A 57,671-nucleotide genomic window follows, 5' to 3' on the forward strand; every position below is an offset into this window, starting at 1 on the left:
TTGATGGCACGCAAGTTACGTTCGATGCGAACACCGTTACTTATACCGATAATAATGACGGCAGTTATACTTTTACCAATGCTAACGGAGATAGTCTAACGATCGATGTTATTGGCGATGTAGTGACGAATATTCAGAATCAAGGTGATATTTATGATGAGATCATCAATATGCTGGATTCGAATAGTGATATTTTTGTGGACAACGGCGACGGAACTTTTACGCACACGGCTGTTGATGGAACTCAAGTCACTTTTGATGCAAACACAGTCACGTATACTGATAACAATGACGGTAGTTACACTTTCACGAATGCTAACGGAGATAGTTTAATGATCGATGTCGTCGGCGATGTAGTGACGAATATTCAGAATCAAGGTGATATTTACGATGAGATCATTAATATGCTGGATTCGAATAGTGATATTTTTGTGGACAACGGCGACGGAACTTTTACGCACACGACTGTTGATGGAACCCAAGTTACTTTCGATGCGAACACGGTAACGTATACAGATAATAATGACGGTAGTTATACTTTTACGAATGCTAACGGAGATAGTTTAACGATCGATGTTGTTGGTGATGTAGTGACGAACATTCAGAATCAAGGCGATATCTACGATGAGATCATCAATATGTTGGATTCGAATAGCGATATTTTTGTAGATAACGGAGATGGGACGTTTACCCACACGACTGTTGATGGAACTCAAGTTACTTTCAATGCCAACACGGTCACTTATACCGATAATAATGATGGCAGTTATACTTTTACGAATGCTAATGGAGATAGTTTAACAATCGATGTTGTTGGTGATGTGGTGACCAATATTCAGAACCAAGGAGATATTTACGATGAGATCATCAATATGCTGGATACGAACAGCGATATTTTTGTAGATAACGGCGATGGAACTTTTACACATACGGCTGTTGATGGAACCCAAGTCACTTTTGATGCGAATACGGTCACTTATACTGATAACGGGAATGGCAGCTATACTTTTACGAATGCTAACGGAGATAGTTTAACGATCGATGTTGTCGGCGATGTAGCGACGAATATTCAGAATCAAGGCGATATTTACGATGAGATCATCAATATGTTGGATTCGAACAGTGATATTTTTGTGGATAACGGCGATGGAACTTTTACGCATACAGCCGTTGATGGAACCCAAGTTACCTTCGATGCGAACACGGTAACCTACACCGATAATAACGACGGTAGTTACACTTTTACTAATGCCAACGGACAAACATTAACGATCGATGTTGTTGGTGATGTGGTGACGAATATTCAGAATCAAGGCGATATTTATGACGAGATCATCAATATGCTGGATTCGAACAGTGATATTTTTGTGGACAACGGCGATGGAACGTTTACGCACACAGCTGTTGATGGCACGCAAGTCACTTTCGATGCTAACAACGTAACGTATACCGATAACGGAAACGGCAGTTATACTTTTACCAATGCTAACGGAGATAGTTTGACGATCGATGTTGTTGGCGATGTGGTGACGAACATTCAGAATCAAGGCGATATCTACGATGAGATCATCAATATGTTAGATACGAACAGCGATGTCTTTGTCGACAATGGCGATGGAACGTTTACACACACGGCTGTTGATGGAACTCAAGTCACATTCGATGCGAACACAGTCACTTATACCGATAATAACGACGGCAGTTACACCTTCACGAATGCCAACGGACAAACCTTAACGGTTGATGTTGTTGGTGATGTAGTGACGAATATTCAGAATCAGGGAGATATTTACGATGAGATCATCAATATGTTAGATACGAACAGTGATATTTTTGTCGATAATGGCGATGGAACGTTTACACACACGACTGTTGATGGAACTCAGGTCACTTTTGATGCCAACACCGTAACTTATACTGATAACAATGACGGCAGTTATACTTTTACGAATGCCAATGGACAAACATTAACGATCGATGTTGTTGGTGATGTAGTGACGAACATTCAGAATCAAGGTGATATTTATGATGAGATCATCAATATGTTAGATACGAACAGCGATGTTTTTGTTGACAATGGCGACGGAACCTTTACGCACACAGCTGTTGATGGCACGCAAATTACTTTCGATGCGAACACGGTAACCTACACAGATAACGGCAACGGCAGTTATACTTTTACTAATGCCAATGGACAAACATTAACGGTCGATGTTGTCGGTGATGTGGTGACGAATATTCAAAATCAAGGCGATATCTATGATGAGATCATCAATATGTTGGATACGAACAGTGATATTTTTGTGGATAACGGCGATGGAACGTTTACGCACACGGCTGTTGATGGCACGCAAGTCACGTTCGATGCCAACACGGTAACCTACGCAGATAACGGAAATGGCAGTTATACTTTTACCAATGCCAACGGACAAACATTAACGGTTGAATATTTTGCAGAAAACGGACTTTCGCAAACCAACAATACTTTTCAATTAGGCGGTAATTTAATTCAGCCTACTGCAATTACAACTACAGCTACTAACACGTTGGCAATAGAAGGTTTACAAGACGGGCATTCACCAACGCACGATGTCGTAGTAATGGATGCGCAGGGTATTCTTAAAAAAGTAAAAGCTGCTATGCCAAAATTCTTTTATATGCCTTCTATTTTGGTTCCTACTTCATCAGATCAGGTGCCTGCGGGAGAAACTTATGGCGTGATCGATTTGTATGATAAATACCAAGATCAATTTGGTGGTACAGGAGCAGTTCCGTTGGTTACCAATACCAGTAACGCAGGTAATACTTTACCGGTTTTACCGGCAACAGAGCTCAATTATTATGTTACTTGGTATGATACCTCGGTTTTTTATAATGTTTCAATCTCTAATAATGGTGTCTTGAACTATAGTGTTTACAATACTTCCGCAGTGACAGAGTCTTCATTTATGAACATTGTTTTTGAAGTAAAATAAGTAATAGATTTCTATGAGATTATTCAGCAAATATATAATGCTTGCTTTGTTACTTTTTGTGAGTTTTTCAAGTAATGCACAATGTTACCCTGGTAATATAGTTACATCAACTTTTGCTACCGGTGGAACAGGTAATTATTTAAATAGAATAATTTGGCTTACTTGGGGAGCGCAATCTTCAGCAGATACTTATGGGTTAACCAATCAGATTTTAAATGATGGTGAAACTTCTTATGCTTCAATTCAACTAAGTCAAAATAAATATTTCTGTTTGCAAGCGACGATCAATAATGTGTCTCCGGCTTCTTCCATTAGAAGTTATATCCCGGGAAATTATAACGGCGATTCTATGGATAATCTTTATAACATTGGTGGCGCCGGAAATAACAATCAAATGGTTGCCGGTATCATCAATGCCAACAGCGGAACGACCGTGCATTTTACGGTAAATTGTGAAGCTTCTTTAGATGGAAATCCGGTAAGAATTAAAGGTTTGGTCATTGCAGATGCAGAATCTTTGTCGTCTTCAGAAGAATTAAAAGTGAGCGCCGACGGAGATTGGAAGGTGATTGAAGTGAAAAAAAATATTGGAGCAGGAAGTTATGAAATAGAGAAAAATAACATTGCAGGAACCGTTCAGGAAGTTCATCTATTTAACGGAAACGATAATAATACGGCTGCCATTACCGTGCTTTCGTTTAATGAAAGTGCTTACGATACCGAGGCGAATAATTACGAGATCAGTTTTAATGTTGAAGTAAAAGGTGCCGGATTAACAGCAATTGCGTTAGGTTTATTAATGCCGGACCTCGATCGTGGTGATGCACCAGAAAGTTATGGCGAAGCTTTACATATTATCGATAATACAGAGTTTTCTTCAGATCAAATTTCGTTAAGTACCACCGTTAATTTAAATACATCAACCTATACTCCGGCCACAGAAATACCGGCAACCAACATTAGTTACTTAGGTTCCACACCACCCGATCGCGATTTTAATACACAATATTCTGTAAATGCTTTAGGAGACGATAATGATGGCGGCCCAACGGCCGAAGAAGATGTTTTGCCTGCTAATTTAAAACGTTTTTATTACCGAAATTTTAATTATGTCGCCGGTGAGACTTTTCAGATCGATGTGCCTTACACGACAGTAGATCCTTCCTATTTACAAGCCTGGATCGATTTTAATGTGAACGGAACTTTCGAAGCAGGAGAAGGAGTAATGCAAGCACTAACTCCGGGAACGGGAACGGCCACCTTAAGCTGGACGGTGCCTAACGATGTAAAAATTCTTCCTACTTATTTGCGTTTGCGCTTGTCTGATAATTATTACGGAATGCTCACGCCAGAGAATACTTTGCTTAAAGGTGAAGTGGAAGACCATCGAATGTATGTGGTAAAACCGGCAATGGTGAATCCGTTTATTCCATCTGTAACTCAAGAATAATTTAGATTGAAAAAAATACTTTACATAGCATTTTTTATATCCTTTTTCTGTGGAAGTGTTTCTGCACAAACCGTAAATACGGGAATGTTATATGTGAGTGAAAACACTAAGTTTTCAAGCGTTTCTAATTTCAATAACAAACCGAATTCAACCTTTTATAACGACGGAAGAACCAGTTTGTACGGCCATATTTTAAATGAAGGAACATTCGATTTTTATAATCAAACCGGAGTTTTACGTTTGGTGGGTAATCAATTACAAGACATTTCGGGACAAGAAATTTTCACGACAAATTTTTATTTAGAAAATTCGACCTCGCAAGTCGCATTTCAGTTAAAGACAACCCTTCATATTTATCGAGATGCCGATTTTAATTTAGGGATCTTAGAAAACAGACTTAGCGGCGGAACGATCAATTTCTTAGACGAAGCTTGGGCTTATCAAGCTAATAATTTAAGTTTTGTAGACGGTCCAGTGGTAAAATTTGGCGATCATAATTTTATTTACCCTATCGGTCATCAAAACTATTATCGACCGGCAGGGATTTCGATGCTTACTTCAGAAAATATTATTGAAGCCATTTACTTTTTAGAAAATGCGGGTACCTTGTATGATCTTCAGCAAAAAGAAGGTTTGATCGAGCGAATAGATGATCGGGAATATTGGCAGATCGATATGGAAAATCGAGAAGAAACGATGTTAAGCCTAACTTGGAACTCGAACACCACGCCAAATTATATCTTGAATCAAACTTCAACAGCAGATGCTGTTCACATAGTTTATTGGAATCCTATCATTCAACGTTGGGAAGATAAAGGCGGACTCACAAATACCGATGAAAATTCAGTAACCACCGCTATTAAGCGCTCCGGTATTTACACTTTAGCGCTAATGAAGTATGATGAAGTTAATCCTTGCGAAATCGTGGTTTTTAATGCGGTAACTCCAAATGGTGACGGTTTTAACGATGTGTTAGAAATAAGTAATGAAGAAGCTTCTTGCGCACGAAATTTAGAAGTGAAAATCTTTAATCGTTGGGGCGTAAAAGTTTTTGAAACCGATAATTATGGCGCTCCGGGACAAGTTTTTGACGGTTACTCAAGCGGAAGGTTAACCGTGCAAGAACAATCACAATTACCTTCGGGAACTTATTTCTACGTGTTAGAATACGATTATGAGCAAGGCGATGGCTTGAGAAAACATCAAAAAGCAGGATATATTCACTTAAGCACCGACTAAGTATTTAGAGAATGAAGCAATTTTACCTTTACCTTTTATTATTCTTTTCGCTTAGCGTAGCTTTTGGGCAGCAAGATTCACAATACACGCAATATATGTATAATACGATGAGCGTGAATCCCGGCTATACCGGTACTCGTGAAGTCTTGAGTGTCATTGGGCTCTACCGAGCGCAATGGGTAGGTTTAGAAGGCGCGCCACGCACATTTAATTTCGCAGCACACACGCCGGTAGGTGGCAGAAGTCTTGCGAATGTGGGTTTAGATGTGACGAGTGATAATATTGGTGCTTCTACTCAAAAATCGATCGCGGCAAATTTCTCTTATATTTTACCCTTAGACGGTAGGGAAGATACACGATTGTCTTTTGGGGTTCGAGCAGGAGTCGATAATTTAGATATCGACATTAATCGGTTAACCGTAGCCGACTTAAATGATCCTAATTTAACGAATCTCAGTCATTTTTCTCCTGTAGTGGGTTTAGGTAGTTATTTATATACCGATAATTGGTATTTAGGTGTCTCTACGCCCAATTTATTACAAACCAAACGTTATAACGATGTTACGGTAGCCACTTATACCAATAAAGCACATATTTATGTAATTGGCGGTTACGTGTACGAAATGAATAGAGATCTAAAATTTAAACCTGCTTTTATGCTGAAATCGGTAAGCGGTGCGCCGTTGGCGGTAGATCTTTCAGCAAATTTTTATTTCAACGATAAATTTACGCTAGGCGCTTCTTATAGATTAGGCTCAGCCGTTAGTGCTATCGCCGGTTTTCAAGCTTCAGATGAAATTACAATTGGTTATGCGTATGATTATGAAACCACGGAGCTTAGTAGATACAATAGCGGTTCGCATGAAATTTTTGTTCGTTTTGAATTATGGGCAAATTACAGAAACAGATTTCGTTGTTTTTAAATATTAAGTTGAATTTTTTTGTTGCTGAAGTAATCCTCCCTCTTACTACATCGGTAAAATTGAAATAGATAGGAGCAAACATATTCTATATTTCTCGTGAAAGCTCATTAATTGTTAGATTAAGCTTAAAACTTTGCGGTATGCTTAGTTTTTGCCTACTTTAGCTTGTAAATCAGTTATTTTGATTTATAATCTTATCTATACTAATGTAAAACCCCCAATTTTATGATTAGAGCATTAAAGAATGAAAAATGGAAAATCCTCGAGTTTGAAGACGATATTTCTGAAGATGAACATTTTAAAATTTCTACTTACGGACGCATTTTAAACTGTAAAACCGATCAAGAATTTTTAGTAAAAAAATCTTTTATCCACGGTTATCAAGTTTTACGAGTCCGTAAAAAGAACGGAAAACAATCTTCAAAATACGTTCACAAATTATTAGCGCAAAACTTTTTAGAGCAAGGCGATGGAGAGTTTGTTATTCATTTAAATTACGATAAAAAAGACAATCATATCGATAACTTAAAATGGGCAACTCGTAGAGAGAAAGAAGTACACCAGTTCACTAATCCTGAGTATGTAAACAAAGAACACAAAAGATGTTATTCTAAACTTACCGAAGGACGTGTAAAATTAATCAAAAGAAAAATTCACGATCCTAATCGTAAAACCCGAATGAAGATGATCGCTAAGCAATTTGGTATTTCAGAAATGCAATTATACCGAATCAAAACCGGTGAGAATTGGGGATCGGTTACAGAATATTAAATCGAAATGATATGAAAAGCTTCTTAAAAAGAAGCTTATTTTTTTTAACTAAAACATAAAAAATAAAATTTTTAATAATTTATTGAGATTAGATGAAACTATTTAGATTTTTTACAGTCTATATATTGAAAGCTTAACTACTTAATCTCAATTTTATGAAAATTAACCTTAGAGCAATTTCTATTGCACTAATGGCCTTTTTCTGTTTTGCGTTTACTCAAGCGCAAGATTTTCAAGTTAAAGGTAAAGTTACAGACGGTCAAAATACTCCGCTAGAGTCTGCAACTGTTTATATAGAAACCGTACAAGATAGTACACTGGTAAATTATACAATTACAGATGTAGAAGGTAATTTTACAGTAGACGGTTCAACAGAAGAAGAACAGGTTAATATATTTATAAGTTATACGGGATTTAATACTTATAAAAAGCAACTTTCTTTAAAAGAAAATCCTTCGATAGATTTATCTACTGTAAAGCTTAACTTTTCGACTAACAATTTAGATGAAGTTTTAGTGACCGGTAATCGTGCGCCTGTAACCATTAAAACAGATACCTTAGAGTTTAATGCTGCATCTTTTAAAACACGGCCCGATGCTAATTTAGAAGAAACTTTAAAGCAACTTCCTGGTGTAAATGTAGATAGCGATGGTACGATCACGGTAAATGGTAAAGAAGTTTCAAGGGTTTTAGTAAACGGTAAAGAGTTTTTTGGCGATGATCCAAAAATTGCCACTAAGAATTTGCCTAAAGAAATTATCGATAAAATTCAGGTGGTCGATACCAAGACAAAATCGGAAGAATTTACCGGTAAAGAAGGCGATTCTGAAAATAAGACGATTAATATTACCATTCAAGAAGATAAAAATAAAGGCTATTTCTCAAGATTAACTGCCGGTGGTGGTACCGATGAACGTTATGAACTAAGCGGAATTGCCAATTATTTTAAAGATGAGTTGCGTGTAAGCATTTTAGGAAGTTCGAATAACATTAACTCTTCCGGATTTACGTTCGATGAGGTTTTTGATGCAATGGGAAGAAGCGCTTATTCTATTACTAGAAACAGTAATGGTAATTTCTCTATAAACGGAAATGGTTTTGGTAGCAACAGCGGTATTACAAAATCAGACAATGCCGGATTTAATTTTGCAAACGAATGGAATGAGAAAACCGAATTAAACGCAAACTATTTTTTTAATCGAGCAGATAATCGTACAGCAACTACCGTAGAAAGAGAGAATATCTTACCGGATAGAACTTATTATAATAATTCAGAATCTACTTCAGAAAGACAAAATGATAACCACAGGGCAAGAGTTAGTTTTGAGTTTGAACCCGATACTTTAACCAGAATATCCTTTAGACCAAACCTAAACGTTAACGATGGTTATTCTTCCAGTAATTCGTTTACAGAATCTTTTGAAGAAGACGGTACGCCAATTAATAACGCAACGACAGAACAATCTGGAGAAGTGTTCAATACAGATTTTAGCAATCGTTTAGATGTAACAAGAAAATTTGGAAATAAAGGAGCTTATGTGAGATTGGGTTTTAATAACTCTAATACTAAAAGTGAAGAAGATCAACTTTATTATTCTTCTAGAGAAATTTATGAAGACGGAACTTTAACAGAAACTCAAATTCAAGATCAATACATCGATGAAGACAGCAAAGAAGATGAATATGAACTACAGTTCGATTCTCGTGTTCCTCTTTCAGAAAAATTATCGTTAGACCTAGAATATTCTTATACCAAAGCTAACAGAAATAACACTCGATTAGTTTACGATAGAACAGAAAATTCAGATGAATTTGATCTGTTAAATGACGACTTAAGTAACGATTTTGAATCAGAAACCTTCGATCATCGTCCCGAAGCAGGTTTAGTTTATGAAGATGATAAATTAAGAGCAAGTATTTCTGGAGGTTTACAGAGTATTCGCTTAAAAAATGAAGATTTATTCACTAATAATTCTTTTGATAATACTTATAATAACCTTTTTGTTGATTCGTACTTCAGGTATAGAATTACTAAAACAAAATCTATCTATTTTAATTATAGAAATTCAAGAAGTGCGCCTTCTATTAATCAATTACAACCGGTTACAAATACAACTAACCCTTTAAATATTGTAACGGGTAATCCTAACTTAGATCCTTCCCAAGAGCATAGTTTTTATTCAAACTTCAATAATTTCGACTTTAAGTCGCGTTCTGGTTTTTATATGTATTTAGGCGGAAGTTTTTACAACGATCAGGTAGTTTCTTTCACTACAACAGATGAAGATTTAGTAAGAACCACAACTTATACCAATGTTGATGGAGCTTATAATTTATTCGGAGGTTTTAGTATTAACAAGCGAATAGAATTAGAAAAAGGAGCAACTTTAAATCCAAGAGCAGGTTTAAGAGTCAGTGTAAATAGAAATGTAGGGTTTACTAATGGAGTTCAATTTAATTCGAAAACATATAGTTTATCTCCACAGTTATCATTAAGGTATGAAATTGATGATTTAATCTCTATCGATCCTAATTACCAACTTACGTACAATATTGCTAATTACAGCTTAGATTCGAGTAGAGATCAAAATTTTATCAATCATAATTTAGGAGCAGAAATTACTACTTACTGGCCAAAGAATTTCATTTTTGGTAACGATATTAGTTACCAGCACATTGGCAATATGTCACCCGGATTTAAAAACGATTTTGTCTTGTGGAATATGAGTTTAGGTTATAAACTTTTAGGTGACGATGGGATCGTAAAAGTAAAAGTGTTTGATGTGTTAGATCAAAATATTTCAACTTCAAGATATACGGGTGAAGATTTTATACAAGATACTCAGCAACTGGTGTTAGAGCAATATGTAATGTTCAGTTTTACCTATAAGTTCAGCAAGTTTGGCGGTAAAGACCCTAACGACAGAAGAAGAGGAAGATTTTAATTTGTGTTTTGTTTATATAGTTTGTAAAAGCCCCTTTTTGAAATTTCAAAAAAGGGGCTTTTTTTAAGCGATTCTTAAATTTATTATTTAATCTAAAGTTATTGTTTCAGAAATGTCGTCTCCTAATTCAAATGTAATAGGGAGTACTTTTGAGGTATCTGTTCCGTTTATAGAATAGTTTACCACAAATCTGTATGTATGAGTGTAATCTGTAAGTTCATTAAATTCTGTGTCGGTCGTAAGGTTACTAAACGTTGCAATTCCTTCACTATTTGAGGCAGCTTGAAAATCTGCAAAGAATGTATCATTGCCTATAACCTCCCAAGTACTCTCACTGTATGCATATACAGTCATACCTGATACTAAATCACTATTAGCATCTAATAAGGTGATTTCAGCAGAAGTTACATTGTCGTTTGAGCCAGAGCTGTCATCGTCTGAAGAACAGGCGGCCATTATTCCTATACTAAGGAATAGAAGTAAAAATTTTTTCATTTTAATATTTGAAGTTTTGAGAGAATCGCTCGATTTCAAATATATAATTATTTTACTTATTTAAAAGAGTTGTTTGTGAATTAAAAATTTAAAGTACATAATTAACAGTAATTCCAATTTTAACTCCTACAACCTAACACCCAAAACCTATCATCTAAACATTACCAGCTTCCTCCGGCACCACCGCCGCCAAAGCCGCCTCCGCCGAAGCCACCACCAAAGCCTCCACCTCCAAAACCGCCACCGCTGCTTCCTCCAAATCCTCCGGAAGAACCACCGCCAAACATTCCGCGACCAAGACTACTTAAAATAATGGCATCAAAAAGCGTGTCGGCACCATTTCTACGACCGCCACGACCACCGCCGCCGCCATTATTCTTTTTAATAATAGAAATGATGATCACAATAAAAATGATGAACACCACAATAATAGGAAACGGATTAAAACCTATATCTCTACCACTTTGGTTAGCGTTAAAAGTGCCGTTCATCACTTGCATAATAGCTGTCGTCCCTTTGTCTAAACCTCGGTAGTAACTTCCGCTTCTAAATTCTGGTAAGATCACTTGGTCGACAATCGTTTTTGTCGTCGCATCGGTCATAAACTCTTCGGTTCCGTAACCGGTAGCAATAAAAATCTGTCGGTCTTTTTTAGCGAGCAAGATTAAAAAACCATTGTCTTTCCCGTCTTGACCAATTCCCCAAGCTTGTGCCCATTCTGCAGCATACGTACCAATATGTTCACCGTTTAAAGTGGGTATCGTAGCAATTACAATTTGGGTTGAAGTCGTATCGGCATAGCGCACTAATTTTTGCGTTAACGCATTTTTTTCAGCAGGACTTAAAACATTTGCGCCATCGTAAACGCTGGTTTCTTTTGAAGGTTTATCGGGAATATTCAGTTGAGCAAAACCTAAGGTTCCGACCAATAGAAATAAAATTCCGAATAAAAATTTTTTACTGAATACTTGAGTTAGTTGTGGCATTATCCTCTAGATATTTCGTCTGAAAGTTCGTTAATGTCGTCTTGTTGATAAGGAAAGTGATGTTTTAATTGCTCCCCGGCTTTTAAAATTCCGTCAACTAAACCTTGTTTAAAATTGCCTTTTCTAAAATGGTCTTGCATTACATTTTTGGTGCTTTCCCAAAAATCGTCAGGCACTTTTCTGTCGATACCTTTATCGCCCATAATGTAAAATTTGTGATCTTCGATCGCCAGATAGATAAGAACGCCATTTTCGAGTTTAGTGTTGTCCATCTTCAACTCGTGAAAAACAGCTTTGGCTCTTTCAAAAAGTTCGGTTGGGCATTTGTGTTCGATATGCACACGAATTTCTCCTGAAGTATTTTTTTCTGAAGTTCGAATTGCCGCTACAATTTCTTCTTCATCTTTTACTGAAATAAATTCTTTAGCCATTTTCTAAAAGTTTTAATGCTGAATTTTCTTTGTTGAATAAAACATTTATCATAAAAAAATGCTGAAGTAATTCAGCATTTAATTCATTTTTAAAATTCTACCGTTGGGGCATTTTCTGCTCCTGCTTGCGCTTCAAAAGGTGTCATTTTTTCAAAACCGAACATTCCTGCAAAAATATTATTTGGGAATTTTCTAATATAAGTATTGTAAGCTCTAACTTTCTCGTTAAAACGGTTACGCTCTACATTAATTCTATTTTCGGTGCCTTCTAATTGCGATTGTAAATTACTGAAATTCTGTGTAGCTGTAAGTTGTGGGTAACGTTCTACGCTTACCATTAATTTTGATAACGCAGAAGAAAGTCCGCTTTGGGCTTCTTGAAATTTCTGTAAAGAAGCACTATCTAAATTATCGGCATTAATATTTACTGCAGTCGCTTTTGCACGCGCTTCAATTACTCCGGTTAAAGTTTCTTGCTCAAAATCTGCTGCTCCTTTTACCGTATTCACCAAATTTGGGATCAAGTCTGTTCGGCGTTGGTAAGCACTTTCTACATTGGCCCAAGAAGCTTTTACGTCTTCTTCTAATTCAACAGCTGTATTATTTACACCTGCGGTGAGGCTATAACCAATAATACCTAAGACTACAATTATAATAACGGGGATTAACCACTTTTTCATTTTCTTTTTGTTTAAAGTTGATTTTTAATGTTGATCAATTCAGATTTAATATGTTCTAACTTTCTAATAATTTCAAAATTATTTAAAGTTTCGACCTTTTCTTCTTTTAAATGTGTTTTTGCACCTTCCAAAGTAAAACCACGTTCTTTCACCAAATGATAAATGAGCTCAAGATTTTTAATGTCTTCTTTGGTGAATTTTCGGTTTCCTTTTGCGTTTTTCTTAGGTTGAATCACATCAAATTCTTTCTCCCAAAAACGAATAAGCGAAGCATTCACTTTAAAAGCTTTGGCAACTTCGCCAATGCTATAATAGAGTTTATCTGGGAGGTTAATGTGCATTAATCTAAAGATTGATTTTCGAGTGCAGACTGGTTTAACATAATGTCGTATTCTTCTGCAGTTAGGTCTCCATGATAAAAATTAATAGGATTTACTACTTTACCGTTTTTATGTACTTCATAATGTAAATGCGGTGCAGTCGATAATCCGGTGCTTCCTACTTCAGCAATAATTTCCCCACGCTTTACTTTTTGTCCGCGACGTACTTTAAATTCACTTAAATGCGCATAATAAGTTTCGTAACCAAAACCATGATCTAAGACCACTAAGTTACCAAAACCGGTGGTGCGTTGTGCTTTTTTAACCACAGCATCTCCTGTAGCGTAAACTAAAGATCCTGTTGGCGCACTAAAGTCCATCCCGTTGTGCATTTTTCGGTACTTTAAGATCGGGTGCATTCGCATACCGTAACCCGAAGCCATTCGCTTTAAATTTTCATTTTTCACCGGTTGAATGGCAGGAATGGCGGTTAATAATTTTTCTTTTTCTTCGGCTAAATTGGCAATTTCATCTAGCGATTTAGATTGTACAACGATCTGTTTTTGTAAAATATCTAAACGCTTAGCGGTTTCCATAATTAATTCAGAATTATCGTAACCTTCTAGATCTTTATATCGGTTTATCCCACCAAAACCGGCTTTTCGTTGTTCTTCGGGGATGGGGTTTGCTTCAAAATAAACACGATAAATATTGTTATCTCTATTTTGTACTTCAGCTAAAACTTTTTGCGCTTGCGTCATTTTTTTGTTGAGTACTTCGTATTGCAATTCCATATTTTGCAATTCGCGACGCATCGCCTTTTCTTTGGGAGTTTCTATTTGCGGTAAGTTTAAATAAACCACCAATAAAAGAAAACCGGCCAAAACAGAAGCGGTCACACCCAATAACGCGTAGCCTAATTTTCTACCTTTCTTATGTTCGATTTTTCGATAAGAAAGCGTTTCGCTATCGTAATAATATTTAACCTTCGACATTGTCTTAAATTATGCTATTTTTGCCTTCAAAAATTAAGCGGTTTCGCTTAATAAGACGAACAAAGATAAAAATTGTTTCACTAGTAACATAATTTAACGTTTCAGTTACAAAAAATCGTGTATGAAATCTAACGAAATACGCAGCAAATTTTTAGAGTTTTTTGAATCTAAAAAACATCAGATTGTTCCTTCGGCGCCAATGGTCATCAAAGACGATCCTACCTTGATGTTTACCAACGCAGGGATGAATCAGTTTAAAGAATATTTCTTAGGCAATGCCACGCCAAAAAATACCAGAGCAACCGATACTCAAAAATGTTTGCGTGTTAGTGGGAAACACAACGATTTAGAAGAAGTAGGTAAAGATACTTACCACCACACGATGTTCGAGATGTTGGGGAACTGGAGTTTTGGCGATTACTTTAAAAAAGAAGCGATTGCTTGGGCTTGGGAATTACTAACGGAAGTTTTTAAAGTAAATCCCGAAATTCTTTACGTGACCATTTTTGAAGGCGATGAAGAAGACGGAATTGGTAAAGATGAAGAAGCTTATAATTTCTGGAAAGAAATCGTACCGGAAAAACGTATTTTACTAGGAAATAAAAAAGATAACTTCTGGGAAATGGGCGATCAAGGGCCTTGCGGACCTGCATCTGAAATTCATATCGATATTCGATCTGAAGAAGAAAAAGCCAAGATCTCAGGAAAAGAATTGGTGAACCAAGATCACCCGCAAGTCGTAGAGATCTGGAACCTGGTTTTTATTCAATTCAACAGAAAAGCAGATGGTTCTTTGGTTGAATTGCCAAATAAACACATCGATACCGGGATGGGCTTCGAGCGTTTGTGTATGGTTTTACAAGATGTGAAATCGAACTATGATACGGATGTTTTTACGCCGATTATTCGTGAAATACAAACCATAACCAACTCTTCTTATGGTAAATCTGAAGAGATCGATATCGCCATTCGCGTCATCGCCGATCACGTTCGTGCGGTTGCTTTTGCGATTGCCGACGGACAGTTACCGAGCAATAATGGAGCTGGTTATGTGATTCGTAGAATTTTACGTCGTGCGATTCGTTACGGTTTTACGTTCTTAGATCAAAAAAAACCTTTTATTTATAAATTGGTGGCGACGTTGAGTCAGCAAATGGGAGCAGCTTTCCCAGAATTAAAAAAGCAGAAAAATCTATGTGAAAATGTGATTAAAGAAGAAGAAAACTCCTTCTTGAAAACATTAGATCAAGGCTTGGTGTTGTTAGATCAGATCATTGAAAATTCAGCTACAAAAGAGATTTCCGGTAAAAAAGCTTTTGAACTTTACGACACTTTTGGTTTCCCGATCGATTTAACAGCGCTAATTTTAAACGAGCGCGGTTTTAAGTTGAATGAAACTGAATTTGAAGAAGAACTGCAAAAGCAAAAAGAGCGTTCGCGTTCTGCAGCACAAACCAAAGCAGAAGATTGGCAAATTTTGCGTGAAGATGATGAGGAAGAATTTATTGGTTACGACAGCTTAGAGGCGCAAGTAAACATCACTAAATTCAGAAAAGTTGAAAGTAAAAAAGACGGTACGTTATACCAATTGGTTTTTAATTTAACACCGTTTTATCCAGAAGGAGGTGGTCAAGTTGGTGATAAAGGTTATTTAGAAAGCAGCAACGGTAACGTAACTTACATTGTTGATACCAAAAAAGAGAATAATCAGATAATTCATATTGCTAAAAACCTTCCCGAGAATTTAGACGGAAGTTTTAAAGCCGTTGTCGATGCAAAACAACGTGCAAGATCAGCTTCAAACCACTCGGCTACGCACTTATTACACCAAGCCTTACGAAGCATTTTAGGGACGCATGTCGAGCAAAAAGGATCGATGGTACACAGCGGTTATTTACGTTTCGATTTCTCACATTTTAGTAAAGTTTCTGCGGAAGAATTAAAGCAGGTAGAAAACTTTGTGAATGCAAGAATTCGAGAAAACCTACCATTAGAAGAAAACCGAAAAATAGCTTACAACGAAGCGATCGAACAAGGAGCAATTGCTTTATTTGGAGAAAAATATGGCGATGCGGTAAGAACGATTCGTTTTGGAGATTCGATGGAATTATGTGGCGGAACGCACGTTAAGAATACTTCAGAAATCTGGCATTTTAAAATTATTTCTGAAGGTGCAGTAGCTTCAGGAGTTCGAAGAATTGAAGCGATTACCGGCGATGCAGCGAAAGATTTCTTAACGCAACAAAGTGAAAACTTTAATCAGATCAAGGCTTTATTCAAAAATGCTAAAGACCCGATTAAAGCAGTGAACGATTTACAGGATGAAAATTCAGCCTTAAAAAAGGAAATTGAAACCTTACTGAAAGAAAAAGCGAAAAACGTAAAAGGCGATCTGAAAAATGAATTAACCGAAATTAACGGAGTTCAGTTTTTAGCCAAGCAAGTAGATTTAGACGGTGGTGCATTGAAAGATTTATCTTTTCAGTTAGGTGGTGAAGTGGAAAATTTGTTTTTACTTCTAGGTTCTGCGAACAACGGTAAAGCGATTATCTCTTGTTACATCTCTAAAGATCTAGCGGAAGAAAAAGGCTTAAACGCCGGACAAATCGTTCGTGAATTAGGAAAACACATTCAAGGCGGCGGCGGCGGACAAGCATTTTTTGCTACCGCAGGAGGTAAAAACCCTGACGGAATTGCCAAAGCTTTAGAAGAAGGGAAAAAGTTTGTTAGTTAGTGAGTTGATGAGGTTTTTAAAATCGTCAACTAGTCAAACTGAGCTTGTCGAAGAATAGTAAAAGCTTCCCTCCTTTAAAAGGAGGGATGTCAAAACTTGTTTTTGACAGGGTGGTTAAATAACACGATGCGATCCCGGATCAAGTCCGGGATGACGCTTTTAATATTAAATTACCGTCATGCTGAACTTGATTCAGCATCTCATTATCTTAGTAATTTTAGATTTTCACACCTAGACTTTCGACACGACTTAATGTAGATCCTGATCAAGGTGACTCAATTTAGATTTCGATGTCAGCTTCAATTTCAACTTTAAAAAAGTATGCAACTCCAAACCCAAATCAAAATTAAAAAAGAACAACCACAAATAGATTATTCGTCTAAAGTGTTGTTGTTGGGTTCTTGTTTTGCAGAGAATATAGGGAAGAAGTTTTTGTACCATCAATTTCAGCAGTTGCAGAATCCGTTAGGAATTTTGTTTCACCCGTTTGCTATTGAACGCTTTTCGCAGCGTGTGGTTCAGCAAAATGAATTTACGCCAAAAGATATTTTTCAGTATCAGGAAATCTTTAGTTGTTTTGAGGCGCATTCAAGAATGAATGCCTTGTCGGAAGAAAAAATTTTACAGCATCTCAATTCAGCTTTAACAGAAACCTTTCAGTTTTTAAAAGAAACTTCCCACGTCATTATCACGCTCGGAACTTCTTGGATTTATAGACACTTAGAGCAAGATAAATATGTTGCGAATTGCCATAAAATCCCGCAGAAAAATTTCAGTAAAGAGCTTTCTTCTGTAAGTGAGATCGAAAAGAGTTTGCGAAATACGATCGGTTATATTCAGCAGCTCAATAAGAATTGTGAGTTTATTTTTACGGTTTCGCCGGTTCGGCACGCTAAAGATGGTTTTGTAGAAAACACAAGAAGTAAATCTCATTTAATCACCGCGCTTCATCAAATTGTCGAAAAAGAAAATCAACTTCATTACTTTCCTTCATACGAGTTAATGATGGACGAGTTGCGCGATTACCGATTTTATGCCGATGATCTTTTGCATCCTAACCAAGTGGCGATCGATTATATTTGGGAACGCTTTCAAGAAACTTGGTTGGCAGAAGAATGCTTCCCGACGATGAAAAAAGTGCAGCAAATTCGACAAGGCTTGGCGCATCGACCTTTCAATCCAAATTCTGTAGCGCATCAAAAATTTCAGCAAAAACTTCAACAGCAAATAGAACTGCTTCAACAGCAATTTCCGTTGATGAAGTTTTAAAAATAGGGCAATTGCCGTATTGAAGACAGTTGCCCTTTCTTACATCTTTGTTCTCGTAATACTAATCAAACTATTTAATACGAAACAAGATGAAAAAATTACTTTTTTTATGCCTGAGCATAGCTACGCTAGTAAGTTGTAGTAAAGATGACGATGGCGGTAATGGCGGAAGTGCTGCTGCCGGAACCATTGAAGCTTCTGTAGACGGCAGTTCTTTTACCTCGATAGAAATGGCAACAACTGCTATAGAACAAGATGTAAACGGCTCGACGATGATTCGCGTGCAAGGATCAAACTCTGACAGAGAAGGAATGGTGCTAACCATTATGGGATTTGAAGGAACGGGAACTTACGAGCTTGGCGGTGAAATAAGCGTATTTACCAATGCCATTTATACAGAAACCGATTTAAGCAATCCGATGGATACACAAACTTGGTTAGCTCCTTATGATGAAACAATTGTTGGCGAAATTCAAGTAAGTGAAAAGACAGCTACTAATATTAAAGGAACCTTTTCTTTTAGCGGAAAAAATGAAGAAGGCGGTACGATTAAAGAAGTAACTAGCGGTTCGTTTAACGTAGCTATATCTGAATTTTAATTCATTTTAAAATAAATTCTTGAAAGAGAGTTTTTTGTTAGTCGGGAGTTGAGTTTCGGCAAGATTCCCGACATTTTAAATACTTAAATTATGAAAAACACTAAAATTTATTCAATCACTTTCTTGCTTTTGTTTGTGGCAAGTTTCGGGTTTGCTCAGAGTTTAGGAGAGTTTAAACCTAAAAGCAAAGCCGGAGGAAAATTAAAATCGAAAGAAGTTTATATCGCTAATTTTTCTGTAAACTATCAGGTCTATAATCAAAAAGATGCAAGCACCGGCGGAGGTTTTACAGGAAAAATGTTAACCGGTAAAACCAAAGCTACATTAGCCGTTGGGTTAAATAATATTACCACAGAAGATCTACAGCAATTGACCAACGAACTTTATCAAGATTTTATAAATGATCTTAAACAAAAAGGATTCACTATTTTAGAGGGTGATGCCGCTGCAAATACCAAATATTATGAAGATTATGAACGTTACGAAAACTTAGAAATGAGTTTGTCTGAAGCTCCCGGTTTGGTAACTGTCTATCCTGAAAATCGAGTATTCTTTGTAAAAGGTTTTACTAAATCTGGCGAGAAAAAACAAGGAGGTTTTTTTGGTGCAGTAAACAGAGCACAAGGCGGTAATGCAATAGCAGAAAGAACCCATGAGGTAATGAGTTACAGTAAGCTTTCATCAGAATTAAACGATGCCAATGTGGTAAATGTCGATTTATATGTTTTGTTTTTAAACGATGAAAAAGCTTACCAAGGAAGAGGTGCAAAAATATCGGTAAGTACAAATATGCACCTTCCGGCTATCGAAAATTACTCGTTTACCGAGAAAACTACCGGAGCGATGACGTTATTAAAAAGTAAGAAGAGAAAAGCTGTTGCGTGTGTAAATGCGATCGATTTTGTACAAGGAAAAAATAAAATAGGCGGTTCACCTTTAGGTCAGTATTCCGGCACATTAAAGAAAGAATTACCTATCGAAGGAGTGATCGGAAAAGAAAAAATACAAAGTTTTGCAAAAGCAGATGTCGATAAATATGGTTTAGAAACGGTTTATGGTAAAGCATATCGTGTAGAAAATGAGTCGATCGATAATTCTGCGTTTATTAATGTAGATCGAGCAAAATATATAGCCGGAGCTAAGCAGGCTTTAAGCAAATTTTTAAGTTATCATACGAGCGAGTTCGCTTCAGAAATTAAATAATTAAAATGTGGTATGGCGAAGAATGGCAGGTGTAATTACTTGCTGTTCTTTTCTTTAATTAGAAATAGATGAATTGGTGTATCTTATTTTTTACTATTTTTATTGGCTTTGGGCTCATGATCTTATTTAATAAAAAGAAGAATTTGCAATTAACATGTCATCGAGAGAACGTTAAGAAATTTCAGAAACGAATGCGGGTGGCCAAACATCAAATCGCTAAAAGAGAACTCCGTTTAAGTGCTTATCATTTTCTAAGTTATAATTTAGAAGAAGCTTTAATGGCGCAAGAAAATATTCATCTTAATAAGTAGATTTTTAAAAGTTTTAGAGTGAAGAAAATTTTTACTGTTCTAATTTTTCTTATTTCAATTTTAGGGATTGCTCAGGAAGAAAAGCTTTCTCAAAAAGAGATTTTATTAAAGGCCTATTTTTCTAAAGATTCCTCAGATTATTACTTTCAGCAAGCGAAAAATAAATTATTTAGTAAATCAGATTCTATACACTATCAATACTTTAAGTTCTTTAAAAATGATGAGCTTAGAAATAAAGACAGTACACTTTATTATGCTGAAAAAATTCTTCCGTTTTATTTGAAAAATGATTCAATACAAAACATAGAATATATCTACGAAAGGCTTCATTATTTATATAAAAGAGAAGGTGTTTACGAGAAAGCTTTGGTTTACAATCAAAAATTACTAGACCTTTCAGAACAACAAAACAAGCTTGGTAAAACTTCAAAATATCTTACCGATAAATCAACTTTGAATCATGACTTTGAGAATTTTGAAGAAGGCGTTGCAATAGGAAAAGATGCTTTTCTAACAGCGCTAAAAACAAAAGAAAATCAAAAAGAGAATATCATTTATGCAAATAATGCGATCGCTATAAATTTTGATGATTGGCATAAACCTGATAGTGCCATTTTTTATCATCAAAAAAATCTAGATCTCATAAAAAAGCAAGAAGATTCTCTAAACTACGGATTTGTTTTCAATAATTTAGGAAACACTTTTTTAAAAGATAAAAAGTATCAAGAGGCCAAAAAAATGATTTCTTTAGCTTTAAAAAGAAATTTAGAAAAAGGAAATTCATATAATCTAGCGACTAACTATACTAATTTGGCGACCATTGCTTATCAAGAAAATAAGAATGATTTAGCTGAAGAATATTTTGAAGAGGCCAAAAAACATTCCGATTTAAGTAATAGTATCGAAAAAATTAGAGATGTAATTCAACAAGAAGCTTGGTACTATAAAAAGACAGGTAATTTTCAAAAGGCACTAGAACTTCAAGAAAAATTTTACGTTTTAAAAGATTCAGTTTTTCAAGAAGAGCGTTTAGCCAAGTTTGCAGAACTCGAAACCAAATACCAAACCGAAAAAAAAGAAGCAGAATTAGCAACTACGCGAGCCAATCTAGCTGAAAAAGAATTAGACTTAGAACGAAAAAATACGATCATTTATGGGAGTATTGCTACTGCTTTTATCATCGGTTTGTTGGGATATTTACTTTACAATCAGCAAAAATTAAAGAATAAACAACTGCACAAAGAAGCCGAATTAAAATCTGCTTTAGTTAAAATTGAAACTCAAAACAAACTCCAAGAGCAGCGTTTAAGAATTTCTCGAGATCTACACGATAATATTGGCGCGCAACTCACTTTCATTATTTCGAGTATCGATAATCTTCAGTTTGCTTTCCCAAATATGGAGCAAAATATTTCCCAAAAGCTTAAAAACATAAGTGAATTTACGAGCAAGACTATTTGCGAGTTGCGAGACACCATTTGGGCAATGAATAAAGAAAAAATCTCTGTGGAAGATCTTCAAGCTCGAATTTCTAATTTTATCGAAAAAGCGAGAACAGCCTCACCAAACACGGTATTTAGGTTTCAATTCGATTCAGAAAAAAATAAGCAATACGAATTTTCATCGGTAGTTGGGATGAATATTTACCGTATCATTCAAGAAGCGGTCAATAATGCCTTAAAATATGCTGAAGCTTCAGAAATTAAAGTTCATATAGAAAAACTTCAGCAGCAATTTAAAATAGAAATCATAGATAACGGAAAAGGTTTTGTACTTGCTGAAGTTGAGTTAGGCAATGGTATTAACAATATCAAGGAAAGAGCAAAAGAAATAGGAGGAGAGGCAGAGGTCAATACTATCATGAGGGAAGGGACACAAATTTTAATTCTTTTACCTGTGCTTGATGAGAATAGTTAAAAGGTAAATAATTGAAGATGAATATAAAGATCGCCATTGTAGATGATAATACCTTTTTAATTCACGCCATTAAAGAGAAATTATCTTTTTTTGAAGAGTTGAAATTTAAATTTTCTGCCACTAACGGAAGCCAATTACTTCAGCAATTAGAAGATAATTTTCATATCGATTTAATTTTAATGGATATTGAAATGCCGGTGTTAAATGGTATCGAAAGTACGCAGATCATCAAGCAAAAATATCCGCATATCAAGATCGTCATGTTAACCGCTTTCGATAATGATGAACATATTTTTAATGCCATAAAAGCCGGTGCCGATGGTTATTTGTTAAAAGAAACCAATCCGCAAGAACTCTATAAAGGTATTTTAGAAACGCTAAACGGTGGCGCGGCGATGAATCCTTCCATTGCTTTAAAAACCTTGAAGTTATTAAGAAATCCAACCCATATTCAAAACCAAAAAGATCAAGAAGAAATCTCTCTTTCTAAGCGTGAAGTTGAAGTTTTAGAAAACTTAAGTAAAGGTCATAGTTACACCGTGATTGCAGAATATTTGGTGCTTTCGCCAAGTACGGTAAGAAAACATATTGAAAATATCTACAAAAAATTACAAGTACACAGTAAAATTGAAGCGGTTCAAAAAGCAAAAAATAACAATATTATTTAGCTGAAATCACGAAAATTGTTAATCTAATTTCAAAATTGATGCAGCCGATTTACTTTCTCGTAACTTAGAAACAAATTTTTAAGATGAGAAAGTTTTTACTAGGAGTTATTGTGGCGTTAATCTGTTTTTGGGGATACCAATATGTAAAAGATCAATTTCAAGAAAAAGAGGATCTGCAACAAGCTTCTAACTTAATTGAGCAAGAAATTAAAAACGTAAGTAAACTAGTGGTTTCTGAAGGGAGTTATGCCAAAGTTTACAACTACGAGAATACCGAAAGTTTTGTGTTTAAATTTCTTTCAGCTCGAAAAAAAGCTTTAATCGTGGTAAATGCGAAAGCAAATGTAAGTTACGATTTGAGAGAAATGAAGTACGAGGTCGATGCAGAAAATAAACTGTTGAAAATTACGCAAATCCCGGAGCCTGAACTCAATATTAATCCCGACATCAAATACTACGATGTGACGCAAGATTACCTCAATCAGTTCGAGGCGAAAGATTACAATAAAATAAAAAGCAGAATTCAAACCGATCTAGAAAAGCAGATCAAGAATTCTGTCTTAATGAAAAACGCTGAAAACCGACTCATTTCTGAATTGCAAAAACTTTTTATACTCACCAATTCAATGGGGTGGACGCTGCAATACAATCAGCAAAACCTAAATTCTTCTGAAGAATTTCAAGATTTAAAATTGTAGCTTTCGATTGTCACACTGAGCGGAGTCGAAGTGTTTTACGCGAGAAAATATTCCCGTCATTCCGGGCTTGACCCGGAATCTCATCTGGTTAAAAAAAGATTTTGGTTTAAGATTCTTAATTTGATTTAGAATCAAGAAAATTCAAAATAATCCTTCAGACCAGATTCATTTTTCTAACAGCGAAGCGGTCTATATACTTACTTCTTTTTCTCCAAAAAATTAAAAACACTATCTTGCCGTTTCTATGAAATTAACCCGCCGAAAATTAGAAATTGTTTCAACTGCAGCTAAACTCTTTAGAAAAAAAGGATATAATTCTGTTTCTATGCGAGATTTGGCGCAAGCTTTAGATATAAAAGCGGCAAGTTTGTACAACCATATTAGCTCGAAACAAGAGATTTTAGCGATCATCATTTTAGAAGTAGCAGAAAATTTTACCGAGCATATCAATACCGTTTTTCCGGAGTCTATAAATTCTGTCGAAAAATTAGAATCGGTTATCGAAAATCATATTCAGATCACGGTTGAAAAGACCAATGCGCTCGCTTGTTTAAATAACGATTGGATGCATTTAGAACAATCAGATCTAGAAAGTTATTTGGTTATGCGAAACGCATACGAAGCTAAAATGAGAAATATTATCGAGCAGGGTATTCAGCAAAAACAGCTTCAAGATCGTAATATAGATCTGGTTTTATTCTCATTGTTATCTACCTTAAGAACACTTCATTTGTGGTATTCAAAAAACAAAGAAACCTCTCCGCAGCTTATGTTCGAAGAGATGAAGCAAAATTTACTTCACGGTATAATTAGGTAAACCGGCTTTAACATTCCTCATTTGGATTTTAAACTAACAATCGTTAGTTTTGTTAGGTATCAAAAATGAATGAATGGCAAAATTTCACGACATAACTGTAAAAAACGTTTATAAAGAAACCAACGATTGTACGGTTATCGAATTTGATGTTCCAGAAAATTTAAAAGAAGATTTTAAATATAGTCAGGGACAACATTTAACCTTGAAAAAAGATTTTAACGGAGAAGATGTAAGACGTTCTTATTCTTTATGTTCAAGTCCTGTAGAAAATAAATGGCGCGTTGCGGTAAAGAAAATACCAACCGGTAAATTTTCCACCTTCGTAAATGAAGAATTGCAACTAGGTGACCATTTAGAAGTAATGGTGCCGAGTGGTAAATTTGGGGTTGAAGTTTCTTCTGAAGTGGCAAAAAACTATATCGTTTTCGCGGCAGGAAGCGGAATCACGCCAATTATCTCTATGATCAAAACGCATTTGGCAATGGAGCCTGAAAGTAAATTTCAGCTTTTTTACCTCAATAAAAATGCAAAATCGATCATTTTTAAAGAGGAAATAGAACAACTGCGAAATAAATATTTTGGTCGTTTCGAGATTTTCTATTTCCTAACGCGTGAGCAACGTGATATTCCTTTGTTTAACGGAAGGTTCGATGAAGAGAAAATTCAGCAACTTACCACAAGTTTGATCGATGTAGATTCGGTAGATGAATGTTTTATCTGCGGTCCCGAACAAATGATTTTCTTGTTAAGAGATGAATTAGAAAAAGCCGGACTTACCCGAGAAAAAATTCATTATGAGTTGTTTGTGACCGGTATTTCAGAAGAAGATAAAAAGCGAGCAGCGCAAGCGATAGAACATAAATTTGATGGGACCGAAGTAACTATTCTTGACGGAGGTAAAGAGTTTCATTTCGGGATGACAGACGATTACGACAATGTACTCGATGCCGCTTTGGGAGCAGGAGCAGATTTACCTTTTGCTTGTAAAGGTGGAGTTTGCAGTACGTGTAAATGTAAAGTATTGGAAGGTAGTGTAGAGATGAAAATTAATTATGCATTAGAAGACGATGAGGTGGCTAACAATTTTGTATTGAGCTGCCAGTCGGTACCAACTTCAGAAAAGCTGGTGGTCGATTTTGATGTATAAATTCCTGCGTAGGCAGGAATCTGAAATAGAAACCTTAAATTAACTTTAAGTCTTTTATTTTCAGGGGTATAATTTTTATCTTTAAGAAAGTAGAGTTTTAATAGAAGTTGCATTTGAGTGTGATACTACTATTTGTGAATACTTATAGCTGAAAAGCTGTAAGCTAAAAACTAAGATTATGAGTGAGCAAGAAGTAAAGAATTCCTGGGCTGAGCACAGTCGAAGTCTAGAAGAAATATTTGAGGCGAAAATCGCTAGAGATGAAAAAATAGAGCCTAAAGATTGGATGCCCGAGAAATATAGAAAAACGCATATTCGTCAAATTTCTCAGCACGCACATTCAGAAATTGTGGGAATGTTGCCTGAAGGTAACTGGATCACACGCGCACCTTCTTTAAGAAGAAAAGTAGCGCTATTGGCAAAAGTTCAAGATGAAGCCGGTCACGGTTTATACTTGTATAGTGCTTGTGAAACTTTAGGGATTTCTCGAGAAGAACTATATGAGCAATTGCATTCGGGGAAAGCAAAATATTCAAGTATCTTTAATTATCCAACCGTAACTTGGGCAGATATGGGAGCTATTGGTTGGTTGGTAGATGGTGCAGCGATCATCAATCAAGTGCCTTTATGCAATACTTCTTTTGGACCTTATGCTCGTGCCATGGTAAGAGTTTGTAAAGAAGAAAGTTTCCACCAACGTCAAGGTTACGAAATTATGCTCACACTCTGCCGCGGAACTGAAGAGCAAAAACAAATGGCACAAGATGCGCTAAATCGTTGGTGGTGGCCAAGTTTAATGATGTTTGGTCCAACAGATGCAGAATCTACGCATACTGAACAATCGATGAAATGGAAACTGAAGCGTAAAACCAACGATGAATTACGTCAGCAATTTATCGATCAAACCGTTCCGCAAGCTGAAATTTTAGGATTAACCATTCCCGATGAAGATTTAAAATGGAATGAAGAAACAGGTCAATACGACTTCGGAAAAATTAATTGGGATGAATTTTGGCAAGTGGTAAAAGGTCACGGTCCTTGCAATAAAGAACGCTTGCAAACTCGTGTAGATGCTTGGGAGAATGGAGAATGGGTTCGCGATGCAGCCATGGCATACTCAGAAAAGCAAGCCGCTAAAAAAGTTCAAAAAGCAAGTTAGATAAAAAGAATTCGAAATCGAAAGTGAAGCTGAAATTGAAAGATGAATAATGGCAAGTTTGATTTAAGTGATCGTTTAGAAGATTTTGCAGCTAGTGTAATCATTAAATATGATAAAAAGCCCCTTAGCTATGCAGGAGATTACTTAGCGAAACAATTGATACGTTCATCTTGTTCTGCGGCTTTAAACTATGGGGAAGTTTTAGGAGCAAGTGCTTCTAAAGATAAAATCAATAAGCTTAGAATTTGCTTAAAAGAACTTAGAGAATGTTTGAGAAATTTAAATATTCAAGTTAAAGCTGATTTGATTTCAGAAGAAAATATTTCAGATTTAATTGATGAAAACGATCAGCTCATTAGAATTATAGTCACTAGAATAAAAAATATTAAATAATAAGTTGCTCTTGAATATGAGATGATAATTATCAATTTCGAATTCAATTTCAACTTCAATTTAAAAAAGTTTATGTCAGACAAGAAAAAAAACTGGCCACTTTGGGAAGTTTTCGTAAGAAGTAAAAACGGATTAGAACACCGTCATTTTGGTAGTTTACACGCTGCCGATGAAGAAATGGCGTTAGAAAACGCACGCGATGTTTACACCAGAAGAAGTGAGGGCGTAAGCATTTGGGTAGTAGAGTCAAAACATATCAAAGCTTCAAATCCCGATGAAAACGGAGAAATGTTCGAACCGGCGGCAGATAAAGTTTATCGTCATCCAACATTTTACGATTTACCCGATGAGGTAAAACACATGTAAATTCCTGAATTAGTAGGAATTTTTAAAACTATTTCAGTAAAAAATGAAGTAGTTTTTCAACTAAAATAAAATTCAATGAATAAAGATAGTTTAATAAAATATATTCTTGGGATTGCCGATAATTCGCTCATTCTCGGTCAACGTTTGGGGGAATTAACCGGTCACGGCCCAACCTTGGAAGTAGATATTGCGATGACGAATATTTCACTCGATCTATTTGGTCAGGTGCGTAGCTATTTTCAATATGCGGCTCAACTTTCAGAAGATGATAAAACCGAAGACGATTTTGCATTTTTACGAACCGAGCGAGAATATGTAAATGTATTGTTGGTAGAACAGCCAAATCGTGATTTTGGGTATACAATCGCACGTCAATTTTTGTTCGATCATTTTCATTTTTTATTGCTGAATGAAATGCAAAACAGCAAAGATGAAACCTTGGTAGCTATTGCGAAGAAAAGTTTAAAAGAGGTGAGCTATCACAGAAGATTCTCTTCAGACTGGGTGAAGCGTTTAGGCGACGGAACCGAAGAAAGCAAAAGAAAAATTCAGCTAGCCATTAACGATCTGTGGCGATTTACCGAAGAGCTTTTTCAAAAAACCGAAGCCGATCTAGAAGCGATAAAAGCAGGAATTGGTGTGGAAACCGATAAAATAAAAGGAAAATACCTAGAAAATGTTTCAGCAGTTTTAGAAGAAGCAACACTTCAAAAACCGAAATTAGAATTTTTTCAGGAAGGCGGCAAAAAAGGAATTCACTCAGAGCACATGGGTTATTTGTTAAGTGATATGCAATATATGCAACGCACCTATCCCGGAATGAAGTGGTAAATTCCTGCGCAGGCAGGAATCTAAAAGTATGTAAGCAGAATGTCACACTGAGCTTGTCGAAGTGTTGATTCAGCATCACATCATAAGCTTAAATAGAATAGCAATATAAAATGATCGAAGAAAAAGTACATATTTCAGAAGAATTAGAACCGATACTCAAGCAAGTTTCGGATCCTGAAATTCCCGTGCTTTCGATCATCGATTTGGGAGTTGTTCGTTCCGCAGAATTCAACAACGGAATTGCCGAAATAAAGATCACGCCAACCTACAGTGGTTGTCCTGCCATGGATGTAATTGGCGACGATATTAAAGCCGCACTTTTAGAAGCCGGTTATAAGGCAAAAGTCGATTTAATTTTATCGCCCGCTTGGTCAACCGATTGGATTACCGAAGAGGGAAGACAAGCGTTAGAAGATTATGGTATTGCGGCTCCGTTAGAAGCCAGCGCCGATAAAAAAGCCTTGCTGGGAGAAACTCAAGTGGTAAAATGCACCAATTGTAAATCTAAAAATACACAAATGGTAAGTCAGTTTGGTTCCACAGCTTGCAAAGCCTTGTTTAAGTGTAACGATTGCCAAGAACCGTTTGACTATTTTAAATGTTTAATCTAAGGAAATTGAAACCGAATCTGAACTCGAAATTGAAAAGAGTTAGAAAACCTTCGACTTCAATTTCATTTTCAAATTCAAGTTCTAATAAATATGAGCAAAAGCATTCAAGTTGAAATAAAAGATCAAGTAGCCAAAATAAGTCTCAACCGACCGGAAGTTTTCAATAGCTTTAATCGAGAAATGGCATTTGCACTTCAAGATGAATTGAAAAGTTGCGCATCCAATAAAGAAGTACGTGCCATTTTATTAACCGGAAATGGTAAAGCCTTTTGTGCGGGTCAAGATCTAAAAGAAGTAACCGATCCGGAGTTAAATCCCGGTTTCAAATCTATTCTAGAAGAGCATTACAATCCCATTATTCAGCTAATAAGAAGTATTGAAAAACCAATTGTGGCAGCCGTTAATGGTGTTGCCGCTGGAGCCGGAGCAAACATTGCTTTGGCTTGCGATATTGTTGTTGCTTCAGAACACGCGGCATTTATTCAAGCTTTTAGTAAAATAGGCTTAATTCCCGACAGTGCAGGGACTTTCTTTTTACCGCGTTTAATTGGTTTTCAAAAAGCATCAGCATTAGCGATGTTAGGCGATAAAGTTTCTGCGGAAGAAGCCGAACGCTTAGGGATGATCTACAACTATTTTTCAGCTGAATCTTTTGAAGAAGAAACCTGGAAAATGGCAACGCATTTAGCCAAAATGCCAACGAAAGCTTTGGCCTTGACCAAAGAAGCGCTCAATCAATCATTAACCAATAATTTGGAAGAGCAATTGGCATTAGAATCGAAAAATCAGATCGAAGCCGCTTCCACAGCAGATTACAAAGAAGGCGTAAACGCTTTCATCGAAAAAAGAAAACCAAATTTTAAAGGAGAATAGATTAACGATTATAGAATTTTGATTTTAGATTGTTGTTATGAATTAAGTGAAATAAGAAATTATGAAACCTATTGAATTAGAAGATAGACTCATTCAGTTTGCTATTGATACAATTATATTCTGTAAAACAATTGAAAAAAGTTTTGCCGGAGATTATTTATCTAAGCAGTTAATTAGATCTGCGAGTGCTTCCGCGTTAAATTATGGTGAAGCTAGAAGTGCCGAGTCTACTCGTGATTTCCTTCATAAAATGAAAATTTGCTTAAAAGAACTTAGAGAATGCTTGATCAATCTAAAAATTCAAAAAGGAGCAAAACTAGTCTCAAATGTAGAAAGTATTGATAAATTATTAAAAGAGAATAATGAGCTTATTTCAATTTTTGTGATTAGTGTAAAAACATCAACTTCTAAACTAAATGCAAAAAAATAATCAAAAATCGTTAATCCCTAATCTTATAAATCATAAATCAATATGACCATCGGAATTATAGGTAGCGGAACAATGGGAAGTGGAATTGCACAAGTAGCAGCCACCGCCGGTTGTTTTGTGAAAGTTTATGATACCAATCAAGAAGCTTTAACTAAAAGTGAAGCGAAACTCAATAAAGTTTTACTACGTCTCATCGAAAAAGAACGAATTGATGAAGCTGAAAAAAACAGAATTCAAGGGAATATCAGCTATGTAAATTCAATTCAAGAATTAGCCGATGCCGATTTAACCATTGAAGCAATTATTGAAAATCTTGAGATCAAACAAAAAGTATTTCGTGAGTTAGAAGCTTGCCAAAAAGAAGATGCTATTATTGCATCCAACACTAGTTCGTTATCGATTGCTTCGATAGCTTCTGCTTTACAAAAACCGGAGCGCGTGATCGGAATTCATTTCTTTAATCCGGCGCCATTAATGCCGTTGGTAGAAATTATTCCGGCCGTGCAAACTTCCGAAGCGGTCAAAGAAAAAGTAGTTCAAATTATAGCCGATTGGAAGAAAGTAGGCGTGCTTGCTAAAGATACACCGGGTTTCATTGTAAATCGTGTCGCCAGACCATTTTATGGAGAAGCTTTACGAATTTATGAAGAAGGAAAAGCCGATATCCCGACGATCGATCAAGCATTAAAAGAACTCGGTGGCTTTAGAATGGGACCATTCGAGTTGATGGATTTTATTGGCCACGATGTCAATTACACCGTAACCGAAACCGTATTTAGAGAATTTTATTACGATCCACGTTATAAACCCTCTTTTACTCAAAAACGCTTAAAAGAAGCCGGTTACTTAGGTCGCAAAACCGGAAAAGGGTTTTATGATTACCAAGACGGTAAAATTGATAAAAGCCGTCATCCTGAACTTGATTCAGGATCTCATCAAAATGAGCTTTCCCAGCAAATTCTTGATCGCGTTTTAGTGATGCTCATCAACGAAGCTGCAGACGCATTATTTTTAAATATCGCCACCGCAAAAGATATCGATCTAGCAATGACTAAAGGCGTAAATTATCCGAAAGGATTGTTAGCCTGGGCCAACGAAAAAGGAATCGATTGGTGTGTTGAAAATATGGATTTACTTTATCAAGAATATCACGAAGATCGTTACCGTTGCAGTCCATTATTAAGAAAAATGGCGAGAGAAAATAAAGAATTTACGATATGATAAATGGTGCTGAAATCCCTAAAAAGATGCTCTCACTCGACGCTTTTAGTCAGTGGCTCGGTATCGAAATTGTAGAGGTTCGCGAAGGCTATTGCAAGGTGAAAATGACGGTAAGAAAAGAAATGCTCAATAGCATGAAAAAAGCGCACGGTGGGATCACGTATTCGCTGGCAGATACCGCGTTTGGCTTTGCGACCAACACATTCGGTAATAAAGCCGTTTCTATCGAAACTTCCATCAATCACGTAGAAGCACTCGTAGAAGGCGATGTGATTGTGGCAGAATCAGACGTGAAAAGCCAAAAAAATAAACTTGGTTTTTACATTGTTGAGGTCAAAAAAGAAGATCAATTAGTCGCACTTTTTAAAGGCGTCACCTATAAAACGAGTGCAAAATGGGAATAAACAAATGCATTATTCAATCTGCTGAAGTGTAATTTTAAAATAATAAGGGCGCAACCCTAGCGGGTCGGGCTATTCGCTATATCTTTTTTGTTGTCATGCTGAGCTTGTCGAAGCACAACAAAAAAGGATGCCGCTGCTATCCCTTGCGCAAAAACATAAAAAAGAAGAGAGAAATGAATACATATATTATAGACGGAATCAGAACTCCGATAGGAAATTATAAAGGAACTTTATCTCCTGTAAGAACCGACGATTTAGGAGCTTTGGTCATCAAAGAAATCGTCAAAAGAAATCCGAACATTCCTAAAGAAGCTTACGACGATGTAATTTTAGGTTGTGCAAATCAAGCGGGAGAAGATAACAGAAATGTTGCCAGAATGTGTTCATTATTGGCAGGTTTACCACATTCCGTCCCTGGAGAAACGGTGAATCGACTTTGCAGTAGCGGACTTTCAGCTATCATTCACGCCAATCGTGCGATCAAAGCCGGTGACGGAGATCTGTTTATTTCCGGCGGTGTAGAACATATGACGCGCGGTCCTTACGCGATCGCTAAACCTTCCAGTGCTTTTGGGAACGATGCAAAAATGTACGATACCAGTTTTGGTTGGCGTTTTGTTAATCCAAAGATGCACGAAATGTACGGCACCGATGGTATGGGGATGACCGCAGAAAATCTCGTCGATAAATATAAAATTTCAAGAGAAGATCAAGATGCTTTTGCGTATTGGAGTCAGATGAAAGCTACCAAAGCCCAAGAAAATGGTCGCTTGGCAAAAGAAATCGTAACGGTAGAAATCCCGCAGCGAAAAAAAGACCCAGTCCAATTCAGTAACGACGAGTTTATCAAACCCACTACTTCCAAAGAAATTCTAGCAAAATTACGTCCGGCCTTTCGTAAAGAAGGTGGTAGCGTAACCGCAGGAAATTCTTCAGGATTAAATGATGGCGCAGCAGCAACGATTGTAGCTTCAGAAAAAGCAGTAGAAAAATACGGTCTAAAACCGATGGCAAAAATATTAAGTTCTGCTGTGGTTGGCGTAGAACCAAGAATTATGGGCATTGGTCCCGTGCAAGCTTCCAACAAAGCACTAGAAAAAGCAGGCTTAACGATGGACGATATGGATGTAATTGAACTTAACGAAGCTTTCGCAGCGCAAGCCTTAGCTTGTATTCGCGAATGGGGTTTAAAAGACGACGATCCAAGGTTAAACCCAAATGGAGGGGCAATTGCGATCGGGCATCCGCTGGGAGTTACCGGAGCAAGATTAGCACATTCAGCAGCTGTAGAACTACAATTAACCGGTAAAAAATACGCTTTAGTCACGATGTGTGTGGGCGTTGGTCAAGGTTATGCGGCAGTTATTGAAAATGTTTCTGCTTAGTTAAGGATTTTGAAGTTTATAATGTCACCTCGAGCGGAGTCGAGAGGTCAACAATAAAACACTAGAAAGAATGCAAAAAACACAACACTATATTTTAGGGCAATGGGTCGATGGTCAAGGAGAAGGAACACCGATTCTAGATTCGGTAACCGGAGAACATTTTACCAACGTCACCACAGAAGGAATTGATGCTCCTGAAGTGCTTCAATACGGAAGAGTAAAAGGAGAAGCGCTTCGAAAAATGACTTTCCAAGAGCGTGGTAATATGTTGAAGAAGTTGGCTTTCCATCTTCAAAAACATAAACGTTCTTTTTACGAAATTAGTTACCGAAGTGGTTGTACCAAAATTGATAGCTGGATCGATATTGAAGGTGGTTTCGGGAATCTGTTCGCCAATGCTTCGCTTCGTAAATTATTCCCAAATCAGCCTTTTGATGTAGAAGGAGAACCAATCGATCTTTCACGCGGCGGTAAATTTATGGCGCATCATATTTTGGTGCCTAAAAATGGAGTTGCTGTGCATATCAACGCATTTAATTTCCCGGTTTGGGGAATGTTAGAAAAATGTGCGGTCAATTGGATGGCAGGAATGCCGGCAGTTGTATTACCTGCACCGCAAAGTGCTTATTTAACAGAAGCGGTCGTGAAGGTAATCATCGCTTCTGGAATTTTACCGGAAGGCGCTTTACAATTAATTAGCGGAACCAAAAAGGATATTTTCGATACCATAGAATCTCAAGATGTGGTAACTTTTACCGGTTCTGCGGCAACAGGTCAACAACTAAAAACGCATCCACGATTAATTGAAGAGTCCGTTCCCTTTACGATGGAGGCCGATTCTCTTAACGCTTGTATTTTAGGTGAAGATGCTGTTCCCGGAACACCGGAATTCAACCTCTTTATCAAAGAAGTTCGAAATGAAATGACGGTAAAGTGTGGACAAAAATGTACCGCCATTCGTAGAATTATTGTTCCTGAGAATTTAGTGGAAGACGTTCAAATTGCGTTAGGGCAAGCGCTCGATAAAGTTACTTATGGAGATCCTCGTTTAAAAGAAGTGAGAATGGGAACCTTGATCGATAAAAAACAAGTAGAAAGCGTAAAAAATCAAGTACAAGAAATAGCCAAAACAGCAAATATCGTGTATGGTGATTTTGAAGGCGGGAAAGCGGTTGGAGCCGATTTTGAAAAAGGTGCTTTCATTAAACCTATTCTACTTCGTGAAGATGATCCTTTCAGCAATGAAGCAGCACATATTACTGAGGCTTTTGGTCCGGTAAGTACGATTATGCCGTATAAAGATTTAAATGAAGCGATCGAACTTTCCCGAAAAGGGAAAGGTTCGTTAGTAAGTTCCATCGCAACGAATGATAATAAAATTGCCGCGGAATATACGGTAAAAGCTGCCACGCATCACGGTCGTATTTTAGTATTAAATCGTGAAAGCGCGAAGCAAAGTACCGGTCACGGTTCGCCGTTGCCAAATCTTATTCACGGTGGTCCGGGACGTGCCGGTGGCGGAGAAGAAATGGGTGGTAAACGCGGTATCAAACATTATATGCAGCGTTGCGCGATTCAAGGATCTCCAACGACTATTAGCGAAATTACAGGAATTTATCAACCCAATGCCGATTATAAAGAAGCTGAAAAACATCCGTTTGCTTATCATTGGGAAGATATTAAACCGGGAATGTCACTGCAAACGCATAACCGAACGCTTACCGATACCGATATTATTAACTTCGGAAATTTAACCTGGGATCATTTCTATGCGCATACCGATATCACTTCGTTAGAAGGAAGCATTTTCGAGCAGAGAACCGCTCACGGTTATTTTATCATTTCGGCAGCGGCAGGATTATTTGTCTATCCAAATAAAGGTCCGGTAGCGGCAAATTACGGTTTAGAGGAGATTCGATTTTTGCGTCCGCTATATCATAACGATACGATCAATGTTCGATTAACGTGTAAGCAAAAAGTAAATCGAGATCAAAAAGGAAAAGAATTACCAAGCGGAATTGTAAAATGGTACGTTGAAGTTTTTGATGTAAATGCTACGGAAGAAGAGGAGAAGTTAGTAGCAATTGCTACTATTCTAACGATGGTGCAGAAAAAGCAAACCACGTTTACAGAAATTACCGATGCTGTTTTTGAAAAAGCGCTGAATGACTTAACGGAAGAAACTCAACCGGCTTGGGGAATTATGACACCACAACATATGGTAGAACATTTGGAGGATAGTTACCGAATTGCTGCCGGAGAAATTCAGGATTTTGAAATTGCTACTCCGGAAGATAAACTAGAAATGGTACAAGAAACTTTGTGGAACTACAAACCGATGCCTAAGAATTTCAATTTCCCATTTTATAAAGAAGGTGAATTATTTAAGTTGAAACATGAAGATCTAGCAACTGCTAAACAAAAATTGAAAGAAGCCAAGGCACAATACGAAAATTACTTTCACGAACATCCGGAAGCAATTACGAAAAATGCCGTGTTTGGTGAGCTGAACAAATTCGAATGGAAATTAATGCACCGAAAGCATATTAATCACCATTTCGATCAGTTTGGATTATTAGAAAAATAAAAAGTATAAAAATAAAAGTTCCCCTCCTTAAAAAGGCGGGGTGCTCGATAGGGCGGGGTGGTTTGTGTTAGGGATAGCAGTGAAAATCCCGCAGACTTGCGATAGCAAGTTGAGGAATTGTAGCGAATAGCCCGACCCGAAGGGAAACACCAAAAAATATAAATACAAAAAGCGATTTTATGAGTACAGAAGAAGCATACGTAAAAAAGCATATTGAAAATAACGTAGCCACGATTGAGTTTTTTCATCCGGCGCATAACAGTTTGCCGGGAAAAATTTTGGCGCAATTAACCGATACGATTACAGAAGTTGGTCAAAATGATGAGATTTTAGTGATTATCTTAAAATCTGGCGGAAACCGTACATTTTGCGCAGGAGCAAGTTTTACAGAACTCATTTCGATCAATGATGAGCAAACGGGAGAAAAATTCTTTATGGGTTTTGCCAACGTGATCAATGCGATGCGTAAATGCCCAAAATTTATTATTGGTCGTGTGCAAGGGAAAACGGTTGGTGGCGGCGTTGGTTTGGCATCGGCAATGGATTATTGCATGGCAACCAAATTTGCAGCGATTAAATTAAGCGAATTGAATATTGGTATTGGTCCGTTTGTCGTTGGTCCGGCAGTAGAGCGTAAATTAGGCGTCAGCGGAATGTCGCAAATCGCTATCGATGCGAATTCGTTTTATTCGCCAGAATGGGCGCAACAAAAAGGTTTGTACGCGCAAGTTTACGATACTACAGAAGAATTAGATGAAGCGATTGAAGCCTTTGCTCAAAATTTATGTAATTACAATCCGGAAGCCGTTAAAGAAATGAAGCAAATGTTTTGGCGCGGCACCGAAGATTGGGACGAGTTACTTAACGAACGCGCAAAAATTAGCGGAAGATTGGTGTTAAGTGAATTTACGAAGAAGAAGTTAGAGAAGTATCAGTAGATTGGAGAAGGTAGAGATGAGAGGTGAGTCGTTCTAAGATTAGTGATTATGAAAAGTAACTATTATTTTAAATTTGAAGATTTAAAAGTTTATCAAAAAGCAATAGACTTTGGAGAACAAGTAAATCATCAAATTGAAAAATTTCCAAATCACGAGACTTATAAATTAGCTACTCAATTTATAAGAGCAGCAGATTCTATTGCTTTAAATATAGCGGAAGGTTCTGCAAGTACAGATGCAAATTTTATTCGTTATCTAAAAATGGCTTGGGATAGTAGCCACGAATGCGTTGCAGCATCAACCAAAGCACGACTTCGAAATTATATAGGTTTTGATGAGGATGAAGCAAATAGAAAAGCGATTACAGAAATTTCTAAGATGATTTCATCTTTAATCAACCACTTGAAAAATAAATAAACTCACCACTCATCTCTCAAAACTAAAAGTCTATAAAATGATCTACAGTTTCAAAAACCACATTCCCGTCATTCACGAAAGCAGTTTTGTGCATCCGTTGGCGGCAGTAACCGGTAATGTAATAATCGGAAAAGACTGCTATATTGGTCCGGGAGCGGCAATTCGTGGCGATTGGGGAGAAATAATATTAGAAGATGGTGTTAACGTACAAGAAAATTGTACCGTTCATATGTTCCCCGGCAAAAGTATTGTGCTCAAAAAAGGAGCGCACGTAGGTCACGGAGCTATTATTCACGGTGCCAATTTAGGCGAAAACTGCTTGATCGGGATGAATTCAGTGATAATGGATGATGCTGAAATTGGTGATGAATGTATCGTTGGTGCGATGGCATTTGTAAAAGCAGAAACCCGCATACCAAAACGAAGTTTAGTCGTTGGCAATCCGGCAAAAGTGATAAAAGAAATCTCTGATGATATGATCGCTTGGAAAACAGCCGGAACAAAACTTTATCAACGTTTACCGGCAGATTGCCACGAAAGTTTGCGTGAGGTTGAACCTTTACGAGAAATTCCTAAAGATCGTCCCGAGCAAGAGAACTTTTACCAAACCTTAAACGAGTTTAGGGAAAAATAAGATTAAATTTGAAGAGCAATTTCCAAAAAAGGAATATTCAGTAATGAAAGAAATTGAAATTAAACTCCCCAAGATGGGAGAAAGTATAGAAGAAGGAACCATCATTAGTTGGTCGGTTGCGGTTGGAGATGAAGTAGAGCAAGACCAAACCATTCTTGAAGTAGCTACCGATAAAGTAGATTCTGAAGTTCCGGCGCCGGCAACAGGAACGATCACTCAGCTTTTAGTCGAGCCCGATCAAGTGGTAAAAGTTGGGCAGATAATTGCTAAGATGGAAGCAGGAGAGGTAAAAGCTTCTAAAGAAAAACCGACTCCTTCAGCATCAAAAGATGCAGCAAAAGAAACTTCTCAAAAACCGGCTCCGCAAGTTCCTAAAAAGCAAATTTCTTCTGCTTCGAATTCTGCTTCAAGTTATACGTTGAATTCAAATCAAAATACATTTTTTTCGCCTTTAGTGGTGAGTATTGCTAAGCAGCATCACATTAGTTTTGAAGAGTTGGCAAGAATCCCGGCAACAGGAAATGACGGTCGATTACGAAAAAGCGATATTTTTAAATACATTGAAGAAGGTCGTCCGGCACAATTTGCACAACCTGTTCCTGAAGCTTCAGGATTTCAAGTGCCCAATTTGAAATTGGATAAAGAAAAAGGTAAAATTGTCGAGATGGATCGTATGCGCCAAATGATTGCCGATCATATGGTGTTTTCCAAACATACTTCGCCGCACGTAACCGCTTATGTGGAAGCCGATTTAACCGATATGGTGAATTGGCGAAATGCGAATAAAAAAGCCTTTCAAGAAAAATACGGAGAAAAACTTACGTTTACGCCACTTTTTGTTGAAGCAGTAGCCAAAGCGGTGAAAGATTTTCCGATGATCAATGTTTCGGTCGATGGGAAAAATATCATAGTAAAAGAAAATATCAATATCGGGATGGCAACAGCTTTACCTAGCGGAAATTTAATCGTTCCCGTGGTGAAAAATGCCGATCAAAAAGACTTAAAAACAATCGCTGCGGAAGTAAATGCGCTTGCCGAAAAAGCACGAAATAATAAACTAAAACACGACGAAACCAGCGGAAGCACCTTCACTATTTCTAATGTAGGAACTTTTGGAAGCTTAATGGGAACACCCATTATCAATCAGCCGGAAGTCGCTATTCTTGCTACGGGAATTATCAAGAAACGAGCAGAAGTGATGGAGTATGAAGATGGCGATAAAATTGAGATCAGACAGATGATGTATTTGTCCTTATCGTTCGATCACCGCGTGGTCGATGGCTTTCTAGGCGGAAGTTTCTTAAGACGAGTCGCTGATTATTTTGAAGATTTTGATGTCGAAAAGACTTTTTGATTCAAGACGTGTTGAAACAAGATATTTGAATTTTAATGAGAAGACATAATTTTAAAAAGTTACAAATTTGGATTGAAGCTATGGATTTAATAGATGAAAATTATCTCTTAACATCAGAACTGCCCGATTATGAAAAATTTGGTTTAAGAACACAGATGAATCGTTCTTCAGTCTCCATTGCTTCAAATATTTCTGAGGGTTCAAGCAAACGAACAAACAAGCATTTTGTAAAATACTTAGACGATAGTTTAGGTTCAGCATGCGAATGGGAAACTCAATTAAATGTCTGTTTTCGACAAAATTTCATTTCAGAAGATAAGTTTCAAGATCTAGAAAAGAAAGTTCAAAAATTACAAAGTAAAATTTCAAATTTTATTGATTCATTAGATATGAATGAATGATTTTTTAAAAAAGCAGAAAGCATCATATTTCAAAAAGTCATGCTTCCTGTTTCAAAACAAAATATAATGATAAATAAAGATATCCTTAAAAAAGCCTTTCGTCACCTTTGTACGGCGAAGGCGATGACCGAGTTATACGAAGAGAACTTTAAGGTAGTTTCTAAATATGTACATGCAACCTCGCGCGGCCACGAAGTCATTCAAACTGCAGTGGGGATGCAATTGTTGCCACAAGATTATGTGTTTCCGTATTACCGAGACGATTCCATTTTATTGTCGATCGGGATGGAACCAAAAGACTTGATGTTGCAGTTATTTGCCAAAAAAGACGATCCTTTTTCCGGTGGAAGAACCTATTATTCGCACCCGAGTTTGCGTGATGACGATAAACCTAAAGTTCCGCATCAAAGTTCAGCCACGGGAATGCAAGCTATTCCGGCTACGGGAGTAGCGATGGGAATGTGGTACAAAGAAACCGAAGGAATTCAAGATACCGAAAAGCCAGTCGTGGTTTGCTCACTCGGTGACGCTTGTGTAACCGAAGGAGAAGTTGCAGAAGCTTTTCAAATGGCGGTGTTAAAGAAATTACCTATTCTTTACATCGTGCAAGATAACGGTTGGGATATTTCTGCGAACGAGAAAGAAACACGAGCGCAAAACGCTGCAGAATATGCAAGAGGTTTTAATGGTTTAGAGGCAATTTCGATTGACGGAACTAATTTTGAAGAAAGTTATAGCACGGTCAAAAATGCGATTGAAACGATTCGGGAAGAACGAAGACCAATGCTTATTCACGCGAAAGTTCCGTTATTAAATCACCATACTTCAGGAGTTCGAATGGAATTTTATCGCGACGATTTAGAAGAAGCAAAAACACGCGATCCTTTTCCGAAGATGAAAAAATATTTAGCTGAAAATGGTTTTTCCGAAGATGAATTGGAAGCGATTGAAGCTTTAGCTCGTGTGAAAGTAAAAGAAGATTATTTAGAAGCTGAAAAAGCCGAAGACCCTTCACCGGAAGATTTATTTACACACGATTTTGCACCTACGACGGTTACCGAAGAAAAAGGAGAACGCTCTCCGGAAGGCGGCGAAAAAGTAGTGATGGTCGATTGTGCATTACACGCCATAGAAGAGATTATGCACAACGACAAAACCAGTTTGTTGTACGGTCAAGATGTTGGTGGTCGTTTGGGCGGTGTTTTTCGTGAAGCAGCAACCTTAGCTCAAAAATTCGGGGATAATCGAGTTTTTAATACGCCAATTCAAGAAGCATTCATTATTGGTTCAACGGTTGGGATGTCTGCCGTTGGTTTAAAACCTATCGTTGAAGTTCAGTTTGCCGATTATATTTGGCCGGGTCTCAATCAATTATTTACCGAAGTAAGTAGAAGCTGCTATTTATCGAATGGTAAATGGCCGGTTTCAATGGTGCTGCGTGTACCGATTGGCGCTTACGGTAGCGGAGGTCCTTACCATTCTTCTTCCGTAGAAAGTGTAGTAACCAATATTCGCGGACTCAAAATAGCGTATCCAAGCAACGGAGCCGATTTAAAAGGATTATTGAAAGCTGCTTATCACGACCCAAATCCGGTGGTGATCTTTGAACATAAAGGTTTGTATTGGAGCAAAGTTCCCGGTACTAAAGGTGCAACGTCTATCGAACCTGCAGCAGATTATGTATTGCCATTCGGTAAAGCTTGGGTTTTACAAGAGATCTGGAAACAAGAAGAGAAAGAAACCATTGCTATTGTAACTTATGGTATGGGCGTGCATTGGGCGATGAATGCTTCCGAAGAATTAGGAATGCAAGACCAAATTGAAGTGATCGATCTACGAACCCTTGCTCCGCTTGATGAAGAAACTGTGATGAAATCGGTAAAAAAATGTGGTAAATGTTTAGTAGTAACCGAAGAACCATCGAACAATACGTTTGCTAGAGCACTTTCAGGAAAAATTCAGGAAGAATGTTTTAAATATTTAGACGCTCCAGTGATGACAATCGGTTCAGAAAATATGCCGGCAATTCCGTTAAACTCAACTTTAGAAGAAACGATGATTCCTTCCACAGCAAAAGTGAAAAATAAAATTGAAGAACTTTTAGCTTATTAGTTATTGTGCGTGACCCTGTTAACAAAAACAGGGTCGGGCTTTTTGGTACAATCTTTTTAGGTTGTTTTCTCTACTATATCCTCAAGTGGCAACTCAAAAGAATTTCCCCTTAAATTTGCCATTCAAAATCATCTAGTAGTTTGATTATTTTATTAACTTTAATAATCAATCCATTGTTTATGCAACCAACAAAGACTTCCCCTTATCAAGTGAAGGGAACTGTTCAATTAGCCAAAAAATCGACGTTGGCCAAGTTAGAAACTTCAGATAAAAAATTAGAAAAACAACTTTCTCATCAACGAAAAAAACTAGCGGAATTTCAAGACCGTATGTATGCTCATGGAAAATATGCCGTACTAATCTGTATACAGGGTATGGATACTTCCGGCAAAGACAGTTTGATACGGGAAGTTTTTAAAGATCTAAATGCACGAGGAGTGGTGGTACATAGTTTTAAAACACCTTCAAAAAAAGAATTGCGACATGATTACCTGTGGCGGCATTATTTGGCTTTGCCCGAGAGGGGTAAATTTAGTGTTTTTAACCGTACCCATTATGAAAATGTATTGGTAACAAGGGTTCATCCAGAATATATTCTTTCAGAAAATATTCCCCATATAAATAAGGTCAGTGATATTTCTGAAAGATTTTGGAAACAGCGTTATCAAGAAATAAATAATTTTGAAGAGCACCTAACTCAAAATGGTACTTTGGTATTCAAATTTTTTCTGCATATTTCCAAAGAAGAACAACGGCAGCGATTATTGCGGAGATTGAATAAACCCAATAAAAATTGGAAATTTTCTTCTGGGGATTTAAAAGAACGGGCACTTTGGGAAAATTATCAAGAATGTTATGAAAAAGCTATTTCCCAAACCTCTACAGAAAATGCCCCCTGGTATATTATCCCTTCAGATAATAAAAAAGAAAGCAGGTTGATTTTAACCGAAATTCTTTTAGAAGAATTATCCAAACTTAAGGATGTTAAAGAACCCGAGTTGGACAAAGAAACACAGATCAATCTTGATCTTTACAAGGAACAATTAAACAAAGAGTTGTAGAACAAAAAAACTCTTCGCTATGAAGAGTTTTTTATCTGTTACTTTTTTTCACCATCAGGGGGATAACGTTCTATAATTTTTTGAACCATTTCATTAATACGTTCAATTTTATCATCCATATCCATCGTTAGCGCTCCCGTTCCCATTCCTTGCCAAACCAATTCCATCGATTCTGCATCGATCAAATCAATGTACAAAGTACCTTCGGTAGTTCTCGAAACGGTGTTGTAACCATTACCCCAATACCAAGGGCTCCAGCCCCAACCGTACCCCCAACCAAAATTATTTTGGTAAATGTTTACGTTCTCTTTAGTCTTGGTAAAAATACTTACGAGCAAGTCAGGATTTTCCGACTTTGAGAATCCTTTTGCAGTCATTTCAGCTTCAATTGCACGTAAAATACGCTTCTTATCTAAATCTGAAACATCTGCTTTATCGATGCCCGGCTTGTAGAATGCAAAACTTTGGTATTGATTAAAGTTTGCTTCACGATCGTAGTCTGAAGCCACTCGTACCGAACTACATGAAGTTAGCACTAATAAAAAGGCTAACGGAGCTAAAAAGTTTTTTATTTTCATAACAAATTGTTTTAGGACGTTCGGGCGGGCTCTCGCGAGTCGCTTTTTTATTTTGTTTAAATCAACGAAACAAAAAGAGCTTCAACAAATCGCTCCATCCCTAACGCAGGGTTAACTTAGCAAGCTCGGGTCTACTTTGTTGGGCAGAGTTACTTTTAAATTAGGCTCGTTATCCATCGCTCGTTTAATAGCAAAAATGGCTTCATCATTTCTAGCCCAAGATCTTCTGGAAATTCCGTTGTTTACATCCCAAAAAAGCATTGACTCTAAGCGTCTTGCAGCATCTATACTACCATCAAGAAGCATACCAAAACCACCATTAATCACTTCTCCCCAACCAACGCCGCCGCCGTTGTGAATACTTACCCAAGTTGCACCTCTAAAGCTATCACCAATCACATTTTGTATCGCCATATCTGCGGTAAAGCGACTACCATCGTAAATATTAGAAGTTTCACGATAAGGAGAATCTGTACCAGAAACATCGTGATGATCTCTACCTAACACTACCGGACCAATTTTACCGGTTTTAATCGCTTCGTTAAAAGCCTTGGCAATTTTTATTCTTCCTTCAGCATCTGCATATAAAATTCGCGCTTGAGAACCAACCACGAGTTTGTTTTCTTGTGCACCTTTGATCCAAGTGATATTATCCTGCATTTGCTGCTGAATTTCTTCCGGAGCGTCTTTTTTCAATTCTTCTAGAACCGAAGTTGCAATTTCATCGGTTTTCAATAAATCTTCAGCTTTCCCTGAAGTACAAACCCATCTAAACGGCCCAAAACCATAATCGAAACACATAGGTCCCATAATGTCTTGCACGTAACTTGGGTATTTAAAGTTTTTGCCGTCTTTACTCATAATATCTGCTCCGGCGCGAGAGGCTTCTAGTAAGAACGCATTTCCGTAGTCAAAAAAGTAAGTTCCTTTAGCGGTATGCTTGTTAATTGCATCTGCCTGGCGTTTTAAACTGCGCTGCACTTCTTTTTTAAACTGCTCAGGATTGTTGGCCATCATTTCATTAGCTTCTTCATAAGAAAGGCCAACCGGATAATAACCACCCGCCCAAGGATTGTGTAATGAAGTTTGATCGCTACCTAAGTCGATATGCAGGTTTTCTTCATCAAACTTTTCCCATACGTCAACGATATTTCCGGCATAGGCGATCGAAATGGTTTCTTTATCTTCCTGTGCTTTTCGCACTCGAATCACCAAATCCTCTACATCTTCAATGACTTCTTTTACCCAACCTTGTGAATGTCTTGTTTGGGTAGCTTTTGGGTTTACTTCTGCACAAACCGTTACACAACCGGCAATATCACCGGCTTTAGGTTGCGCGCCACTCATCCCACCAAGTCCGGAGGTTACAAAAAGTCCGCCTTTAGGTTCTTTTTTAATTTTTCTAAATCCGTTAAGAACAGTGATCGTAGTTCCGTGAACAATACCTTGCGGACCGATATACATATAACTTCCAGCAGTCATTTGTCCGTACTGAGTCACGCCAAGCGCGTTGAATTTTTCCCAATCGTCGGGTTGTGAGTAATTTGGGATCATCATTCCGTTGGTAACGACTACTCTTGGCGCATCTTTATGTGAAGGGAATAAGCCCAATGGGTGACCGCTGTACATCGCCAGCGTTTGCTCATCGGTCATCTCGGCTAAATATTTCATCGTTAATAAATACTGCGCCCAGTTCTGAAAAACTGCTCCGTTACCGCCATAAGTAATCAATTCGTGCGGATGTTGCGCTACCGCATAATCCAAGTTATTTTGGATCATTAGCATAATGGCTTTCGCCTGTTGACTTTCACCCGGATATTCATCGATAGGACGTGCGTACATTTTGTAATCGGGACGAAAGCGATACATGTAAATTCTTCCGTAGGTTTCTAATTCTTCTTTGAACTCAGGAAGTAAGGTGGCGTGATGTTGAGGTTCAAAATAGCGTAATGCGTTTTGCAGTGCCAATTTTTTCTCGTCTTCCGATAAGATTTCTTTTCGCTTCGGTGCGTGATTTATAGTGGTATCGAATTCTTTCTTAGGAGGTAATTCGTTGGGAATTCCTTGTAATAGGGTTTGTTTGAAATTCATAACTTATTTTTCAGTGTTCAGTGTTCAGTGTTCAGTGTTCAGTGTTCAGTGTTCAGTGTTCAGTGAGGTGATTTTACGCCAAATTTGTATGGGTTAAGAATCATATAATTGATAAGTTTTCCAACTTCTTCACTTTTATTGAGTAACTCTTGATAAAGAGTTTCGTTGATATAATTACATCGATAGGCAAATTCTATCCAGACCTGTGTTTCTGCATTTTCAGCATCAGAATCTGTAAGCTTACTCTTAAAATATTTTGGGTAAGGTCGTTTACGATAAGCTTCAGCTAAATTTGCAGTAACGCTTCTAGAAGATCTTCTTACTTGATCTGTTAAAGAATAGACTTCTTCTTTTGGGAATTTTTTAGAGATTTCAAAAATTTTCATAGCTAAATCGATTGATTTTTTATAGGCCAATAAGTCCTGAAATTTCATAAATATTAATTTTATTGATAGAACATTTAACTGTTTACTGCCAACTGAATACTATTCTCTATTCTTATCATAACCATAAGGGCAATGTCTGCAACCGCTTTTGCAGCAATAACCACGTTTTAAATGGTATTGCTCGGTGAAACAACGGTAACCCTCGGGGGTTAAGTAATAATCTCCTTCTTCTATGGGAATGCGTTTACTCATAATTATTCCCAAAAATAAGGATTAAATTTTGGAAATATGTAAATAAAAAACCTTCCTGAGTGAGGAAGGTTTGATTATTTGTAAAATTTATGTTTTTATTCAATTATAAAACTTTGCGCGTTGATCACACCAGAATTTCCGTCTGGGTTTGTTCCCCAAGAAAAAGAAAAGGTTTGGCTTCCTGCATTTTCGTAAAACCAAAACTCAAATTTATGTTTTCCTTTAGCTAGATTAGTTGCGCCAGATACAGCATTTGCAGAAGAATCATTCCAAGCACCTACTACCAAAGAACCATCTATATATAATCTAGAACCATCATCAGAGTTTAGATTGAAATTAAATGTACCGGAGGTTTTAACTTCATAAGTTCCGGTAATTTTAATGACGAAACCATTTTCAACTCCGGTAGGTTGCATAGTACTCATAGCATTTGCAGAATTTAATAAGCCTGTATAATAACCAGATTTATCTATAGTTTCTGTATATCTTATTGTATTTATACTTGGTGATGCTTGCGGAGTTATATCGTAAGAGTAATATTGCATTCCTGTATTGGCTACATCTTTGGTAGAATAAAGTCTGTTCCATTGACTATTGTCCCAAAAGTAAAAACCTTCGGTCACATTTTGTGGTGAAGTTCCTGCCGTTGCAGTATTGTAAACTAAAAGACCATCAGTTTCTGTTCCTGCAACAGTCGAAACATCTACTGTACTGGTAAGTGCCACTCGATTAATAAGTAAACCTTGATTGGTTGTGCCTAAATCTAATAAAGCACTTATGCTAGGGTTGGTATTATTAATACCTACAGAGTTCCCGGTTTTTAGATTAATATTATCTCTATCGCCAATATTACCGTTAGTAGCACCATCGTTAGCTACACCAATTTCTAATAAACCATTTTCACTAGTAGAACCTGTACCTCCGTCATCAGAATAAGCAATATAACCGTAATCGGTAGGGTCGAAAGCACTTGGGAAAACAATAGAAGATGTTCCTGAGGTATTACCATGCTCAATATAAATGGTTCCGTTGGTTGCAGAAGCAGGAGTTCCTGTAGCTTCATAAATATGTAAAGTACCGTTAAGTGAACTCTGACTTTGACCAATACCAATACCTACCTTACCCTTAGTATAAATATTATCTGAAATGTTTGAAGCGCGAGAAGTTGAGTTTGTTTTCGCCCAATCTCTATCAAAATCTAATTCAGAATTAATACGAACCCATTGAGTATCTTGCCAATAGTAAAAACTTGGTTCTACGCCACTAGTTCCTGTAGTTGTTGCGGTATTATAAATTAAAGTACCGTTTGCTAAATTATTGTCTTGAGTATTTGGGTTTGTAACCGGGGCAGCTTCAATTTTACTGGTAAGCGCAATACGAGGAATTAAAATTCCTGAATTTGAACTTGTAATGTCTAATGCAGCTTCAGGATTTTCTGTGTTTATACCCACCTGAGCATTAATTAAATTCGTGAAACCTAAAATTAGGGTAATTATATAGAATTTTTTCATAGCTTATTTTTCGATTATAAATTGTTGAGCATTGATGGTTCCGGTATTTCCGTCGGGATTAGAACCCCAAGAGAATGTGAAATTGTTAGGTCCATTATATTCAAAATACCAGAATTCAAAATCGTGTTTTCCTTTTGCAAGATAAACTGATCCTGAAGCATTAAGGCCTCCAGATCCGGCAACTTGCCAATTGCTTAAAACCAAAGCACCATCAACATATATTCTTGCTCCATCGTCAGAATTTGAAGTGAAATTAAATGTGCCGGCATTATTAACAACATAGGTGCCGGAGATTTTTATTGTATATCCATTTCCATCGGAGCTAGGATTCATAGTAGTTAGCGCAGCAGAAGAACTTAAATTTCCGGTATAGTTTCCAGATTTAGAGATTACATTATTTACCTCGATCGTACTCACATTAGGGTTAGTCAACTCATCAGTGTCATAAGAATAATACTGCACACCTTTTTGATAATTTGTGCTCCCATAATTTGCTTGTAGGGCAACACGATTCCATTGGCTGTTATCCCAATAATAAAATCCTTCGGTAACATTTTGGGGTGAAGTACCTGCGGTCGCTGTATTGTAAACAATTAATCCGTCGGGTTCTGTTCCAGCAATCGTATTGGTATCTGTTCGACTCGTAAGACTAACCCGATTAATTAAAATACCTTGATTGGTAGTTCCTAGATCTAAAGAAGCACTTGAACTCGGGTTGGTAGTATTTATCCCAACAGAATTTGAAGATTTAAAATTAATATTGTCGCGGTATCCCGTATAGCCGTTACTGGCCCCATCGTTAAGGCCTGCAATTTCTAGCATACTATTTTCATCTCCGCCAATAGAATTATTATCTATATAAGAGATATAAGCATAATCAGAATTGTAATTATTTATACTCTTAAATGCAATTGAAGAAGAACCGCCATCATCTCCGTGTTCTAAATAAAGACTTCCTGCAGAGGCAGATGGAGTAGTACCGGTAGCTTCGTAAATATGCAATTTTCCTTTTAGATCTTAGGTATTTGCTCCTGTACCAATACCCACTTGCCCATTAGTAAAAATGTTGTTGGCTAAAGAGTTTGGTGATGTGCTTGAATTTAAATTATACCAATCTGCATTTGTAGGCGTACTTGTACTAACTTTAATCCAATACCCAAAGAACCAGCTATAAATACCGGGAGATACAGCAGTTGTACCAGTTGTTGTTGAAGTATTATAAATTAAGGTCGTGTTAATTACAGATGATGTACCTGTATTAGGGTCAATTACCGGAGCTGCCAGATCATTTTGCGTTAAAGCAATACGAGGAAACAAAATTCCTGCATTTTGCGATTTCACATCTAATTCTGCCTCCGGTTCCGTTGTTCCAATTCCAATTTGAGCAACTACCGAAATTGAAAAAATGAATAAGAGAGTGGGTAAAATTTTATGCATAGTGGGGTAAAAAAATTAGGCGTCAAAAGTAGTTATCTAAAACGTTTAAATAGCTAATTATTAGTTTTTTTCGATTAAAAACTAAGCGTTTCGATAAACGGTAATTTTTTATGCTGAAGGGGTAGTTTTATTGGTCTCAGAAATGGGTTTAAAACCCTGCAATTTTATTGCAGTACTTTAGTAATGCGAAAAAATATGTGTAATTTGCTTGAAATATTTCGTGTTGACAGTTTTTAAATAATAGGACTTTCAGTCCTTAGTCAGGACCAACCTCTGCACTTTTAGTGCAGAGTGATTTAGTAAGAAATGATTTAATTTTGTTTGACTTAATGTTATGATAAAAACACCTCAACAAAAACTTAATATCCAAAATGAATTTTCTGCAGAGCTTTACATTAGGCGCGAAGATTTATTGCATCCGTTTGTGTCTGGAAATAAATTTAGAAAACTGAAATACAATTTACTTGAGGCTGAAAAAACTCAGAAAGAAACTATCGTGACTTTTGGTGGAGCATTTTCAAACCATATTGCAGCAACAGCAGCAGCTTGCCAAGAACGAGGTTTAAAAAGCATCGGAATTATTCGTGGGGAAGAATTAGCCGAAAATTTAGAGCAAACGCTTGCCGGAAATCCAACTTTACGATTTGCTCAACAATGCGGGATGCAGTTCAAATTTGTAAGTAGAACTGTTTATCGAGAAAAAAACAATGCACCATTTATTAACGAACTAGAAAGTGAGTTTCCTAATAGTTTTATTGTTCCCGAAGGCGGAACCAACGAGTTAGCGGTGAAAGGATGTGAAGAAATTCTCACAGAACAAGACGAAAAATTCGATATAATTTGTTGCCCCGTCGGTACTGGCGGAACAATTTCAGGATTGATCAATGCTTCAAAAAAACATCAAAAAATTTTAGGTTTTCCTGCCTTAAAAGGTGATTTTTTACAAAAAGAAATCGATAAATTTGCTGAAAAAAACAATTACGAACTTATACTAGATTATCATTTTGGCGGTTATGCAAAAGTAAATGTGGAGTTAATCGAATTTATTAATAAGTTTAACGAAGAAAATAACATTCCGTTAGATCCAATTTATACCGGTAAAATGGTATTTGGGATTTTTGATCTATTGAAAAAAGGAAAATTTAATAACAAAAAAGTGCTAATGATTCATACCGGCGGTTTACAAGGAATCGAAGGCATGAATTTACAATTAGCCAAGAAAAATTTACCCCTTATTAAATGATGAAATATAAAGTAGTAATTAGTATTGTGGTGGTTGCCCTAATACTTTCAGCGTGTGGTTCTAAAAAGAAAGTAAACGGTTATAATAAGCGAAAAGGCGAAGTGAAAACCGAAGTCGTAGAACCGCCAAAACCCCCGAAACCAAATCCGGTAGATGAGGTTGCAGAAGAAACCGTTGAAGAAATTAACGAAACAGAAACTTCAGCAAAAGATAATACTCCGGTTTTCAAAGACAATGTCGAGCGTTACATCTATAATTTTAATGCTATTGCTAAAGATGAAATGAAACTTTACGGGATTCCCGCAAGTATCACTTTGGCGCAAGGAGTTTTAGAGTCGAATGCCGGGCAGGGAGAATTAACTTTAAAGTCGAATAATCATTTCGGGATTAAATGTAATGGTTGGCAAGGCGAAAAAGTGTATCACGACGACGACGCGTTGGACGAATGTTTCAGAAAATATAATAATCCTAAATATTCATTTAGAGATCATTCCCTTTTCTTAACCGATCGTAGAAGATATGCCAAGTTATTTGAACTGAATAAAGACGATTACGAATCTTGGGCTTACGGTTTAAAATCTGCCGGTTATGCAACCGATCCCAAATATCCCGATAAACTAATCAGCATTATTGAACGTTACGAGTTGTACAAATACGACGATGAGGTTTTAGGTAATGGCGATCGTAAAGGCAAAGCGCAAAAAGAACTTAAAGTAGATTATACCAGTATTCGCTATACCGTAAAAAAAGGAGATACCTTGTATAGTATTTCTCAAAGTTACGACCTAACGATCGAAGAGTTAAAGAAGCTCAATAATTTAAAATCAGATAATCTTGCTATAGGGCAAAAACTTTATGTAAAGTCCTTATAACAAAAACACAATTATGATATACCAAAGAAGCAGTCAACTTTTTCAAGAAGCAAAAAAATACATTCCCGGTGGTGTAAATTCGCCTGTTCGTGCATTTAGTGCCGTTGGTGGAGATCCGCTATTCATTAAAGAAGCTAAAGGAGCGTATTTATATGATGAAGACGATAATAAATTGATCGATTACATTAACTCTTGGGGACCTATGATCTTAGGTCACGCTCACGAGCAGGTAATCAATGCTGTGATTGAAAAAACTAAAAAAGGAACTTCTTTTGGAACACCCACCGAAATCGAAACAGAAATCGCTAAACTAGCGGTTTCGATGGTGCCAAATATTGATAAAATTAGAATGGTAAACAGCGGTACCGAAGCTTGTATGAGTGCGGTGCGCTTGGCAAGAGGTTTTACCAAAAAAGACAAGATCATCAAATTTGCCGGTTGTTATCACGGGCATAGCGATTCATTTTTAATTCAAGCGGGTAGTGGAGCCGTAACTTTTGGTACGCCAAACAGTCCCGGTGTAACTAAAGGAACCGCGCAAGACACTTTATTAGCGCAATACAATAATTTACTTTCTGTTGAAGAGTTGGTGAAAGCTAATCAAGGAGAAATTGCCTGTATTATTTTAGAACCGGTAGCTGGGAATATGGGATGTATTCCGCCGCAAAAAGGATTTTTGGAAGGTTTACGTAAACTTTGTAATGAAAATGATATCCTTTTAATTTTTGATGAAGTGATGACCGGTTTTCGTCTGGCTCCCGGTGGTGCGCAAGAATTATTAGGCGTGAATGCCGATATTGTTACCTTCGGAAAAGTGATCGGTGGTGGTTTACCGGTTGGGGCTTTTGCAGCTCGAAATGAAATTATGGATTACCTAGCACCAAACGGACCTGTTTACCAAGCGGGAACTTTAAGTGGAAATCCGTTAGCAATGGCAGCCGGTTTGGCAATGCTTTCTGAGCTGAATGAAAAGCGTGAAATTTTCGAGAGCATTAACGAAAAAACAGCTTACTTAAGAGACGGAATTAAAAATGTATTGAACCGAAATAAAATAGATCATACCATTAATCAATTAGGATCGATGATCTCGGTGCATTTTGCAAAAGAACCGGTGGTAGATTTTGAATCTGCCGCTTTAGGAAATAACGATCGCTTTAAAAAATTCTTTCACGGTATGATGAAAAACGGCGTTTACATTGCGCCAAGTTCTTTTGAAACCTGGTTTATTTCTGAAGCGCTTTCTACAGCAGATCTAGATGCAACTATCCAGGCGGTAGATAAAGTGACGTATAAAGATTTTTAAAAAATTCTGAAAGACTAACGATGAAAAATAGAGTTGAATTTTTTGAATTATCACAAGATGATTTTGCTGAAATTATTTCGTTAGCATAACAATTAAATCCCAAACTTTCTGAAGTAGAATTGAAAGATTTCCTGCTTCAGATGTTTGGGTTTTCTAATAATTATTGTTTTGGTTTAAGAGAAAACGGAAGCTTAATTGCTCTTTCAAGCGGATGGATAACCGTAAGATTTTATTCCGGGAAGCAGTTAGAAGTAGATAATGTAGTTGTAGATCAAAAAATTCAATCGAATGGTTACGGTAAAGTTTTATTTCAGCATATCGAAAAATGGGCGAAAGAAAACCAATGCAAATTTGTTGAATTAAATACGTATTTAGAAAATCGACGATCACATAAGTTTTATCATCAAAATGGTTTCTCTATATTAGGCTTTCACTTCTGTAAATTTTTGAAGTAACTATTCTAAGTGTTTATTGATCTCTAATAATTCTTCAATGTAATCTCGCTTGTTCGAGAGTCTTGGTATTTTATGTTGGCCACCTAATTTGCCGTGATTTTTAGACCATTGGTAAAACAAACCACGTTTTGCCTGATTCACTTTTAATAAATTAAGCGTCGTGTTATTTTTACGTTTAGCTTCGTAATCGCTGTTTAAGGTTTGTAAAGTTTGGTCTAAAGTTTTTTGAAAATGCGCCAAATTATCTGGCGGAGTTTTAAACTCGATGATCCATTCGTGCGCTCCTTTTTGATTGCCTTCCATAAAAATAGGTCCGGCCGTGTAATCTACAATTTCGCAATCGGTGAGTTTAGAAACTTTTTTTAGAGCCTGTTCTGCATTTTCAATAATGAGTTCTTCGCCAAAAACGTTGATGTGATGTTTGGTGCGACCGGTAACTTTAATTCGGTAAGGATCTAAAGAAGTAAATCTAATCGTATCGCCAATTTTATAGCGCCATAAACCGGCATTGGTCGTAATTACTACTGCGTAGTTTTTACCGAGTTCAACTTCATTTAACGGAATAATTTTCTCTTCGTGACTTTCGTAAGCATCCATCGGGATAAATTCATAGAAAATTCCGTAATCGAGCATTAGCAATAATTCGTTGCTGTAATTTTGATCTTGTACGGCAAAAAATCCTTCCGAAGCATTATAAATTTCATAATACTTAAAATTTTTACACGGAATAAGTTTTTGGTATTGTTCTTTATAAGGTTCAAAACTTACGCCACCGTGAAAATAGACTTCAAGATCTGGCCAAACTTCAGTTAAGCTTCGTTTTTGAGTGGTTTCCATCACGTTATTCAGCAAAACGAGCATCCATGAAGGTACGCCGGCAATACTGGTAACATTTTCTTTAATGGTAAAATCGACGACGGCTTGCATTTTCTTTTCAAAATCGCTCATCAGCGAAATTTCGTTGTTGGGCGTGCTGCTATACGTTGCCCAAAATGGCATGTTATCGATAAGAATGGCAGAAAGATCTCCGTAAGCTGTACCGTTTTCTTTGTATAGTTCTTTGCTTCCGCCCAAACGCAAACTCTTGCCTGTAAAGAGTTGTGATTCTTCATTATTGTTTAAATACAAACAAAGTAAGTCTTTACTCGCCGCATAATGGCAATCTTCTAAAGACTCGGGACTTACCGGTATAAATTTGCTTTTTGCATTGGTGGTTCCGCTCGATTTGGCAAACCATTTAATGGGCGTTGGCCAAAATATATTGCTTTCTCCTAAACGCGCTCGCTCAATTAACGGCTCAACTTCTTCATAATTTTGAACAGGTAATCGCTCTGCAAAATCTCGATAGGTTTTAATCGAAGAAAAATCGTATTTTTTACCAATTTCGGTATTTTTTGCCTTTCCTGTTAAATGATGCAGAAGCTCGTTTTGAACTTCGTGCGGGTATTTAATAAAAAGTTCCATTTGATGAATGCGCTTCTTCAAAAACCAAGAAGCAATGGAGTTTACGATAGGAATTGGCATTTAATTGAATATATTTAAACCTAATTGTCTAACTATAAAAATAAGATTAATTTAGGCTCCTGAAAAGCTTTCAAATAAAAAATTAACAATTATGCAGTATAAAGGTGTGCTTCGAAAAATGAAGACAGAATTAACTTCTCAAGTTCAGTATTTTATGGAGTTTGAAGATGATTTTATTCATATGAATCAATTGTTAAATCGAGAAGTTGGCATCACTTTTATAGGCTATCAATGCTTAAACTGTGGAAAAGATAAAAAGATTTATCGCCAGGGTTTTTGCTATGATTGTTTTTACGATACGCCACGCGCCGGTGATTGGATCATGAAGCCGGAGTTAAGTAAAGCGCATTTAGATGAAGAAGATCGTGATTTGGAGTATGAGAAAAAAGTGCAGTTGCAGCCACATATTGTTTACTTGGCAAATTCGAGTAACGTGAAAGTTGGTGTCACCCGAAAATCACAAGTACCAACGCGTTGGATCGATCAAGGAGCGCACGAAGCGATTGAAATTGTAGAAGTGCCCAACCGTTACCTTGCCGGTATTGCTGAAGTAGCGTTGAAACCTCATATTTCTGATAAAACCAATTGGCGGACGATGCTGAAAAATGAAATTGAAGATGTTAACCTTGAAGAAAAGCGCGATGAGTTGAAACAATACTTGCCCGATGAAGTTCAGGAATATTTTTTGGCTTCAAATAAAGAAACCGAAATAGAATTTCCGGTATTGGAGTATCCTAAAAAGCTAAAAAGTTTGAATCTCGATAAAAAACCGGAGTACAAAGGAAAATTAAAAGGAATAAAAGGGCAGTACCTAATTTTTGAAGATGATACTGTTTTTAATGTTCGAAGTAACGAAGGTTACAAAGTGAATTTAGAAGTATTAGTCGATTAATTTTTTCTGAATATACTTAGAATTCATAACTCGAAGCGCGCCCATATACGTCATTTTAAAACTTATAGTGTCGCCAATTTTGTAATCTTTTTGAGATTGACTCACATCGAGCACTAACATATCTGAACTTGCGCCAATAAATTCGAGAGTTTTATCGATAGGGAAGAGAAAATCTACTTTAGAAATATCGAGCAAGCCAATATCTAAAATGGCTCTTTTTTGGGTAGAACCATAATCGTCTTCGTTAATTTCTGTTTTTTCACCGGAAGGATTGTTTTCTATTCTTCCGTAAGGAACGACTGGCTTTTCGGTGATCTCAATAATTTCAGAATTCAATAAGAAAACATCATCTTTCATTCCGTCGATGGTTGAATTGTTGAATAAATCGCTTCCGAAGAAAAGCGTTTCTCCAATTCTGAAATGATTAACTCCTTTAGGGATTTGACCTTTTAACAATAACGGAACCATCACGGAAGAACCACCGGAAACACCGACAATTTTTTTACCGAATTTTGCTTCGATCAACTGTTCATACAAACTCAATTGTATAAGCTTGTCTTTACTCGGCATCACGCCATTTAAGCAATTTAGATTAGCGCCAATCCCGACAACTTCGATGTTGGGCAAGTCGAATACTTTTTGATAAAAGTCGATAAGATGATCGCCCATAATGCCTTCGCGAAGATCGCCCAGCTCGATCATAATAATAATTCGATGAGTTTTGTTCTGTTGTTTTGCTTCTTCAGAAAGCCATTTTATCGTAATATATTCGGTGTTAAAACTTACATCGGCATATTTTACGATGTCTTTAATACTATGTTTGGAAGGCGGTTTTATATAAATTGTTTCTTTTTCTGGCTTTAGCGATTTTATAGTCTTTAGGTTGCCTAAGCGGGCATCACAAACTTGTTCTTCACCTAAATTCAATACAAAATCTAAATAGGTAGTGTTGCCGCAAAGCATTTTTAAAACCGGCGCCCAATTTATATCATGTTTACCAAATAGATCTTTTAAATACGAATAATTATGTTGTAGAGAAGATTTACTTAGCGTGACGTAAGCCATAAATTTTAGCTTTTTCGTCAAGTTATCAAATACAATTTCAAATTGAATTAAAAATAACTTAAAATTGGAAGAAGAAACTTTTGAATGTAGAAATGAAAGATGATTATTTACTTAATCTCATCTCTAGGTATTTATTGGTAAAACCTAGCTTTTCGTAAAGTTTTCTGGCAGGATTGTCGGGTTCGACGTGAAGAGCAATATCACCTTCGGTAAGTTCGATGGCTTTTTGCATTAATTGTTTGCCAATGCCTTGCCCTCGAGAATCTTTATTCACTGCAATGTAAACCAGAATGTTCTCGGGTATATACCCAGACATTCCGGTTTCATTTATAATTGTAGCTCCTAAAATTTGATCTTCGCTATTTTTTATGGCTAATGCAAAACCACCGTTTTGAGTGGCAAGATTGCCAATAGCGTATTCTAAGCATTTTAGGATATGCTTTTTGGGATCTCCATATTCACCTAAATGAGTATAAAGAAAATTTACCATTTCTTCTTTCTCAACATCATTTGGTTTGATGTTAGAATTGTAAATGGTAACCGTATTCATAAAGCTTATATTTCTTCTTGATCGCGAAGCGACTGAATATAAGCAGCTTTTTGAATTTGTTTTCTTCTTGCCACAGATGGCTTGGTGAAATGCTTGTTATCTCTTAATTTTTGTAGGGTCTTAGTGTCTCTGTATTTTCTTTTTAATCTTTTTAGAGCACGTTCGATTTTTTCTCCGTCTTTTACTTTTACTATAAGCATTAATACGCATTTAAATGATTATCATTTCTCAGAACTTTTCTAAGAAATACTGAATGTTTACAATCTAATGAAAGGAAATTTGAGACTGCTCCCAAGTATTTGTCTAAATTCAGGTTGCAAACTTATTAAATTATAAAAGAAAATAAACTAAAATAAAAGGTTTTTAGTCAAAATTTAACCCAAATAATTTTTTAGCACTTTATTTTTAGCGCTACTTCTTAGTTTTCGTATTCCTTTTTCTCGAATTTGGCGTACACGTTCTCTTGTTAAACCAAAGGTGCTGCCAATTTCTTCTAAACTCATTGGGCGTTCGCCGTTTAAGCCGTAAAATAGTTTTAATACATCGGCTTCTCTGGCGTTAAGCGTATCGAGTGCACGATTAATTTCGGTATTTAGCGATTCTAAAATTAAGCTGTCGTCAGGATTTGGCGATTCACCAGATTTTACGACATCATATAAATTAGAGCTGTTTTCACCTTCTTTTAAAGGCGCATCCATCGATAAATGCTTCCCAGAGTTTTTTAAAGATTGCTTTACTTCAGAAACCGTCATATCTAACTCT

General features: G+C 36.7%; 57 protein-coding genes (1 of these 57 running past the window's edge). 39 read left to right on the plus strand and 18 right to left on the minus strand.

All coding sequences use genetic code 11. The features are described from left to right. The 6 genes from G551_RS15920 to G551_RS0112990 form a co-directional block, all read left to right on the plus strand. The coding region (locus G551_RS15920) for a beta strand repeat-containing protein (protein WP_036243947.1) at positions 1-2,975 on the plus strand (2,975 nt) is incomplete at its 5' end. A 13-nt stretch (positions 2,976-2,988) separates the two neighbouring features. Continuing rightward, entirely contained in the window at positions 2,989-4,425 is a 1,437-nt protein-coding gene (locus G551_RS0112970) for a CshA/CshB family fibrillar adhesin-related protein (RefSeq protein WP_027885958.1), read from the plus strand. Positions 4,426-4,431: 6 nt separating this feature from the next. Further along, a complete protein-coding gene (locus G551_RS0112975) occupies positions 4,432-5,664 on the plus strand; it encodes a gliding motility-associated C-terminal domain-containing protein (protein ID WP_027885959.1) in 1,233 nt (410 codons plus the stop codon). An 11-nt stretch (positions 5,665-5,675) separates the two neighbouring features. After that, entirely contained in the window at positions 5,676-6,587 is a 912-nt protein-coding gene (locus G551_RS0112980; RefSeq protein WP_027885960.1) for a PorP/SprF family type IX secretion system membrane protein, read from the plus strand. Between the two features lie 225 nt (positions 6,588-6,812). Then, positions 6,813-7,358, plus strand: coding sequence for an HNH endonuclease (locus G551_RS0112985; RefSeq protein WP_027885961.1), 546 nt, complete (start codon positions 6,813-6,815; stop codon positions 7,356-7,358). A 155-nt stretch (positions 7,359-7,513) separates the two neighbouring features. After that, entirely contained in the window at positions 7,514-10,303 is a 2,790-nt protein-coding gene (locus G551_RS0112990) for an outer membrane beta-barrel protein (RefSeq protein WP_156876803.1), read from the plus strand. Between the two features lie 87 nt (positions 10,304-10,390). Here the strand turns inward: G551_RS0112990 and G551_RS0112995 are convergent, their stop codons facing one another. The 6 genes from G551_RS0112995 to G551_RS0113020 all read right to left on the minus strand — a co-directional run bounded on the left by G551_RS0112995 (position 10,391) and on the right by G551_RS0113020 (position 14,210). Next, positions 10,391-10,798, minus strand: coding sequence for a hypothetical protein (locus tag G551_RS0112995; RefSeq protein WP_027885963.1), 408 nt, complete (start codon positions 10,796-10,798; stop codon positions 10,391-10,393). 161 nt (positions 10,799-10,959) lie between these two features. Then, on the minus strand, positions 10,960-11,784 hold the full coding sequence (locus tag G551_RS0113000) for a TPM domain-containing protein (RefSeq protein WP_036243949.1): 825 nt from the start codon (positions 11,782-11,784) through the stop codon (positions 10,960-10,962). Further along, positions 11,784-12,215, minus strand: coding sequence for a TPM domain-containing protein (locus tag G551_RS0113005; protein WP_027885965.1), 432 nt, complete (start codon positions 12,213-12,215; stop codon positions 11,784-11,786). Before G551_RS0113005 ends, G551_RS0113000 begins: the two co-directional genes overlap by 1 nt. Positions 12,216-12,304: 89 nt before the next feature. After that, a complete protein-coding gene (locus tag G551_RS0113010; RefSeq protein ID WP_027885966.1) occupies positions 12,305-12,895 on the minus strand; it encodes a LemA family protein in 591 nt (196 codons plus the stop codon). A gap of 11 nt (positions 12,896-12,906) precedes the next feature. Beyond that, a complete protein-coding gene (locus G551_RS0113015) occupies positions 12,907-13,236 on the minus strand; it encodes a MerR family transcriptional regulator (protein WP_027885967.1) in 330 nt (109 codons plus the stop codon). Further along, entirely contained in the window at positions 13,236-14,210 is a 975-nt protein-coding gene (locus tag G551_RS0113020; protein WP_027885968.1) for a M23 family metallopeptidase, read from the minus strand. Before G551_RS0113020 ends, G551_RS0113015 begins: the two co-directional genes overlap by 1 nt. 121 nt (positions 14,211-14,331) lie before the next feature. Between G551_RS0113020 and alaS the strand changes: the two genes are divergently transcribed. The 28 genes from alaS (at position 14,332) to G551_RS0113160 (ending at position 42,750) form a co-directional block, all read left to right on the plus strand. Continuing rightward, positions 14,332-16,944: an alanine--tRNA ligase gene (alaS, locus tag G551_RS0113025; RefSeq protein WP_027885969.1), complete on the plus strand. Its 2,613-nt coding sequence runs from the start codon at positions 14,332-14,334 to the stop codon at positions 16,942-16,944. Between the two features lie 321 nt (positions 16,945-17,265). Further along, positions 17,266-18,213: a GSCFA domain-containing protein gene (locus G551_RS0113030; RefSeq protein ID WP_027885970.1), complete on the plus strand. Its 948-nt coding sequence runs from the start codon at positions 17,266-17,268 to the stop codon at positions 18,211-18,213. Between the two features lie 89 nt (positions 18,214-18,302). Continuing rightward, the gene (locus G551_RS0113035; protein WP_027885971.1) at positions 18,303-18,812 is read left to right on the plus strand and encodes a DUF6252 family protein; all 510 of its coding nucleotides are present in this window, start codon (positions 18,303-18,305) and stop codon (positions 18,810-18,812) included. A 90-nt stretch (positions 18,813-18,902) separates the two neighbouring features. Then, the gene (locus G551_RS0113040; RefSeq protein WP_027885972.1) at positions 18,903-20,015 is read left to right on the plus strand and encodes a hypothetical protein; all 1,113 of its coding nucleotides are present in this window, start codon (positions 18,903-18,905) and stop codon (positions 20,013-20,015) included. A 68-nt stretch (positions 20,016-20,083) separates the two neighbouring features. Next, a complete protein-coding gene (locus G551_RS0113045) occupies positions 20,084-20,326 on the plus strand; it encodes a hypothetical protein (RefSeq protein WP_027885973.1) in 243 nt (80 codons plus the stop codon). A gap of 18 nt (positions 20,327-20,344) precedes the next feature. Continuing rightward, on the plus strand, positions 20,345-22,243 hold the full coding sequence (locus G551_RS15925; RefSeq protein ID WP_027885974.1) for an ATP-binding protein: 1,899 nt from the start codon (positions 20,345-20,347) through the stop codon (positions 22,241-22,243). A gap of 17 nt (positions 22,244-22,260) precedes the next feature. Further along, positions 22,261-22,911 carry a response regulator gene (locus tag G551_RS0113055; protein ID WP_027885975.1) on the plus strand — a complete coding sequence of 217 codons (651 nt, stop codon included), beginning with the start codon at positions 22,261-22,263 and terminating at the stop codon, positions 22,909-22,911. Positions 22,912-22,994: 83 nt separating this feature from the next. Further along, positions 22,995-23,609 carry a DUF4230 domain-containing protein gene (locus G551_RS0113060; RefSeq protein WP_027885976.1) on the plus strand — a complete coding sequence of 205 codons (615 nt, stop codon included), beginning with the start codon at positions 22,995-22,997 and terminating at the stop codon, positions 23,607-23,609. A 244-nt stretch (positions 23,610-23,853) separates the two neighbouring features. Next, on the plus strand, positions 23,854-24,426 hold the full coding sequence (locus G551_RS0113065) for a TetR/AcrR family transcriptional regulator (RefSeq protein WP_027885977.1): 573 nt from the start codon (positions 23,854-23,856) through the stop codon (positions 24,424-24,426). 73 nt (positions 24,427-24,499) lie between these two features. Then, a complete protein-coding gene (paaE, locus tag G551_RS0113070; RefSeq protein ID WP_027885978.1) occupies positions 24,500-25,573 on the plus strand; it encodes a 1,2-phenylacetyl-CoA epoxidase subunit PaaE in 1,074 nt (357 codons plus the stop codon). Between the two features lie 178 nt (positions 25,574-25,751). Further along, the gene (paaA, locus tag G551_RS0113075) at positions 25,752-26,732 is read left to right on the plus strand and encodes a 1,2-phenylacetyl-CoA epoxidase subunit PaaA (protein WP_027885979.1); all 981 of its coding nucleotides are present in this window, start codon (positions 25,752-25,754) and stop codon (positions 26,730-26,732) included. Positions 26,733-26,774: 42 nt separating this feature from the next. Continuing rightward, positions 26,775-27,125, plus strand: coding sequence for a four helix bundle protein (locus G551_RS0113080; protein ID WP_027885980.1), 351 nt, complete (start codon positions 26,775-26,777; stop codon positions 27,123-27,125). A 72-nt stretch (positions 27,126-27,197) separates the two neighbouring features. Beyond that, positions 27,198-27,491: a 1,2-phenylacetyl-CoA epoxidase subunit PaaB gene (gene paaB / locus G551_RS0113085; protein WP_027885981.1), complete on the plus strand. Its 294-nt coding sequence runs from the start codon at positions 27,198-27,200 to the stop codon at positions 27,489-27,491. A 75-nt stretch (positions 27,492-27,566) separates the two neighbouring features. Beyond that, positions 27,567-28,322 (plus strand): 1,2-phenylacetyl-CoA epoxidase subunit PaaC, encoded by a 756-nt coding sequence (gene paaC, locus G551_RS0113090; RefSeq protein WP_027885982.1) that lies wholly within the window; start codon positions 27,567-27,569, stop codon positions 28,320-28,322. Positions 28,323-28,432: 110 nt separating this feature from the next. After that, on the plus strand, positions 28,433-28,933 hold the full coding sequence (gene paaD, locus G551_RS0113095) for a 1,2-phenylacetyl-CoA epoxidase subunit PaaD (protein ID WP_027885983.1): 501 nt from the start codon (positions 28,433-28,435) through the stop codon (positions 28,931-28,933). A 90-nt stretch (positions 28,934-29,023) separates the two neighbouring features. Further along, entirely contained in the window at positions 29,024-29,806 is a 783-nt protein-coding gene (locus G551_RS0113100) for an enoyl-CoA hydratase-related protein (RefSeq protein WP_027885984.1), read from the plus strand. Positions 29,807-29,867: 61 nt separating this feature from the next. Then, entirely contained in the window at positions 29,868-30,236 is a 369-nt protein-coding gene (locus tag G551_RS0113105; RefSeq protein WP_027885985.1) for a four helix bundle protein, read from the plus strand. A gap of 42 nt (positions 30,237-30,278) precedes the next feature. Then, positions 30,279-31,457 carry a 3-hydroxyacyl-CoA dehydrogenase NAD-binding domain-containing protein gene (locus G551_RS0113110; RefSeq protein ID WP_027885986.1) on the plus strand — a complete coding sequence of 393 codons (1,179 nt, stop codon included), beginning with the start codon at positions 30,279-30,281 and terminating at the stop codon, positions 31,455-31,457. A gap of 26 nt (positions 31,458-31,483) precedes the next feature. After that, entirely contained in the window at positions 31,484-31,861 is a 378-nt protein-coding gene (locus G551_RS0113115; protein WP_229797277.1) for a hotdog fold thioesterase, read from the plus strand. Positions 31,862-32,034: 173 nt separating this feature from the next. Beyond that, positions 32,035-33,246: a 3-oxoadipyl-CoA thiolase gene (gene pcaF / locus G551_RS0113120; protein ID WP_027885988.1), complete on the plus strand. Its 1,212-nt coding sequence runs from the start codon at positions 32,035-32,037 to the stop codon at positions 33,244-33,246. 70 nt (positions 33,247-33,316) lie between these two features. Beyond that, complete coding sequence (gene paaZ / locus G551_RS0113125; protein ID WP_027885989.1) at positions 33,317-35,833, plus strand: phenylacetic acid degradation bifunctional protein PaaZ; 2,517 nt, start codon at positions 33,317-33,319, stop codon at positions 35,831-35,833. Positions 35,834-36,012: 179 nt separating this feature from the next. Beyond that, positions 36,013-36,771: an enoyl-CoA hydratase/isomerase family protein gene (locus G551_RS0113130; protein ID WP_027885990.1), complete on the plus strand. Its 759-nt coding sequence runs from the start codon at positions 36,013-36,015 to the stop codon at positions 36,769-36,771. 48 nt (positions 36,772-36,819) lie between these two features. Continuing rightward, positions 36,820-37,188: a four helix bundle protein gene (locus G551_RS0113135; RefSeq protein ID WP_027885991.1), complete on the plus strand. Its 369-nt coding sequence runs from the start codon at positions 36,820-36,822 to the stop codon at positions 37,186-37,188. 37 nt (positions 37,189-37,225) lie between these two features. Continuing rightward, entirely contained in the window at positions 37,226-37,822 is a 597-nt protein-coding gene (locus tag G551_RS0113140; RefSeq protein WP_027885992.1) for an acyltransferase, read from the plus strand. Positions 37,823-37,865: 43 nt separating this feature from the next. Next, positions 37,866-39,176: a dihydrolipoamide acetyltransferase family protein gene (locus G551_RS0113145; RefSeq protein ID WP_027885993.1), complete on the plus strand. Its 1,311-nt coding sequence runs from the start codon at positions 37,866-37,868 to the stop codon at positions 39,174-39,176. A gap of 35 nt (positions 39,177-39,211) precedes the next feature. Then, entirely contained in the window at positions 39,212-39,577 is a 366-nt protein-coding gene (locus G551_RS0113150; protein ID WP_027885994.1) for a four helix bundle protein, read from the plus strand. Positions 39,578-39,643: 66 nt separating this feature from the next. Then, positions 39,644-41,689 (plus strand): alpha-ketoacid dehydrogenase subunit alpha/beta, encoded by a 2,046-nt coding sequence (locus G551_RS0113155; RefSeq protein WP_189394862.1) that lies wholly within the window; start codon positions 39,644-39,646, stop codon positions 41,687-41,689. 179 nt (positions 41,690-41,868) lie between these two features. Continuing rightward, positions 41,869-42,750 (plus strand): PPK2 family polyphosphate kinase, encoded by an 882-nt coding sequence (locus G551_RS0113160; protein WP_027885996.1) that lies wholly within the window; start codon positions 41,869-41,871, stop codon positions 42,748-42,750. Between the two features lie 38 nt (positions 42,751-42,788). Here G551_RS0113160 and G551_RS0113165 read toward each other — a convergent pair whose 3' ends face one another. The 7 genes from G551_RS0113165 to G551_RS15935 all read right to left on the minus strand — a co-directional run bounded on the left by G551_RS0113165 (position 42,789) and on the right by G551_RS15935 (position 49,005). Further along, complete coding sequence (locus tag G551_RS0113165; RefSeq protein WP_027885997.1) at positions 42,789-43,328, minus strand: DUF4136 domain-containing protein; 540 nt, start codon at positions 43,326-43,328, stop codon at positions 42,789-42,791. Positions 43,329-43,439: 111 nt separating this feature from the next. Next, the gene (locus tag G551_RS0113170; RefSeq protein WP_027885998.1) at positions 43,440-45,419 is read right to left on the minus strand and encodes a urocanate hydratase; all 1,980 of its coding nucleotides are present in this window, start codon (positions 45,417-45,419) and stop codon (positions 43,440-43,442) included. 59 nt (positions 45,420-45,478) lie between these two features. Next, complete coding sequence (locus G551_RS0113175) at positions 45,479-45,853, minus strand: four helix bundle protein (RefSeq protein WP_027885999.1); 375 nt, start codon at positions 45,851-45,853, stop codon at positions 45,479-45,481. Positions 45,854-45,904: 51 nt separating this feature from the next. Next, positions 45,905-46,057, minus strand: coding sequence for a DUF5522 domain-containing protein (locus G551_RS16690; RefSeq protein ID WP_169558820.1), 153 nt, complete (start codon positions 46,055-46,057; stop codon positions 45,905-45,907). A 95-nt stretch (positions 46,058-46,152) separates the two neighbouring features. After that, a complete protein-coding gene (locus G551_RS16300; RefSeq protein ID WP_027886000.1) occupies positions 46,153-47,568 on the minus strand; it encodes a PA14 domain-containing protein in 1,416 nt (471 codons plus the stop codon). Between the two features lie 3 nt (positions 47,569-47,571). Then, on the minus strand, positions 47,572-48,570 hold the full coding sequence (locus G551_RS0113185) for a PA14 domain-containing protein (RefSeq protein WP_027886001.1): 999 nt from the start codon (positions 48,568-48,570) through the stop codon (positions 47,572-47,574). A gap of 15 nt (positions 48,571-48,585) precedes the next feature. Beyond that, positions 48,586-49,005, minus strand: coding sequence for a hypothetical protein (locus G551_RS15935; RefSeq protein WP_027886002.1), 420 nt, complete (start codon positions 49,003-49,005; stop codon positions 48,586-48,588). Between the two features lie 334 nt (positions 49,006-49,339). On the opposite strand from G551_RS15935, the gene G551_RS0113195 reads away from it, so the two are divergent. The 4 genes from G551_RS0113195 to G551_RS15940 all read left to right on the plus strand — a co-directional run bounded on the left by G551_RS0113195 (position 49,340) and on the right by G551_RS15940 (position 52,878). After that, on the plus strand, positions 49,340-50,248 hold the full coding sequence (locus G551_RS0113195; RefSeq protein WP_027886003.1) for a 1-aminocyclopropane-1-carboxylate deaminase/D-cysteine desulfhydrase: 909 nt from the start codon (positions 49,340-49,342) through the stop codon (positions 50,246-50,248). After that, entirely contained in the window at positions 50,245-51,120 is an 876-nt protein-coding gene (locus tag G551_RS0113200) for a glucosaminidase domain-containing protein (RefSeq protein ID WP_308426721.1), read from the plus strand. The genes G551_RS0113195 and G551_RS0113200 overlap by 4 nt, the downstream gene beginning before the upstream one ends. A gap of 13 nt (positions 51,121-51,133) precedes the next feature. Then, complete coding sequence (hemL, locus tag G551_RS0113205; protein ID WP_027886005.1) at positions 51,134-52,423, plus strand: glutamate-1-semialdehyde 2,1-aminomutase; 1,290 nt, start codon at positions 51,134-51,136, stop codon at positions 52,421-52,423. Positions 52,424-52,542: 119 nt separating this feature from the next. Beyond that, complete coding sequence (locus G551_RS15940) at positions 52,543-52,878, plus strand: GNAT family N-acetyltransferase (RefSeq protein WP_156876804.1); 336 nt, start codon at positions 52,543-52,545, stop codon at positions 52,876-52,878. Here the strand turns inward: G551_RS15940 and G551_RS0113215 are convergent, their stop codons facing one another. Then, positions 52,879-54,402, minus strand: coding sequence for a GH3 auxin-responsive promoter family protein (locus G551_RS0113215; RefSeq protein WP_027886006.1), 1,524 nt, complete (start codon positions 54,400-54,402; stop codon positions 52,879-52,881). A gap of 91 nt (positions 54,403-54,493) precedes the next feature. On the opposite strand from G551_RS0113215, the gene G551_RS0113220 reads away from it, so the two are divergent. After that, entirely contained in the window at positions 54,494-55,294 is an 801-nt protein-coding gene (locus G551_RS0113220; protein WP_027886007.1) for a DUF2797 domain-containing protein, read from the plus strand. Here G551_RS0113220 and G551_RS0113225 read toward each other — a convergent pair. From G551_RS0113225 to G551_RS0113240, 4 genes are all read right to left on the minus strand, one after another. Next, positions 55,283-56,359, minus strand: a complete 1,077-nt coding sequence (locus G551_RS0113225) for an alanine racemase (protein WP_027886008.1) — start codon at positions 56,357-56,359, stop codon at positions 55,283-55,285. The two genes, G551_RS0113220 and G551_RS0113225, sit on opposite strands and share 12 nt — an antisense overlap. A 103-nt stretch (positions 56,360-56,462) precedes the next feature. Beyond that, positions 56,463-56,909 carry a GNAT family N-acetyltransferase gene (locus tag G551_RS0113230; protein WP_027886009.1) on the minus strand — a complete coding sequence of 149 codons (447 nt, stop codon included), beginning with the start codon at positions 56,907-56,909 and terminating at the stop codon, positions 56,463-56,465. A gap of 5 nt (positions 56,910-56,914) precedes the next feature. Then, positions 56,915-57,109: a 30S ribosomal protein S21 gene (gene rpsU / locus G551_RS0113235; RefSeq protein WP_027886010.1), complete on the minus strand. Its 195-nt coding sequence runs from the start codon at positions 57,107-57,109 to the stop codon at positions 56,915-56,917. Positions 57,110-57,283: 174 nt separating this feature from the next. Next, positions 57,284-57,671, minus strand: the 3' end of a protein-coding gene (locus G551_RS0113240; protein ID WP_027886011.1) for a sigma-70 family RNA polymerase sigma factor. The gene runs 479 nt beyond the window's last position; 388 of the gene's 867 nt are visible here — the last part of the coding sequence; the start codon falls outside the window, past its right edge; it ends in the stop codon at positions 57,284-57,286.

It is taken from the genome of Mesonia mobilis DSM 19841 (genome assembly GCF_000423405.1).
GTDB classification, from domain to species: Bacteria; Bacteroidota; Bacteroidia; order Flavobacteriales; family Flavobacteriaceae; genus Mesonia; species Mesonia mobilis.

Excerpts from the sequence above, each read along its gene's own strand:
- G551_RS0112970 (WP_027885958.1), top strand. The coding sequence starts at position 2,989 with ATGAGATTATTCAGCAAATATATAATGCTTGCTTTGTTACTTTTTGTG.
- G551_RS0112980 (WP_027885960.1), top strand. The coding sequence starts at position 5,676 with ATGAAGCAATTTTACCTTTACCTTTTATTATTCTTTTCGCTTAGCGTA.
- G551_RS0112985 (WP_027885961.1), top strand. The coding sequence starts at position 6,813 with ATGATTAGAGCATTAAAGAATGAAAAATGGAAAATCCTCGAGTTTGAA.
- G551_RS0112990 (WP_156876803.1), top strand. The coding sequence starts at position 7,514 with ATGAAAATTAACCTTAGAGCAATTTCTATTGCACTAATGGCCTTTTTC.
- G551_RS0112995 (WP_027885963.1), bottom strand. The coding sequence starts at position 10,798 with ATGAAAAAATTTTTACTTCTATTCCTTAGTATAGGAATAATGGCCGCC.
- G551_RS0113000 (WP_036243949.1), bottom strand. The coding sequence starts at position 11,784 with ATGCCACAACTAACTCAAGTATTCAGTAAAAAATTTTTATTCGGAATT.
- G551_RS0113005 (WP_027885965.1), bottom strand. The coding sequence starts at position 12,215 with ATGGCTAAAGAATTTATTTCAGTAAAAGATGAAGAAGAAATTGTAGCG.
- G551_RS0113010 (WP_027885966.1), bottom strand. The coding sequence starts at position 12,895 with ATGAAAAAGTGGTTAATCCCCGTTATTATAATTGTAGTCTTAGGTATT.
- G551_RS0113015 (WP_027885967.1), bottom strand. The coding sequence starts at position 13,236 with ATGCACATTAACCTCCCAGATAAACTCTATTATAGCATTGGCGAAGTT.
- G551_RS0113020 (WP_027885968.1), bottom strand. The coding sequence starts at position 14,210 with ATGTCGAAGGTTAAATATTATTACGATAGCGAAACGCTTTCTTATCGA.
- alaS (WP_027885969.1), top strand. The coding sequence starts at position 14,332 with ATGAAATCTAACGAAATACGCAGCAAATTTTTAGAGTTTTTTGAATCT.
- G551_RS0113030 (WP_027885970.1), top strand. The coding sequence starts at position 17,266 with ATGCAACTCCAAACCCAAATCAAAATTAAAAAAGAACAACCACAAATA.
- G551_RS0113035 (WP_027885971.1), top strand. The coding sequence starts at position 18,303 with ATGAAAAAATTACTTTTTTTATGCCTGAGCATAGCTACGCTAGTAAGT.
- G551_RS0113040 (WP_027885972.1), top strand. The coding sequence starts at position 18,903 with ATGAAAAACACTAAAATTTATTCAATCACTTTCTTGCTTTTGTTTGTG.
- G551_RS0113045 (WP_027885973.1), top strand. The coding sequence starts at position 20,084 with ATGAATTGGTGTATCTTATTTTTTACTATTTTTATTGGCTTTGGGCTC.
- G551_RS0113055 (WP_027885975.1), top strand. The coding sequence starts at position 22,261 with ATGAATATAAAGATCGCCATTGTAGATGATAATACCTTTTTAATTCAC.
- G551_RS0113060 (WP_027885976.1), top strand. The coding sequence starts at position 22,995 with ATGAGAAAGTTTTTACTAGGAGTTATTGTGGCGTTAATCTGTTTTTGG.
- G551_RS0113065 (WP_027885977.1), top strand. The coding sequence starts at position 23,854 with ATGAAATTAACCCGCCGAAAATTAGAAATTGTTTCAACTGCAGCTAAA.
- paaE (WP_027885978.1), top strand. The coding sequence starts at position 24,500 with ATGGCAAAATTTCACGACATAACTGTAAAAAACGTTTATAAAGAAACC.
- paaA (WP_027885979.1), top strand. The coding sequence starts at position 25,752 with ATGAGTGAGCAAGAAGTAAAGAATTCCTGGGCTGAGCACAGTCGAAGT.
- G551_RS0113080 (WP_027885980.1), top strand. The coding sequence starts at position 26,775 with ATGAATAATGGCAAGTTTGATTTAAGTGATCGTTTAGAAGATTTTGCA.
- paaB (WP_027885981.1), top strand. The coding sequence starts at position 27,198 with ATGTCAGACAAGAAAAAAAACTGGCCACTTTGGGAAGTTTTCGTAAGA.
- paaC (WP_027885982.1), top strand. The coding sequence starts at position 27,567 with ATGAATAAAGATAGTTTAATAAAATATATTCTTGGGATTGCCGATAAT.
- paaD (WP_027885983.1), top strand. The coding sequence starts at position 28,433 with ATGATCGAAGAAAAAGTACATATTTCAGAAGAATTAGAACCGATACTC.
- G551_RS0113100 (WP_027885984.1), top strand. The coding sequence starts at position 29,024 with ATGAGCAAAAGCATTCAAGTTGAAATAAAAGATCAAGTAGCCAAAATA.
- G551_RS0113105 (WP_027885985.1), top strand. The coding sequence starts at position 29,868 with ATGAAACCTATTGAATTAGAAGATAGACTCATTCAGTTTGCTATTGAT.
- G551_RS0113110 (WP_027885986.1), top strand. The coding sequence starts at position 30,279 with ATGACCATCGGAATTATAGGTAGCGGAACAATGGGAAGTGGAATTGCA.
- G551_RS0113115 (WP_229797277.1), top strand. The coding sequence starts at position 31,484 with ATGCTCTCACTCGACGCTTTTAGTCAGTGGCTCGGTATCGAAATTGTA.
- pcaF (WP_027885988.1), top strand. The coding sequence starts at position 32,035 with ATGAATACATATATTATAGACGGAATCAGAACTCCGATAGGAAATTAT.
- paaZ (WP_027885989.1), top strand. The coding sequence starts at position 33,317 with ATGCAAAAAACACAACACTATATTTTAGGGCAATGGGTCGATGGTCAA.
- G551_RS0113130 (WP_027885990.1), top strand. The coding sequence starts at position 36,013 with ATGAGTACAGAAGAAGCATACGTAAAAAAGCATATTGAAAATAACGTA.
- G551_RS0113135 (WP_027885991.1), top strand. The coding sequence starts at position 36,820 with ATGAAAAGTAACTATTATTTTAAATTTGAAGATTTAAAAGTTTATCAA.
- G551_RS0113140 (WP_027885992.1), top strand. The coding sequence starts at position 37,226 with ATGATCTACAGTTTCAAAAACCACATTCCCGTCATTCACGAAAGCAGT.
- G551_RS0113145 (WP_027885993.1), top strand. The coding sequence starts at position 37,866 with ATGAAAGAAATTGAAATTAAACTCCCCAAGATGGGAGAAAGTATAGAA.
- G551_RS0113150 (WP_027885994.1), top strand. The coding sequence starts at position 39,212 with ATGAGAAGACATAATTTTAAAAAGTTACAAATTTGGATTGAAGCTATG.
- G551_RS0113155 (WP_189394862.1), top strand. The coding sequence starts at position 39,644 with ATGATAAATAAAGATATCCTTAAAAAAGCCTTTCGTCACCTTTGTACG.
- G551_RS0113160 (WP_027885996.1), top strand. The coding sequence starts at position 41,869 with ATGCAACCAACAAAGACTTCCCCTTATCAAGTGAAGGGAACTGTTCAA.
- G551_RS0113165 (WP_027885997.1), bottom strand. The coding sequence starts at position 43,328 with ATGAAAATAAAAAACTTTTTAGCTCCGTTAGCCTTTTTATTAGTGCTA.
- G551_RS0113170 (WP_027885998.1), bottom strand. The coding sequence starts at position 45,419 with ATGAATTTCAAACAAACCCTATTACAAGGAATTCCCAACGAATTACCT.
- G551_RS0113175 (WP_027885999.1), bottom strand. The coding sequence starts at position 45,853 with ATGAAATTTCAGGACTTATTGGCCTATAAAAAATCAATCGATTTAGCT.
- G551_RS16690 (WP_169558820.1), bottom strand. The coding sequence starts at position 46,057 with ATGAGTAAACGCATTCCCATAGAAGAAGGAGATTATTACTTAACCCCC.
- G551_RS16300 (WP_027886000.1), bottom strand. The coding sequence starts at position 47,568 with ATGAAAAAATTCTATATAATTACCCTAATTTTAGGTTTCACGAATTTA.
- G551_RS15935 (WP_027886002.1), bottom strand. The coding sequence starts at position 49,005 with ATGCATAAAATTTTACCCACTCTCTTATTCATTTTTTCAATTTCGGTA.
- G551_RS0113195 (WP_027886003.1), top strand. The coding sequence starts at position 49,340 with ATGATAAAAACACCTCAACAAAAACTTAATATCCAAAATGAATTTTCT.
- G551_RS0113200 (WP_308426721.1), top strand. The coding sequence starts at position 50,245 with ATGATGAAATATAAAGTAGTAATTAGTATTGTGGTGGTTGCCCTAATA.
- hemL (WP_027886005.1), top strand. The coding sequence starts at position 51,134 with ATGATATACCAAAGAAGCAGTCAACTTTTTCAAGAAGCAAAAAAATAC.
- G551_RS0113215 (WP_027886006.1), bottom strand. The coding sequence starts at position 54,402 with ATGCCAATTCCTATCGTAAACTCCATTGCTTCTTGGTTTTTGAAGAAG.
- G551_RS0113220 (WP_027886007.1), top strand. The coding sequence starts at position 54,494 with ATGCAGTATAAAGGTGTGCTTCGAAAAATGAAGACAGAATTAACTTCT.
- G551_RS0113225 (WP_027886008.1), bottom strand. The coding sequence starts at position 56,359 with ATGGCTTACGTCACGCTAAGTAAATCTTCTCTACAACATAATTATTCG.
- G551_RS0113230 (WP_027886009.1), bottom strand. The coding sequence starts at position 56,909 with ATGAATACGGTTACCATTTACAATTCTAACATCAAACCAAATGATGTT.
- rpsU (WP_027886010.1), bottom strand. The coding sequence starts at position 57,109 with ATGCTTATAGTAAAAGTAAAAGACGGAGAAAAAATCGAACGTGCTCTA.